The sequence below is a fragment of the Chloracidobacterium sp. genome (assembly GCA_015075585.1).
In the GTDB taxonomy this organism is placed as follows: Bacteria; Acidobacteriota; Blastocatellia; order Pyrinomonadales; family Pyrinomonadaceae; genus OLB17.
This window is the reverse complement of sequence record JABTUB010000001.1, coordinates 1,563,872-1,621,542: the sequence shown is the minus strand read 5'-3', so window position 1 is coordinate 1,621,542 and position 57,671 is coordinate 1,563,872. Positions and strand designations below refer to the sequence as shown.

At 53.9% G+C, this 57,671-nt stretch carries 48 protein-coding genes and 1 tRNA gene (2 of these 49 running past the window's edge); 15 read left to right on the top strand and 34 right to left on the bottom strand.

Translation table 11 applies throughout. The annotated features are described in order from the left end of the window. The 8 genes from rapZ to HS105_07420 all read right to left on the bottom strand — a co-directional run. Nucleotides 1-267, bottom strand: the 5' end (the start) of a protein-coding gene (gene rapZ / locus HS105_07455; protein ID MBE7516427.1) for an RNase adapter RapZ. The gene continues 630 nt to the left of window position 1, outside the view; only the first 267 of its 897 coding nucleotides appear in the window; the start codon lies at nucleotides 265-267; its stop codon lies beyond the left edge, outside the window. Nucleotides 268-414: 147 nt separating this feature from the next. Further along, nucleotides 415-759, bottom strand: coding sequence for a ribosome-associated translation inhibitor RaiA (gene raiA / locus HS105_07450; protein MBE7516426.1), 345 nt, complete (start codon nucleotides 757-759; stop codon nucleotides 415-417). Nucleotides 760-772: 13 nt separating this feature from the next. Beyond that, nucleotides 773-2,341 carry an RNA polymerase factor sigma-54 gene (gene rpoN, locus HS105_07445; GenBank protein MBE7516425.1) on the bottom strand — a complete coding sequence of 523 codons (1,569 nt, stop codon included), beginning with the start codon at nucleotides 2,339-2,341 and terminating at the stop codon, nucleotides 773-775. A gap of 87 nt (nucleotides 2,342-2,428) precedes the next feature. After that, a complete protein-coding gene (gene lptB, locus HS105_07440) occupies nucleotides 2,429-3,205 on the bottom strand; it encodes an LPS export ABC transporter ATP-binding protein (GenBank protein MBE7516424.1) in 777 nt (258 codons plus the stop codon). Further along, entirely contained in the window at nucleotides 3,202-5,814 is a 2,613-nt protein-coding gene (gene lptC / locus HS105_07435) for an LPS export ABC transporter periplasmic protein LptC (GenBank protein MBE7516423.1), read from the bottom strand. Before lptC ends, lptB begins: the two co-directional genes overlap by 4 nt. Then, nucleotides 5,798-7,519: a single-stranded-DNA-specific exonuclease RecJ gene (gene recJ / locus HS105_07430; protein MBE7516422.1), complete on the bottom strand. Its 1,722-nt coding sequence runs from the start codon at nucleotides 7,517-7,519 to the stop codon at nucleotides 5,798-5,800. The genes lptC and recJ overlap by 17 nt, the downstream gene beginning before the upstream one ends. 30 nt (nucleotides 7,520-7,549) lie before the next feature. Continuing rightward, nucleotides 7,550-8,443 (bottom strand): undecaprenyl-diphosphatase UppP, encoded by an 894-nt coding sequence (gene uppP / locus HS105_07425; GenBank protein MBE7516421.1) that lies wholly within the window; start codon nucleotides 8,441-8,443, stop codon nucleotides 7,550-7,552. Nucleotides 8,444-8,514: 71 nt separating this feature from the next. Beyond that, a complete protein-coding gene (locus HS105_07420; GenBank protein ID MBE7516420.1) occupies nucleotides 8,515-9,219 on the bottom strand; it encodes an SDR family NAD(P)-dependent oxidoreductase in 705 nt (234 codons plus the stop codon). Between the two features lie 179 nt (nucleotides 9,220-9,398). Here HS105_07420 and HS105_07415 point away from each other — a divergent pair, with 179 nt between their 5' ends. Both HS105_07415 and HS105_07410 read left to right on the top strand, forming a co-directional pair. After that, nucleotides 9,399-9,671, top strand: a complete 273-nt coding sequence (locus HS105_07415; protein ID MBE7516419.1) for a DUF4160 domain-containing protein — start codon at nucleotides 9,399-9,401, stop codon at nucleotides 9,669-9,671. Then, complete coding sequence (locus HS105_07410) at nucleotides 9,668-9,916, top strand: DUF2442 domain-containing protein (GenBank protein ID MBE7516418.1); 249 nt, start codon at nucleotides 9,668-9,670, stop codon at nucleotides 9,914-9,916. Before HS105_07415 ends, HS105_07410 begins: the two co-directional genes overlap by 4 nt. 102 nt (nucleotides 9,917-10,018) lie before the next feature. On the opposite strand, the gene HS105_07405 is transcribed toward HS105_07410, so the two are convergent. Next, nucleotides 10,019-11,458, bottom strand: coding sequence for an aminotransferase class V-fold PLP-dependent enzyme (locus HS105_07405; protein ID MBE7516417.1), 1,440 nt, complete (start codon nucleotides 11,456-11,458; stop codon nucleotides 10,019-10,021). Nucleotides 11,459-11,480: 22 nt separating this feature from the next. Next, nucleotides 11,481-13,142 (bottom strand): ribonuclease J, encoded by a 1,662-nt coding sequence (locus HS105_07400; GenBank protein MBE7516416.1) that lies wholly within the window; start codon nucleotides 13,140-13,142, stop codon nucleotides 11,481-11,483. 246 nt (nucleotides 13,143-13,388) lie between these two features. On the opposite strand from HS105_07400, the gene HS105_07395 reads away from it, so the two are divergent. Then, on the top strand, nucleotides 13,389-14,372 hold the full coding sequence (locus HS105_07395) for a TerC family protein (protein MBE7516415.1): 984 nt from the start codon (nucleotides 13,389-13,391) through the stop codon (nucleotides 14,370-14,372). 13 nt (nucleotides 14,373-14,385) lie between these two features. Here the strand turns inward: HS105_07395 and rsmA are convergent, their stop codons facing one another. The 9 genes from rsmA to HS105_07350 all read right to left on the bottom strand — a co-directional run bounded on the left by rsmA (nucleotide 14,386) and on the right by HS105_07350 (nucleotide 25,564). Then, nucleotides 14,386-15,192, bottom strand: a complete 807-nt coding sequence (gene rsmA, locus HS105_07390; GenBank protein ID MBE7516414.1) for a ribosomal RNA small subunit methyltransferase A — start codon at nucleotides 15,190-15,192, stop codon at nucleotides 14,386-14,388. After that, on the bottom strand, nucleotides 15,189-16,280 hold the full coding sequence (ribD, locus tag HS105_07385) for a bifunctional diaminohydroxyphosphoribosylaminopyrimidine deaminase/5-amino-6-(5-phosphoribosylamino)uracil reductase RibD (GenBank protein MBE7516413.1): 1,092 nt from the start codon (nucleotides 16,278-16,280) through the stop codon (nucleotides 15,189-15,191). The genes rsmA and ribD overlap by 4 nt, the downstream gene beginning before the upstream one ends. Beyond that, on the bottom strand, nucleotides 16,281-17,315 hold the full coding sequence (gene ftsY / locus HS105_07380) for a signal recognition particle-docking protein FtsY (protein MBE7516412.1): 1,035 nt from the start codon (nucleotides 17,313-17,315) through the stop codon (nucleotides 16,281-16,283). 100 nt (nucleotides 17,316-17,415) lie between these two features. Further along, on the bottom strand, nucleotides 17,416-18,966 hold the full coding sequence (locus tag HS105_07375; GenBank protein MBE7516411.1) for a hypothetical protein: 1,551 nt from the start codon (nucleotides 18,964-18,966) through the stop codon (nucleotides 17,416-17,418). Beyond that, nucleotides 18,966-20,786, bottom strand: coding sequence for an HD domain-containing protein (locus HS105_07370; protein ID MBE7516410.1), 1,821 nt, complete (start codon nucleotides 20,784-20,786; stop codon nucleotides 18,966-18,968). The genes HS105_07375 and HS105_07370 overlap by 1 nt, the downstream gene beginning before the upstream one ends. A gap of 84 nt (nucleotides 20,787-20,870) precedes the next feature. Next, nucleotides 20,871-22,529 (bottom strand): SpoIIE family protein phosphatase, encoded by a 1,659-nt coding sequence (locus HS105_07365; protein ID MBE7516409.1) that lies wholly within the window; start codon nucleotides 22,527-22,529, stop codon nucleotides 20,871-20,873. An 8-nt stretch (nucleotides 22,530-22,537) separates the two neighbouring features. After that, on the bottom strand, nucleotides 22,538-23,041 hold the full coding sequence (locus tag HS105_07360; protein MBE7516408.1) for an RDD family protein: 504 nt from the start codon (nucleotides 23,039-23,041) through the stop codon (nucleotides 22,538-22,540). Between the two features lie 9 nt (nucleotides 23,042-23,050). After that, the gene (locus HS105_07355) at nucleotides 23,051-24,967 is read right to left on the bottom strand and encodes a protein kinase (protein ID MBE7516407.1); all 1,917 of its coding nucleotides are present in this window, start codon (nucleotides 24,965-24,967) and stop codon (nucleotides 23,051-23,053) included. A gap of 12 nt (nucleotides 24,968-24,979) precedes the next feature. Then, nucleotides 24,980-25,564 (bottom strand): FHA domain-containing protein, encoded by a 585-nt coding sequence (locus HS105_07350; protein ID MBE7516406.1) that lies wholly within the window; start codon nucleotides 25,562-25,564, stop codon nucleotides 24,980-24,982. A gap of 239 nt (nucleotides 25,565-25,803) precedes the next feature. Here HS105_07350 and HS105_07345 point away from each other — a divergent pair, with 239 nt between their 5' ends. From HS105_07345 to HS105_07330, 4 genes are all read left to right on the top strand, one after another. Further along, on the top strand, nucleotides 25,804-27,339 hold the full coding sequence (locus tag HS105_07345) for an efflux RND transporter periplasmic adaptor subunit (GenBank protein MBE7516405.1): 1,536 nt from the start codon (nucleotides 25,804-25,806) through the stop codon (nucleotides 27,337-27,339). Nucleotides 27,340-27,352: 13 nt separating this feature from the next. Then, a complete protein-coding gene (locus tag HS105_07340; protein ID MBE7516404.1) occupies nucleotides 27,353-28,096 on the top strand; it encodes an ABC transporter ATP-binding protein in 744 nt (247 codons plus the stop codon). 67 nt (nucleotides 28,097-28,163) lie between these two features. After that, on the top strand, nucleotides 28,164-29,357 hold the full coding sequence (locus HS105_07335) for an ABC transporter permease (GenBank protein MBE7516403.1): 1,194 nt from the start codon (nucleotides 28,164-28,166) through the stop codon (nucleotides 29,355-29,357). 2 nt (nucleotides 29,358-29,359) lie between these two features. Beyond that, nucleotides 29,360-30,628, top strand: coding sequence for an ABC transporter permease (locus tag HS105_07330; protein MBE7516402.1), 1,269 nt, complete (start codon nucleotides 29,360-29,362; stop codon nucleotides 30,626-30,628). 2 nt (nucleotides 30,629-30,630) lie between these two features. On the opposite strand, the gene HS105_07325 is transcribed toward HS105_07330, so the two are convergent. The 3 genes from HS105_07325 to HS105_07315 are packed head-to-tail and all read right to left on the bottom strand — an operon-like array spanning nucleotide 30,631 to nucleotide 33,471. Further along, the gene (locus tag HS105_07325; GenBank protein ID MBE7516401.1) at nucleotides 30,631-31,449 is read right to left on the bottom strand and encodes a YIP1 family protein; all 819 of its coding nucleotides are present in this window, start codon (nucleotides 31,447-31,449) and stop codon (nucleotides 30,631-30,633) included. Nucleotides 31,450-31,479: 30 nt separating this feature from the next. Continuing rightward, complete coding sequence (locus tag HS105_07320) at nucleotides 31,480-32,469, bottom strand: dipeptide ABC transporter ATP-binding protein (protein ID MBE7516400.1); 990 nt, start codon at nucleotides 32,467-32,469, stop codon at nucleotides 31,480-31,482. A gap of 3 nt (nucleotides 32,470-32,472) precedes the next feature. Next, nucleotides 32,473-33,471 carry an ABC transporter ATP-binding protein gene (locus tag HS105_07315; GenBank protein ID MBE7516399.1) on the bottom strand — a complete coding sequence of 333 codons (999 nt, stop codon included), beginning with the start codon at nucleotides 33,469-33,471 and terminating at the stop codon, nucleotides 32,473-32,475. A 178-nt stretch (nucleotides 33,472-33,649) separates the two neighbouring features. On the opposite strand from HS105_07315, the gene HS105_07310 reads away from it, so the two are divergent. Further along, nucleotides 33,650-35,368: a S41 family peptidase gene (locus tag HS105_07310; protein MBE7516398.1), complete on the top strand. Its 1,719-nt coding sequence runs from the start codon at nucleotides 33,650-33,652 to the stop codon at nucleotides 35,366-35,368. A 74-nt stretch (nucleotides 35,369-35,442) separates the two neighbouring features. Here HS105_07310 and HS105_07305 read toward each other — a convergent pair whose 3' ends face one another. Beyond that, nucleotides 35,443-35,610 carry a hypothetical protein gene (locus HS105_07305; GenBank protein ID MBE7516397.1) on the bottom strand — a complete coding sequence of 56 codons (168 nt, stop codon included), beginning with the start codon at nucleotides 35,608-35,610 and terminating at the stop codon, nucleotides 35,443-35,445. A gap of 18 nt (nucleotides 35,611-35,628) precedes the next feature. Beyond that, nucleotides 35,629-37,056 carry a M20/M25/M40 family metallo-hydrolase gene (locus HS105_07300; GenBank protein MBE7516396.1) on the bottom strand — a complete coding sequence of 476 codons (1,428 nt, stop codon included), beginning with the start codon at nucleotides 37,054-37,056 and terminating at the stop codon, nucleotides 35,629-35,631. A gap of 77 nt (nucleotides 37,057-37,133) precedes the next feature. On the opposite strand from HS105_07300, the gene HS105_07295 reads away from it, so the two are divergent. Together HS105_07295 and HS105_07290 are read left to right on the top strand one after the other, a co-directional pair. Further along, nucleotides 37,134-39,182 (top strand): S9 family peptidase, encoded by a 2,049-nt coding sequence (locus HS105_07295; protein MBE7516395.1) that lies wholly within the window; start codon nucleotides 37,134-37,136, stop codon nucleotides 39,180-39,182. 6 nt (nucleotides 39,183-39,188) lie between these two features. Beyond that, a complete protein-coding gene (locus HS105_07290) occupies nucleotides 39,189-40,886 on the top strand; it encodes a hypothetical protein (GenBank protein ID MBE7516394.1) in 1,698 nt (565 codons plus the stop codon). 347 nt (nucleotides 40,887-41,233) lie between these two features. On the opposite strand, the gene HS105_07285 is transcribed toward HS105_07290, so the two are convergent. Genes HS105_07285 through cyoE form a run of 3 tightly spaced genes read right to left on the bottom strand, consistent with a single transcriptional unit; the run spans nucleotide 41,234 to nucleotide 43,309 of the window. Continuing rightward, the gene (locus tag HS105_07285; GenBank protein ID MBE7516393.1) at nucleotides 41,234-41,677 is read right to left on the bottom strand and encodes a DUF420 domain-containing protein; all 444 of its coding nucleotides are present in this window, start codon (nucleotides 41,675-41,677) and stop codon (nucleotides 41,234-41,236) included. Then, on the bottom strand, nucleotides 41,674-42,402 hold the full coding sequence (locus HS105_07280; protein ID MBE7516392.1) for a cytochrome c oxidase subunit 3: 729 nt from the start codon (nucleotides 42,400-42,402) through the stop codon (nucleotides 41,674-41,676). Before HS105_07280 ends, HS105_07285 begins: the two co-directional genes overlap by 4 nt. A 4-nt stretch (nucleotides 42,403-42,406) precedes the next feature. After that, nucleotides 42,407-43,309, bottom strand: a complete 903-nt coding sequence (cyoE, locus tag HS105_07275; GenBank protein MBE7516391.1) for a protoheme IX farnesyltransferase — start codon at nucleotides 43,307-43,309, stop codon at nucleotides 42,407-42,409. A 155-nt stretch (nucleotides 43,310-43,464) separates the two neighbouring features. On the opposite strand from cyoE, the gene HS105_07270 reads away from it, so the two are divergent. Continuing rightward, nucleotides 43,465-45,027 carry a cytochrome c biogenesis protein ResB gene (locus tag HS105_07270; GenBank protein ID MBE7516390.1) on the top strand — a complete coding sequence of 521 codons (1,563 nt, stop codon included), beginning with the start codon at nucleotides 43,465-43,467 and terminating at the stop codon, nucleotides 45,025-45,027. Next, nucleotides 45,024-46,631: a cytochrome c biogenesis protein CcsA gene (gene ccsA / locus HS105_07265; GenBank protein MBE7516389.1), complete on the top strand. Its 1,608-nt coding sequence runs from the start codon at nucleotides 45,024-45,026 to the stop codon at nucleotides 46,629-46,631. The genes HS105_07270 and ccsA overlap by 4 nt, the downstream gene beginning before the upstream one ends. Here ccsA and HS105_07260 read toward each other — a convergent pair. From HS105_07260 to HS105_07250, 3 genes are all read right to left on the bottom strand, one after another. Further along, nucleotides 46,628-47,605, bottom strand: coding sequence for a hypothetical protein (locus HS105_07260; protein MBE7516388.1), 978 nt, complete (start codon nucleotides 47,603-47,605; stop codon nucleotides 46,628-46,630). The genes ccsA and HS105_07260 overlap by 4 nt on opposite strands. Then, the gene (locus HS105_07255) at nucleotides 47,606-48,061 is read right to left on the bottom strand and encodes a GNAT family N-acetyltransferase (protein MBE7516387.1); all 456 of its coding nucleotides are present in this window, start codon (nucleotides 48,059-48,061) and stop codon (nucleotides 47,606-47,608) included. 90 nt (nucleotides 48,062-48,151) lie between these two features. Beyond that, nucleotides 48,152-49,444: a PDZ domain-containing protein gene (locus HS105_07250; GenBank protein MBE7516386.1), complete on the bottom strand. Its 1,293-nt coding sequence runs from the start codon at nucleotides 49,442-49,444 to the stop codon at nucleotides 48,152-48,154. Nucleotides 49,445-49,498: 54 nt separating this feature from the next. Between HS105_07250 and ruvX the strand changes: the two genes are divergently transcribed. After that, entirely contained in the window at nucleotides 49,499-49,987 is a 489-nt protein-coding gene (ruvX, locus tag HS105_07245) for a Holliday junction resolvase RuvX (protein MBE7516385.1), read from the top strand. A 13-nt stretch (nucleotides 49,988-50,000) separates the two neighbouring features. Here ruvX and HS105_07240 read toward each other — a convergent pair whose 3' ends face one another. Further along, nucleotides 50,001-52,304, bottom strand: a complete 2,304-nt coding sequence (locus HS105_07240; GenBank protein MBE7516384.1) for a penicillin acylase family protein — start codon at nucleotides 52,302-52,304, stop codon at nucleotides 50,001-50,003. Nucleotides 52,305-52,378: 74 nt separating this feature from the next. Between HS105_07240 and HS105_07235 the strand changes: the two genes are divergently transcribed. Beyond that, nucleotides 52,379-52,455: transfer RNA gene (locus HS105_07235), tRNA-Arg, on the top strand. Between the two features lie 15 nt (nucleotides 52,456-52,470). Here HS105_07235 and HS105_07230 read toward each other — a convergent pair. From HS105_07230 to HS105_07220, 3 genes are read right to left on the bottom strand one after another with little or no spacing between them, the layout of a single operon-like run. Continuing rightward, nucleotides 52,471-53,388, bottom strand: a complete 918-nt coding sequence (locus HS105_07230) for a hypothetical protein (protein ID MBE7516383.1) — start codon at nucleotides 53,386-53,388, stop codon at nucleotides 52,471-52,473. Nucleotides 53,389-53,392: 4 nt separating this feature from the next. Further along, nucleotides 53,393-54,934: a histidine ammonia-lyase gene (hutH, locus tag HS105_07225; GenBank protein MBE7516382.1), complete on the bottom strand. Its 1,542-nt coding sequence runs from the start codon at nucleotides 54,932-54,934 to the stop codon at nucleotides 53,393-53,395. A gap of 27 nt (nucleotides 54,935-54,961) precedes the next feature. Further along, complete coding sequence (locus HS105_07220) at nucleotides 54,962-56,245, bottom strand: imidazolonepropionase (protein MBE7516381.1); 1,284 nt, start codon at nucleotides 56,243-56,245, stop codon at nucleotides 54,962-54,964. A gap of 159 nt (nucleotides 56,246-56,404) precedes the next feature. On the opposite strand from HS105_07220, the gene hutU reads away from it, so the two are divergent. After that, nucleotides 56,405-57,671, top strand: the 5' portion of a protein-coding gene (hutU, locus tag HS105_07215) for a urocanate hydratase (GenBank protein ID MBE7516380.1). The gene runs 392 nt beyond the window's last position; only the first 1,267 of its 1,659 coding nucleotides appear in the window; its start codon is at nucleotides 56,405-56,407; its stop codon lies off the right edge, out of view.

Here is a 57,671-nt window from a genome sequence, read left to right as displayed (position 1 = left end):
CTTCTTGAGCTCGGTCGAGAAATCGGGCAGGAAGTGGCGTTCGCGGATATTTATCACGAGCACGGCGTGCTCGATCGCAGGTTTCTCTCCTTCCGCCGGGATCATAAGCCGCCCGAATGTTGAAAGCATCGTAAGCGGAAGATTATCGACGCAAAAATAGCCGAGGTCCTCGAACGCATCGGTTGCGGAACTCATTCCGGAGCCGCTCAAACCCGTGATGATTATCAGAGGCAGCAGGCCCGATCCGTGTTTTAGTCGTCCTTCCATTGATCATTTGCCGCCGCTAAAAGGTGCGCGCAGCCTTGATGCAGTATTAGGTTCGCAACCCGGCGATCAAAGTACCTGTACACATATTGGCCGCGCCGCCGTTCTTACCGCGGCAGAACTGCATAGGCCGAGATCGGACATTATCCGCTAGTCAGTTGCGGCGTTCTCGTTGCCGATCAGCGATGCCTTTGTTGCCTTGTGGGACTTATCAATGATCTTATCCTTCAGGCGGCGAGCCTGTTTCTCGATCTTCCCGACAGTTGTGGCTATCGAATGGTACATATCAGGATCATCCGAAAAAGCCGCAAGCACATCATTGCGCCATTTCACAACGGCTTCGGTCCGATGCCGTCCCCTTTCAACCTCAAGAATGAGGTGTACGGAAACGGGTTTGCCCTCGAACAGTTGTTCGAGCCTTTCAAATTGGCCTGTAGCGTGATCGCGTAAGGCCTCCGTTACTTCGATATGTCTTCCGGTAATTTCAATATTCATTCATCTACCTCGATCAAAGCATCGTTTTTCGTTCCCTGGAACCCGGGATCTGCATTTGATCCCGATATTTTGCGACAGTTCGGCGTGACAGTTTAACGCCGTCCTTATTGAGGATGCCGACGATCTGATCGTCCGTGAGCGGCTTCTTCGAGTCCTCATCTTCGATCAGCTTCTTGATCTTTAACTTCAAAAGACGCGTCGAAACCTCTTCACCGTCCTCATTCATCATACCTTCGCTAAAAAAGCGGCGAAGCTCTATTACGCCCTGCGGTGTATGGGCATATTTGCGGTTGACTACCCGCGAAATGGTCGATAGGTGCATCCCGATATCTTCGGCAACATCTTTCAGCATCATCGGTTTCAGGTATTCCACACCGTGATCGAGGAATTCTGACTGCCGTTTCACTATGCACTCGACAACCCGATATATCGTTTGCCGGCGGTGCTCGATATTACGGAGAAGATCCACAGCAGCACGGACCTTGTCCTTTATGAAATCCCTCGTCTCTTTCGACGTATCGGGCTGATCGACGAGCTTATTGTACGTCGGAGAGATCCGGAGCCTGGGGCTGCCGTCGTCAACGAAATAGATGAGATATTCATCATCCACCTTTTCGATATAGACCTCGGGCGCCACATAGTGAGTTTCCCCGGATGAGAAACGGCGGCCCGGGTACGGGTCGAGCTCGCGAATGTGCGATATCTCCTCATCGAGCTTGTGGATTTCGAAACCTGTTGCTTTTGCTAAATGCTGGAGCCTATGCGGCTGAAGGTCTTCGAAATGCTCGCTCACAAGTGTCGCGGCGAGAGAAGTGCCGAGGTCCTTAGCCTCAAGCTGAGCGATCAGGCATTCTCGCACATCCCTTGCTCCGCATCCGACGGGATCGAGGGCGATCACGATACGCTGAGCCGTAAAGGCCGTCTCTATCGGGCATTCGGCAAGTTGAGCGATCTCTTCGAGAGCGATACTGAGCCGGCCGTCCTCATCCAAATTGCCGATGATGAGCTGTGCTGCATCAAAAACGTCGGGCCTGATATCGGTCAGATTGAGCTGCCATTCCAGATGCTCCGTCAGCGACGGCGAATGCGAAAGGAACTGCTCAAAACTCGGGGCGTCGTCCTTGTATTCGATCTCTTGGGTCCTATATCCGGGGTCGAGATAGTCCTGAAACTCCCTGCCGAAGTCGATCTCATCGAAAGAGTCTGATGATTCTGTATGCGGTTCGTCATCACCGGACGCATCTTCATACGAGATGCCTTCCATCGGCGTTCCGCTGATCAGCGACGTATCAAGATCAGCATATTCATCTTCAGATATCGTATTCGGCTCAGTATTGGCCGACGGTTCGAATGCCGCATCAGCTTCGCTGCCATCCGAGTTCTGGTCGAGGATGCCTTCTGAGATCTCCTGCACCTCATCACCCGGCATCACCTCTTCAAGTACAGGGTTGGCCGTAAGCTCCTGCTCGATCAGCTCACTGAGTTCCATGGTCGTCATCTGCAGCATTTCGATCCTTTGCCTCAGTTGGGGCGTCAGGACCATACGCTGCGAAAGGTTTTGTGTAAGCCTTAAAGATGACATAGCTGCCAAACGAAGGGCGGAGCAAGGTTAAGTGCTCTTGTTGCTAAATTATAGCCTTTTACCGCGAAAAGAAAAACGTGCCCTCTTCTATAAGGAAAATCTCTCGCCGAGGTATAATCGGCGTACTTCCGGGTCGGTCACAAGTTCGGTCGGAAGGCCGGATCTGAGCGTGCGGCCGTCGGCAAGAATATAGGCTTTGTCGGTGATGCCAAGCGTTTCCCTTACGTTATGATCGGTGATCAGAATGCCGATGCCTTGGCTCTTCAGATACATAATGATCTGCCGAATGTCGTCGATGGCTATGGGATCGATGCCGGCAAAAGGCTCATCCAAAAGGATAAATCGCGGCTCGGTCGCCAAACAGCGGGCGATCTCGACACGCCGCCGCTCACCGCCCGACAATGCATCGCCGCGGACCTTCCGCACCTCGGTCACGCCAAATTCTTCAAGAAGTTCCTCGAGGCGGGCAAAGCGCTCGTCGCGGCTCATCGGCATCGTTTCAAGCACGGCAAGGATGTTCTGTTCTGCGGTCAGCTTGCGGAATATGGACGGCTCCTGCGGCAAATATCCGACGCCCAGCCGTGCTCTGAGATACATTGGCAGCTCGGTTACATCGTCGCCGAAGATCTCAATTCGTCCGGCTTCGGTCCGTTCCAGCCCGACGATCATATAGAAGGTTGTGGTCTTGCCGGCGCCGTTCGCCCCCAGAAGCCCTACGACCTGCCCGGGAGCGACCTCGATCGTAACGCCGTCAACGACGCGACGGCCGGCAAAGGTCTTCTGCAGGCCGTAACCGCCAAGGACGCCTTTGCCTGCTGCGCCTTCCGTCGGATCGGTTTGCTCGGTCTCTAATGCCATCATCATTGTCCCGGCTTTACCTCATATACAGTTCTCATTCGTCCCCCGGTTCCCTTTCGCGTTTTTCCGGTGCCGGAGACCCTCTTTTCACGCATATAGACCGTAATTTCGGTGCCGCGAGATGATCCTGACTGCGTATCAGCGACCGTGGCCGGCTCGCCCCTCAATATTGCAACCTCATTATCCGCAGTATATTGCATCCAGTCGCCCGTCGCTTTGCGTCCGGGTTGTGTCAGAACTACTGACGTTCCGGCGGTCATCTTGCTTAATCTGCGCTTGTCGTCAAGCGAGATGTCAGCACTTTGCCCGGTGATGCGATCTGTACCCTGCCGGATATCTACATCGCCGCGATAGCGGATGACGCGGGTGTCACGATCGTAGTCCATCGCCTGTGCGGTTGCGAATACGGGCGCATCCGTTTCTTTACCGTTCACCTTTTGTTTGACCTCATAGGCCGTTGACCGAACAGTTCCTTCTGCATGGAACTTTCCGCCATTCTGATCGATCTGGAACCGTTCGGCGTGCACATAACTGTCATCCTGCCAGCCCCGTGCGTTGCCGACGAAAAGGCCGACCTTGGCCGCATGGTCGATATTCGCAGTGTCCGAGGTGATGAAGATCGGCTTGTCCGGCTCTCCGAACGGCGTGGCATCGCCTGCCGCGCGTTTTGTATAAAATGTCGTACTGACGGAACCGCGGAGTACAGAACGCTGATCGCGTGAGAGAATATCGATCTCATGAGCCTTTGCACGGCTGCTGCTGTCCCACACTGTAGGGTCGCCGCCGCGCAGAGCTATCGCCCCGGTGTCGTCAGAATACGTCATCGCTGCCGCTGCCGCATTCCTGTCGAGTTCATTGAATTTGGCCTTTCCTTCAGCCTCAAGACGATCGAGACGGCGGTCATCGTCACGAAATACCGCGCGCATCCGGTCAGACGTAAGCGTTTGCTCACCGCGTCCGGCCTGTTGGAACATCGGCCGGCGAACGGCTTTTGACGGTTTAACTCCGGCACAAAGTTTGATTGAGTTTCCGCTCGCAAAGAAATCGCAATCAAAGCGGGGGCTAGTGATGTCGGTTCGATAGACGTTGGGGCCGCCTTGCAGCGGTTCGATCGAGAGCACCGCGTTGCCTATTGCCTCAGCCCTACGAATACTCTTGCCGTCAGCATAGAAGATCGTGTTCATGCGATCCGCAGTAACGGTTCTCGTGGCTGCTCCGTCGCCATCCATCTTTATGGATGTGCGTCCGTCCGCATCGATACGGTTCAAAGCATCCGCTCCGGCAAATGCGACCTCGATCGCTTTTGCAGCATTAACGGTTACAGCTGCGGCCCCTTTTGCCGTTGGGACGATCCGGGCCGATGCAGAGCCAACGGCCTTTGCACTTTGCATCTGGTGCATCGTATTCCAGACCGCATTGATAACGGGAGCAGAGACGCTGACGGTTCGCTCCGCCGTCGTTCGCGATACAGAAGCATTGCCGCTCATCGTCAGCGTGTTCAACGATCTGTCGGGAAACAACACTGCATCGACCGCGTCCGCGCGTGAAATATCGCCGTTCTGCGTAAGTTCTGCTCTGTTTTCAAGGTGAACGCGGCCGCGGCCTTGTTCGTAATGCACAAGATCCGCCTTTATTACGCTTCCGGCACCGTTGTTTATCACTGCATCGGTCTTAAGCTCAAGCGTATCCGTCGGTTTGTTGTAAGAGGCGTAGCCGGCATTGACGGTCATCGGCACGCTTCCGTTGCGTGTAGAAACGATCGAAACGTTGTCGAACAGCTCAAAATGATCCGGCCTTACCTGCTGCGTATCACCCGCAGGACTATCTCCGAGCGGACTTTTACTGAGGTACACGGATGCCCGCACCGCTTTGGCTTCCGTTGTGCTGCCGGATGAGCGGTCGGTCAGCACGATCCCTCCGTTAAGGTCGATCCTCTTATCGGCGTTTATAAAGGTTGCCGATGCAGCTTCAACGTGCATGACGCGGCCGCTGCCGTCGGCATCTGTCATTGTGAAATTAACGTCACGGAGAAGATCGAGCTGCCGGGTGCCGAGATCCGCAGTGAAACCATTGGCCTTGCCCGTCAGTTCACCACGCGAAAACTCTACCGGATCTTCACTTTCCGCAGTATTCTTCGACCTGTCGTATCGAACATTATCACCCTTGATCGATATGCCGTCGTTTGTGCTGATGGCGACGGCGTCCTTCAGATAGAGTGTGAAGATACTTACGGCTTCCGGTATGTAGAGCGCGGTGCCGGCGGTCATCGTACTGTTCACGGCGCCGCTCTCGTCGTAGGTTTCGAGCGACATATTTGACAGTTCCTGATGCTGATCCGAATATGTTATGGCGTTATCGGCCCGGATCAAATACTTTTTCCGCCCGTCGGCCGACTCCAGACGCTCGTAGCCGTTGACGTTGGAGACCACCTCGGTCGAAAGCTGCGTATGTTCGCTCTTCAGCTTAAAGCCGTTCGTTGCCCTGCCTCGATAGAATCCGACCAAAACGGCGAAACCTGCGATCGCGAGGAGACAAAGCGTCAAAATACGGAACGCCCGCGGCAGCGATGCGCGGAACCGAAATTTTGCCAGCTTATCTTTATTGATCGTCGGCATCGGTAAAATTATCGGCTCTGAGGTCTTCCACAACAAGTTGAAGGCGCCTTTTTCCTTGAAAAGAGTTCGCCTCGAGCGTGTACGCTATTTCGATGCCGACATCAGGACTCAGGGTTTGCCCCTGTGAACGTTCGACGCCATCCCACCAAACGGCTTCAAACCGTAGGCCTTCTCGGCTTTGCAAACGCAGTTTAAGGTGCTTGTCTTTCATAACAAGAGGTTCGGAACAAAGCGTAAGTCCTTTTGTTAAAAAGATAGGCCTAGGATTGCCCGCACCGAAAGGCTCGAAGAAACTCAGTTCATCAAATAGGCCAAGTGACAGCGTCGAAGGCTGTACAAGAGCGTCGATCTTCAATACCGGCTTTAGGTTCGCAACGAGCGGTGCCGCGTATTCGTTAAGCCGTGTACGTATCTCTTCTATGTCTGAAAGCTTCGCTGTCATACCTGCCGCCGCCGCGTGGCCGCCGTATTTCTCGAAAAGATCGGAGCATTCGTTCAAAGCCTCCAGCAGGTGAAAGCCCGGGATACTGCGCGCGCTGCCTTGCGCCGATCCATCCGCGTTTATTGAAAAGACGATCGTCGGGCGGAACAGTTTCTCGGCGATACGTGATGATGCAAGTCCGACGACGCCTTTGTGCCAGCCTTCGCCGGCGACGACGATAAAGTTTTTACCATCATGCGACTCGGTCTCAAAAAGTGCCTGTTCGGTTATATCCGCCTGGCTTCGCTGACGTTCCCTGTTCCGGCTGTCGAGTATTCCCGCGAGCTTCCGTGCTTTGGCAAAGTTCTGTTCCTCGAGCAGTTCGACGATATGTTTCGCTACATCCATACGGCCAGCGGCATTGATGCGCGGGCCGATACGAAAGCCGATCATGTACGAGGTCATCTCCGAACGGCAATCCGCAACTTCCATCAATGCTTTCAGGCCGACGTTGTCCGTCTTGGCGAGATCTTTCAAGCCGAGTGCTACTATTGCGCGGTTCTCGCCCGTCAGGTTCATTACGTCGGAAACGGTGCCGATCGCTGCGATCTTCAGAAATTGCGGAACCTCCTTATCAAATCCTTTCCGTTCCAAAAGAGCCTGCGCTAGTTTGAGTGCGACGCCGACACCTGCGAGGTTCTTTTCGGGGTATGGGCAGCCGAGCTGATTCGGATTAATGATCGCAACCGCAGGCGGCAGGTCCTCGCCGGCCTTTGGCAAATGATGATCGGTTACGATCACGTCGAGGCCGATATCACGCGCGTGCGTGATCTCACTTACATTTGTTGTGCCGCAGTCAACGGTTATAACAAGTGAAACATCATCTGCTTTTGCCGCATCCAGGGCAGCCGTATTGAGGCCGTAACCCTCAGTAAAGCGATCCGGTACGTGATAGACGGAGGTGCCCCCAAGTATGTCGATGGCCTTTCGGAGAAGGACGGTGCCGGTCGTTCCGTCAACGTCATAGTCACCCCAAATTAGTATCTTCTCGCGTCGCAAGATCGCGGTCTCGATACGGCGCACTGCGTCGCGCATGCCTTTCAGCAGATGCGGATCGTGCATATCCTCCAAAGACGGCTCCAGGAATTTGCGGACCCTTGATGGCGTGTCATAGCCTCTTGCGATCAAAAGGGCGGCGATCAGCGGACGTACACCAACCTCGCCGGCAAGTTCGTTAACCTTCGCGGCGTCGTGCTTGCGAACTATCCATTCCTTTGAAACCATTTCCGGAACCGATCAGCCTAAAGATACTCGCTAGTTGACGACGGGAGAGATCACGCCAAGATACAGAAGAATTAATATGATCGCGCCGAGCAAAAGTCGATAAATGATAAAAACCTGTGTAGAGTGCTTCTTCAAATAATTAAGCAGGAACCATATTGCTGCATATCCGACAACCGCTGAAACAAGCGTGCCGACAAGAAGCGGTACAAGCGATGTTTCCGGAAGGATCTTCAATGCTTTGCGAAGCTCCAACAGGCCGCTTGCCGTTATTGCCGGGATCGACAGAAGGAACGAGAAGCGTGCTGCGGTTTCGCGCCTCTCACCGATAAGAAGTCCGCCCATGATGGTCGAACCGGAGCGGCTCGCACCGGGCATCAGCGCCAGGACCTGACAAAAACCCTGCACGATCGCGTCGCCCAGCCCGAGATGGCGAATATCCTTTCTTTGTACAGATACGATCTCAGCGGCCCAAAGCCCAAGAGCAATGACTATGAGCATTATCGCGATCACCCAAAGGTTTTTCGTGCCCGGGCCTTCTATTACATCTTTGAAGATCAGCCCCAGCGTACCGATCGGTATCGAACCAAGAATTATGAGCCAACCGAGCCACGCTTCTTCTGACAGAAAGATCGGCCGTGTACCGTCGGTTCCCGAGAAACGCATTTTCCGCTTATTGAATACGAAATTCCAATGATCACGCACAAATGCCGTCGTGATGCCCCAAATATCGGCAAAAAAGTAGAGCAGCACGGCCGCAAGTGTACCGAGTTGGATAACGGCCATCGTTGCCGTTACCATTTCCGGATCACCCGCGTAAATGCCGGTAAAGCGGCTTGCAAAGACAAGATGCGCCGTCGAACTGATCGGAATGAACTCCGTCAGTCCCTGAACAACGCCCATTATTATCGCCTGTATCAGATCCATAGCGGTGGCCAGTCGCTATTGTGCGATATTGGCCTTAGAAATGCGAATTGAGAGCGTATTCAAACTTATTTCTATTCACGATAGCGTGCGCGGCCGGCGATCTTGTCATAAAGCCAAGCCGGCATCAGCCTTCCCAAGCGGACGATCATCGCAAGCTGCCAAGGAAAGGCCGCAAATGCCTTTTTTCGTTCGATAGCACGGAGAAAGTGCGGCACTGCCGCATCAAGCTCCATAAGGAAGGGCATTTTTGCATCACGGCCGCCGGTAAGCGGCGTTTTAATAAAGCCCGGGCGGATGATCGTTACAGCAATGCCTTTATCTGCCGTGTCCAGCCGGATGCTCTCGAAGTAGTTGGTCATGGCGGCCTTGCTGGCTGAATACGCTGCTGAGCGCGGTAATCCGCGAAAGCCCGCAAGGCTCGATATTGCAACAAGATGGCCGCTGTTAGCTCTTAGCATTTCGGGCAGCACTGCGTGCACCGCATTGACTGCTCCCATCAGATTCGTCTCGATGACCTCGCGCACGGCGTCGGGCTGAAGGCTGCGGCATTTCTCATTATTGCCGCCGATCCCCGCGTTCGCGATCATAATGTCGATCCCGCCGAACTCGTCGCGAAATTCCTGTGCGGCCTTTTGCATCGTCTCCGCATCTGTCACATCAGCCACAAAAACCCGAGCGGTTCCGCCCGCAGCTTCACATCTAGCAGCAAGATCATCAAGCAATTCCCTACGGCGTGCCAGCAGAGCGATAACCGCACCTTTTTTAGCCAAGGCCATTGCAATTCCCTCTCCGATTCCGGTCGAGGCGCCCGTTAGAAATACATGTTTATCTTGCCAGTAGTCCATTTTGTTTTGTCATATCCACTGTACGAAGAATAAGCTGGCGATACAACCTCACCGATCCGCAGGGTTTCATGAGAAATTTTCATGATAATATCATTACCGGAGGAACGCGTATGCCGACGATATCCCTTTTCTACGGAATACTCATCCGAATGTTCTTCTATGATACGGATCGGCACAAAGTGCCGCATATTCACGCCGCGTATCAGGAACACACGGCTGTTTATTCAATACCGGACGGCGAGGTTTTGGCCGGCGAACTTCCGGACAAGAAACATAAGCTGGTCGCAGCTTGGATCGAGATCCATCAAGATGACCTTCTCGCCAACTGGGAATTGGCTGTAAACGGAAGGACCCTATTCAAAATAAGAGGGCTTGACCAATGAAGATAGTAGAGATCATTCCTAAAAATGATTTTAATTTGTATATCAAAATGGACGACGGCAAAAGCGGCCTGTTCGACGTTGAACCTTATCTGAATGGCGAAGCTTTTATGCCGCTGCGTGACAGGCGCGAATTTGAGCGAATCCATAACGGCGGCTACTTTATTGAATGGAACTGCGGAGCAGATCTCTCAGTCGATACGATACTCGCACGATTAAAAACAAATAAAGACCCAAAAGCCGAGTAGGTACGATCTCACCTTTCTTCTCTCTATCAGGGTTTTCGTTGGCGGCCCGTTCGCCGATACCGCTCGATGCACCGGTCAAAAAAATACGTTTGCCTTGCCAGTTCATTTACCTTTGACGAAGTCGCTCAATAGAGAGATCAGTGTATCTACCGTCGCGAGATGGGTGCGGAATGAGAGGCAGGCGAAACGGAGCGTGAACCGGCCGTTAAGCATCGTTGATGAGATGAACACGCGTCCATCGGAAACAACGTGCGCGAGAAGGGCTTGGTTAAACTCATCTGCATCGCCTTCCTTCGGAACCCAACGATACGCAACAACAGAAAGCTCCGGCTCGACCACGGTTTCAAAACCTAGCTTTTTGATCTCTTCGCAAAAATACTTCGCCAACAGTAGCTTCTCATCCAAACAGGCTCGAAACGGAGCAACGCCGTGCAGCTTCAGCGGGAGCCAGAAGCGCAAACCCCGAAAATGCTTTGTAAGTTCCGGTGACGTGTCCGCAGGCGAAAGCTCGTCGATCTCGGCCACGGCGTCCTGCATATAGTTCGCATTGTAGCCGAAGGACCGCTTTAGATCGTCCACGTTACGAACCAGCACAACTCCTAAACCATACGGCATAAAAAGTCCCTTATGCGGATCCATTATCACCGAGTCGGATAACTCGATACCGCGAAGCCTATCCTTCCCCTCGGCCGTCAAGATGAAGAAGCCGCCGTATGCAGCGTCGATGTGATACCAGAGGCCGTGTTCGCGGGCGATCGCGCCGATCTCCGGGAGCGGGTCTATCGCACCTACATCGGTAGTCCCCGCGGAAGCGACGACGCAAAACGGCAGAAGGCCCTGATCTTTGTCCGCCTTGACCTGTTCGGTAAGTACACCGGCCTTTATTCGAAATCTTTCGTCGAGCGGAAGATAGCGAATGACACAATCGCCGAGGCCGGCGACGCGTATCGCCTTGTCGATCGAATGATGCGTCTGTTCCGACAGATAGATGACAGCACGCTCGACATCGCGCGAACGTATATTCTTTGCATCGCGTGCGGTGATGATGGCGATCAAATTCGCGAGGCTTCCGCTGCTGGTGAGATTTCCGTGTGATCCCGAAGGGTAACCCACAAGCGAGCACATCCAGCGCACAAGCATATTCTCCATGCGAACGGCTCCGGGCCCCGCATAAAAAACGCCTGCATACCAATTAAAAACGTCCGCCAGATAATCGCCGAGAGCTGAGAGATAAATGCCGCCGCCGGGAATATAGCCAAGATGGCCGCCTGACGCAGGATTGATACCACCCGACTCTACATTGTCCGCGATCAGTTCGAGAGCATCCGCGATAGGAATACCGCTTTCGGAGATCGGCGAATCGAGCAAGCCCGAACCGGCGTTCGGCGATAAAGTGAATGCTCTCCGGTCGTAGATCGTATCGAGAAATTCTTCGGCGTGTTCTACCACCGCCGAACGCGCGGCCGATCTTTCGACGCTGTCAGGTTCAAGAAGCCGAGCCGTTCGTTCGGCCGCCAATATCCGGTCTCTTAGTTTCAGCATAGTCTGTGACGCCGCCGGTATGTTACACCTCGATCACGCTGGTCATGATAACAGGCTTTGAATTCAGTTGAGCCTGAACCATACGCTTTAGATGGATCCGAAGATGCTCCTTAAAGGCAGCACGGTCAGCGATCTGCTCGGCACGCATTTCGCGCACTGCGTCGGCGATGGCACTACGAACAGCCGCTGTAAAACCGTTATTAAGATCAAGCCCTGCAACGCCCTCGCAAGTGATCTGCGGCTCGCCTGACAGTGTGTGCCCTTCTTTGTCAACGGCAACCACCAGCGAGATCATTCCGCCAAAGGCAAGACGCTTACGGTCTCGGACGATGTCATATTCGATCTCGCGAAGTGTGCTTTCATCAATAAATGTCTTGTGTATCTCGTGTTTATCAATGACGCGTGCACCGTATTCGTCAACTTCGAGCAGATCGCCGTTCTCGATCAGTACGATATTGCTGTCATCATAGCCGGCGACATGATTCTTTATGAACTCCTTTTGCCGGAAAAGCATTCGATATTCGCCATGAATCGGAACAACGAAGCGCGGACGGGAAGTCTCGACCATTATACGAATATCCTCTTGTGACGCATGGCCCGAAACGTGCACCAAACGCCGCCTTTCTTCAATGATATTTGCACCGCGCTTGTATAGATTGCCGATGAGGCGTGAAATGTCCTTTTCGTTCCCGGGAATGATGCGGGCGGAAAGCACAACCGTGTCGCCATGTTCGATCTGGATCCCTTTATAGGTTGAGGTGGCAAGGTTCCACAACGCGGCCCGCATCTCGCCCTGCGACCCGGTAACCAAAAAACACAATTCGTCGTCGTCAAGAGCACGAGCGTCACTAAGCTCAACGAGCGTGTTGCCGGTGATCTTTAGCAGTCCGATACCGGTCGCAATCTCGACATTTCGCTGCATAGACCGGCCCAGAACACAGACACGGCGGCCGTATTCATGCGCAACGTCGAAGACGATCTGCAGGCGATGAAGCGACGAAGAGAATGTAGAAATGAACAAGCGCCCTTCCGTCTGCTCAAATAGCTCGCGGAACGCCGGAATGACCGCCTGCTCAGATGGAGTACGGCCCGGCACTGTCGAGTTCGTTGAGTCACAAAGCAGAGCAAGGACGCCTTCGTCGCCGATTCGTCTCAGCGTTTCGAGGTCGTACGGCCGGCCGATGACGGGCGTATCGTCTATCTTATAGTCGCCTGTATGAATAAGTGTTCCGGCAGGCGTGTGTATAGCAAGCGAGAAGCACTCGACCAAAGAGTGCGATGCGTGTATGAATTCGACCTCGAATACGCCTATCTTCACGCGGTCGCCGGCCTTGACCGTGTGGGTGAGTATGTCGCCGAGCATATCAAATTCTTCGAGCCGCTTTTCTGTGAGAGCAAGCGTGAACCGCGAAGAATATACGGGAACATTGAATTTGCGAAGTATGTACGGCAGAGCGCCTATATGGTCTTCGTGTCCGTGCGTGAGAATGATCGCGGTAAGGTCGTCACGATATTCCTCCAAAAAATCGAAGTTCGGTATTGAAATATCGACGCCGTAGGGCGTTTCTTCGGGAAAGCCCATTCCGGCATCGACCACGATCATTTCGCCGCCATAGCGAATTCCCATACAGTTCATACCGAACTCGCCGATGCCGCCCAGCGGGATTATCTCGATCTTGCTCATAAAAGGCGTAAGTATAGCACAGTCGCGGTGAGTTCGCGGTTCACTTGACAACACACGCCGCGTGAAGGAATATTTTATGGACAATTTACTGGGGAGTAGGAGCCTCGGCACAATGCTGAGGTCCGGAATGTCGTCATTACGACCGCTTACAGCCAAAGCGGCCCGGCATCCGGAGAAATATCGAGACCTTTGCGGCTTATCGCCTGCAGAGGTCTATTTATTTGCAGGCATCGAAACTAAACCTAGATGCTGCTTTTTCCATTCGCCGACTATTGGCCGTTCTACGCCGGTTTTCTCATCTTCGTCCTTATAATGCTCGCTCTCGATCTGGGCGTTTTCAATCGAAAGGAACACGTTGTCTCATTCAAAGAGGCTGCAACGTGGAGTGCAGTGTGGGTTGCCCTCGCAAGTATCTTTGCTGCCCTGCTATTCCTTTATACAAATGCGAAATTCGGTGCATTCGCTGCCAAACAAACGACGCTCGAGTTCCTGACCGGCTATATCCTTGAATATTCGCTCTCGGTCGATAATATCTTCGTCTTTGTCCTCGTTTTCAGTTACTTTGCGATCCCGGCTGTTTATAAGCACCGCGTTCTGTTCTACGGCATACTCGGAGCGTTGGTGTTTCGTGCGATCTTCATCGCTCTCGGCTCGGCTTTGATGCAGATTCATTGGATCGTGTATCTGTTCGGTGCATTCCTGATCGTAACGGGCATTAAGATGGTTTTTTCCGGGTCGGAGGAGATCGAGCCTGAAAAGAACCTTCTGATAAGAATATTTAAGAAGTTCACGCCCGTTACGCACAGCATTTCGGGCAAGGATTTCTTCACGCGGATCGGCGGCAAGCATCACGCAACGCCGCTTTTTATCGCACTTTTATTTCTTGAGGCGACAGATATCATCTTTGCCGTTGACAGCGTACCGGCGATCTTTGCGGTTACTAACGAGCCGTTTATCGTCTTTACGTCAAATATCTTTGCGATCTTGGGCCTGCGGTCGATGTACTTTATGCTGGCAGGCGTTATCGAGAAGTTCTGGCTGCTCAAATACGGTCTTGCCGTCATACTGATCTTTGTCGGCCTCAAAATGGTCTGGCTCGATGCGGCGGTCGGAGGCTTCCCTATCGCGTTATCGTTGGGGATCATTGTTTTTACGATAGGCTGCTCGGTCGTGTTGTCGATGATGATCCGTCGCGGCCCCGACGAGGAAATACACATAACGGAGCAGTAGAACACGCCGCGGGTTATGCGCGGAAATTCGGCTCGGCGCCGACGTGCAGACGTGCAAAGAGCGCACGCCATTGCGACGCAGTGAGGCTTTCGGCACGGGTCATTTGATCGATGCCGAGTTCGGCAAGGACATTTGCGATATCGGGATACCGCGCTTTGAGATTATTCACAAGCGTCTTTCGCTTTTGCAGAAATGCGCCGCTCACGAGGTTTCTAAACTCCTGGTGCGAGGCAAACTCCGAGCGTGTCGGGATCATCTCGACGACCGCGCTCCAAACCTTCGGGATCGGACGAAAAGTCGCCGGTGCAACATCGAACAGCCGCCGCATTGTGAATGCCTGTTCGAGCATCACGGTCAGAAAGCCGCGTTCACTATCGCCGGCGTTCGCCGTCATTCGAGCGGCAACCTCGCGCTGAACCATCACGATCACGCGTTCGAACGGTTGGGCTTCAGAAGCAAGCTTTTGCAGGATCGGCGTTGAAATATTGTATGGCAGATTGCCGAGAAGTTTTGTCGTGCCGGCAGACGAGATGCGGCTAAGATCGACATCCAGCACGCTCGCCTCGATGCATTGAAAACGCGAAATATCCTTGTATCTGCCTTTCAGCTCACCGGCAAGATGGCGGTCGAGTTCGATCACGGTTACGAACGCTCCCGATCCCGCCAGCCGCTCGGTCAAAGCGCCGCGGCCCGGGCCGATCTCGATCACATGATCGTCCGCATCGACATCAAGTGCGTCAACGATCTTTGAGACCACTCGCTGATCGATCAGAAAGTTTTGCCCGAGAGAGCGTTTCGGCCTGTGTTGTTCAGCGTTCATCGAGCTTCGGGATAGCCCGTAAGAATTACATCGTTGCCCAACGGCTTGACCGTAACCTCGGCGAGGCGCATTGCATCGGCGATATCGGTTATTCCGCGGCCCGCAACCGCCATCGGTGCCGAGCCGCCGATAATTAGCGGCGAGATCACGAACGTTACCTTATCGACAAGCCTTGCATCGACGAAGGAACCGGCGACCTCGCTGCCGCCTTCGACAAGGACGCTTTGGACCTCGCGTTCCTTGAGATCGGCAAGCACCGAGCGAAGGTTCCGCGGATCGATGGCTGCGACAGAGACGCCCTGAGATCCTAATTTATCGGCTTCCGGCAGATCGGATGCCGTATAAACGATGGTCGGGGCGGCGTCGGTATGTGCGACTTGAAGCTTGGGCGAGATGCGGCCGCGCCCATCCAAGATCACGCGGAGAAGCGGCCTGCGTCGCGGCTTTTCGCTTCTATCGGTCAGCTTCGGATCGTCGATTACGGCGGTTCCGCTTCCGATAAGTATTGCGTCGTGCGAGTGCCGAAGCTCCTGCACATAACGTCGTGCCGCTTCACCCGAAAGAGCCGTCGAAACGCTCTTTCCGGCAGCAATGCGTCCATCCAGCGATATCGCCAATTTCAGATGCACGAACGGCCTTTGCTTGTCGTGCCAGCAGATGAACTTTTCGTTCTGCTCCTTCGCTTCATTCGCAAGGATGCCTGTAACAACCTCGACCCCTTGCCTGCGCAGCTGCTCAAAACCTCGCCCTGAGACGAGCGGGTTCGGGTCGTCGATCGGACACACGACTCGGCGTATCCCTGCCTTGATAAGAGCTTCCGTACATGGGCCGGTGCGTCCCTGATGGCTGTGAGGCTCGAGCGAAACATACGCGGTGCCGCCTCTCGCACGCTCACCCGCGGCCGCTAGGGCGATGGCCTCTGCGTGTATCAAATTATCGAATGTATAAGTTCCCTCGCCCGCGACCTCGCCGTTCTTATCCACGATCACGCATCCGACCAGCGGATTCGGCGAGACCAAACCGACGCCCTTTGCGGCGAGTTCAAGCGCCCGCTTTGTCAGCTCAATGTCGCGATCCTCGAATTCCATTTAATTGAACAGCCCGTTAACGTAATCTTCGGCGTCAAAAATAATAAGGTCATCCACCTGCTCGCCGATGCCGACATATCTGATCGGAAGGTTCAACTCCTTTGAGATCGCAACGGCGATGCCGCCCTTTGCCGTGCCGTCGAGCTTTGTCAGGACGATGCCCGTCACGTCGGCTGCCTTCATGAACTGTCTCGCTTGTTCCAGGCCATTCTGCCCGGTCACGGCATCGATGACAAGAAGCGTCTCGTGCGGTGCGCCTACCACTTCGCGGCCCGCTATGCGCTTCATCTTCTCAAGCTCCGCCATTAGATTTACCTTATTGTGGAGCCTGCCTGCCGTATCAACGATCAAAACATCGGACTTTCTCGCCTTTGCGGCTGCCAATGCATCAAAAAGAACCGCCGCCGGATCGGTTCCTTGCTTTTGCTGGACAATATCGACACCGGCACGCTCCGCCCAGATCTCAAGCTGATCGCTTGCAGCGGCTCGAAAAGTATCGGCCGCACATATCAGGACATCATTGCCTTCATCCTTGATTCGCTGTGCGAGTTTGCCGATCGTCGTGGTCTTGCCGACACCGTTAACTCCGACGACCATCAGAACATAAGGCTTGATCGCCTCATCAACCGCACGCTCGTCCGCAACGCCGATCGTTTTGGTGTGCTCAAGGATGGAAATAAGCCGTCGTTTGATAGAGGCCTTCAATGCACCAAGGTCGGTTATTTCCGACCTGTCCACGCCTTGGCGAACCGCTTCCAGGATCTCCATCGTCGTCGCAACGCCGATATCGGTCGAGATCAGCATCTCTTCCAATTCATCGAGCAACCCGGAATCGATCTGTTTTCGCCCTTCAAAGATGGTGTCTAGGCGATCATTGATCGAATTGCGCGTCTTTTCGATCGCATTCGAGAACCGCACACCGAGCTCGCGTTCGGCAGCTTCCTCTTGAGCTTTCAGTTCCTCGATCGACCTGTCGAGGCCAAGCACCGAGCTTGAAGAACCGCCGCCTTTCTTTCTTCGCCAAAATAACGCCATACAACAACCGTCCGGGCCGCACCCGTAAATAATCAAGTATAAAAAAACATCGCACGCCGAACAACGTGCGATGCGTACCAATATCAATTGTCGGAAATGCCTATGTCGGCAGTTCGAGTACATCCGCCTTTTTGTACAGTGCACGGCCCAGCAATGCCGAAAAGACGATCAGGAAGAAAAATGCGAAGAGCGATGATACGAACACCGCGGGAATATTTCCGGCCATCGGCAGTTCAAAGGCAGCAAAGGCACCGCGAATGAGCCCGCTGATGATAATGTAAACGGTCGATATCACTGCCGTCATCACCAATAGCAATACATACGAACCGCCGAGCCTTCTGATCGTGTCAAGACCGACGGCCGGATTGATCACTGCTCCGAATGACCGCGTGTAGCCCGCAACGGCACATGCCGCCGGAAAATAGAACAAAGCCCAAAGCAGCGTAACGAGTTGTATGATCAGGATCACGGGGCCGAAGCCCGATATCTTCGAAATAAAGCCTTGATCGGCTTGCTTTTTAGCCGCGTCTTTAATCGCCGCTTCTAATTGCTGTTGTTCGATCGCTTGAAGCTCACGGTCGCGGCGGATCACGTCGTCTTGCTGCTGTGCATCAAATCCCTCCGGAAGAGCCTCGTTACGATCCATCGCTTCAACTCTCCGCTTTTGTGCCTCGGCAGCCTGATCGACGATCTTTTTCAGTTTTTCGCCTTGTTCGGCTCGGTTGATGCTGTAGGCGATCCCAGGATCGACCGATCGGGCGGCATCTGCCTTGGCTTTGTCGATCTCACTCGTCAGCGTGTTCATTATAAGGAAGAATGAGACGACCACCGCCGCAATGAACGGCCCGAACGAAATGATATAGGTGCCGATGCTGAGAAAGAATGGTTGTATGATATCGTCCCAAGTCGAAAAGTCATCAAAGGCCGGCATAAAATTTGCATCCAGCTTGCCTTGAACAAAATTTTCGATCGTGTTTGCAAGAACGCCGAAGACCAGCGCGTTCGCAAGCAATGCTGCGAAGATAACACCCGCAAACATCGCGATCCCGCCGATGCCTATTGCCATTTGCCCAAGCTGAAAGACGGCAAAAAGCGTCGCTCCGAGAATGAGGCTTGCCCGATGCCTAAATGGGTATGCGAATGAATCGACGAGGTCGCCAAAGCCGAACTTTTCGCCTGTCCGCGGATGCACGAGCTGAAGCCTCTGCCCTTTGGGCTGCTGTGCATTATCGATCGGTTTGCACATGGCGCCGCAGAACGGGCATATCTTTACCGTTGTGCCGTACGATGTCGGACAAGCTTTGCAGAACGAGTTCGTGCACGACTCGCAGGAATATGCCGCAACCGTATCCGTATGCACACCGCACATTGGGCCTGCTGAAGTTTCAAGGTTCCCTGTTGTCTTCCGGGAGCTCGTTTCCGTGATGGTCGGGCCCGAGGCATCGTTGATGCCCGCAGCGTTGAAGAACGATAACAGAGCGGGAACCTTGCCGGCCTCTATCCACCTGAGGTTTCCCTTTTTCACGCGGTCGATCGGCAATATTGTACCGGCGGCGATCTTTTCTTTGAGTTCGTCAAGAGTTGCGACGGAGACGACACCGCCGACCTCAACTTCCCAAGATGTTTGCGGATCTTCAATTTCCATGAACATTAGGCAACGATCCGGTCAAGCAATGCCTCCTCGTTATGCGTCATTACGGCAGATTCGGCCGCACGCTTTTCGGCCATCTGCCGTATGATACCCTGGCCCACCTCGCCCTCGATGCAGGCATCCACGAGAGCCTCGACAACCTCGCTTTCATAGCGCGTGCCGACAAAACTCCGAATACGCTCAAGAGCGGCCGTCAGCTCCATTGCTTTCGAATACGGCCGATCTATCGTCATTGCGTCAAAGGTATCGGCAACTGACACGATCTTGGCTTGAAGCGGTATTTGATCTCCTGTGAGGCCCTGCGGATAGCCTTTGCCGTTGACCATTTCGTGATGCATATACATCGCGGGCAAAAATGCCTTCATCGCAGGTATCTGTGACATTATCTTGTAGCCCCGCTGCGGATGGGTCTTCATTATTTCGTATTCTTCGTCTGTCAGCGGTGCGGCTTTCTTAAGGATCGAGTCGTCTATTGCGATCTTGCCTACATCATGGAGCAATGCGCCCATCCTAAGGTCGTCCAGCTCCGAACTGCTCATTCCGAGACGTCTGCCTATCGCAACAGAGATCCTCGCAACACGTTCAGAGTGGCCGCGTGTGTACTTATCCTTGCCGTCTATGGCGGCGGCGAGCGCCTTGACCGTTCCGACGAAGAGCTCCCGGTTCTCCTTGGCGGCACTAGCAAGTTTTACGATCTGCTCCTCGATCTTTTCGGTCATTAGATTGAACGAATCGCCGAGTGTACCGAGTTCGGTAACATTATTCGCCTTTACCCTTACGGAATAGTCGCCCGCGGCGATCATCTTTGAGGCATTGACGAGTCGCATCAAGGGCGAGGTCAAATAACGTGAAGCGACAAGCCCGACTATAACCGCCAGCACCGCAAATGCGAGGCTGATCATCCATGTCTGAGTTCGCATCTCCGCAACCGACGCAAGCGCCGTGCTCTCGTCCTGCATGGTGAAAACACCGAACGTGTTGTCGCCGCCGAAACGCGCCGTGGAGTACGCGCCGATCATTTCGTGCTTTACGCCGTTATGATCCGCCGTGAACGGCACAAGGGCCGATTGCACCTGCGTTCCTGATTCCATCCACTCCTGCACGATCTTAAGGTCGATCATCGGCAGCCGTTGAGCCACAAGGTTCGGGTCCGGATGAAAGACCGTCGATCCGGTCCGGTCAACCACAAAGACGATCGGAAGCCCTGCTTTCCACAGGTCCGCGTCCTTTGCACGGACACTTCCGACAATTCCCTGTGATATTCCCTGCAGCGACGCGATCGCAACGATCTTGACGCCGCTTTCACCGTCGAGGGTTATGGTTCGGGCAAAGGTCATCAGGAACTGCGAAGCGTCGCCCGCATCCTGCGGTTCGCCTACATTAACCTCAGGGCCGGATGCGTGTGCCTCCGACGCGGCCTTTTCAAGCACTCCGCTCGTCGGGCCGCCCGGACGAAATATGGTGATGGGCAATGAGTTTACGGGCCGTATCGACAGGGCCAGCAGATCTGGGTTGTCCTTAAGGATCGCGGCAAGTTTATTTTGAGTCTCGGGCGATGCGATCACGCGCCGGTCGTTACTCATTTCAAGAGCGGTCGCGAGTCCGGAAACGATCGACGTGAACCGTTTGCCGAACATTTCTATCTGCCGGGCTTTATCCTGTACAAGCTGTATCTGATAGCGATTTTCAGAGGCCCGCAGCTCCCGAGCGCTCTTGTCCGAAAGGATCCAGCCCGTCAGAACGAGAGGGATCAGCCCGACCGCAAGCAGCGTGGCTACCACAAAAACAAAAAGGCTGAGTTTTTTTCTTTCGGAAGGCATGATGGGAAGGCGCAAGCTGCCGCCGTACCTTATTATTTTAACGAAAAAGGCCGGATATGGTCAACAAGTTTTAACTGTTTATGATTAGAGCCTTTTGACGATCACGATCGTAATATCGTCGTTAGCCGGAGCCGTTCCGGTGAACTCGGAAAGTGCCGACTCGACCTTATCACGAATGCCTGACGCAGAACGCTGAACATTGTGCCGGATCACCTGCCGCAGACGATCCATTCCGAACTCCTCTTCCTGAACATCATTAGCCTCGGAAACGCCGTCGGAATAGATGAAGAGCACATCGCCGCGGCCGAGTTGAGCGTTGCCGGTCTCGTATTGAGCGGCAGCCATCAGTCCGAGCGGAAGGCCACCTGATTCGAGTTGTTCAATACGTCCGTCAGCACGGCCGATCAAAGGCGGATTGTGCCCTGCGTTTATGAACTCCAACGACCCGCCGTCGGGGTCGAGTTCAGCGATAAATAGTGTAACAAAACGATTTGCGGGAGTATTCTCCGCAAGATATTCGTTGATCGATGCAACGGTTCCGGCGAGTTCGCGGTTCGACGCCACCTGTGCGTGTATTGCAGCGTGGAGGCTCGACATCAGCAGTGCCGCCGCTGTACCCTTGCCGGAAACATCGCCAAGAGCCACGAGTATCTTACCGTCATCGCGCCGTATAAAATCGTAGTAGTCACCGCCTATCTCATAGCACGAGAACGATATCCCTTGGAAATCGTATCCTTCGACCGAGGGCGGAGCGGACGGCTGCAAACGTTGCTGGATCTCGGTCGCGAGTTCCAACTCACGTTCCATGCGTTCACGGTTGATCCGCTCGTCCATCAAACTCGCGTTCTCAACCCGGATCGAAGCAACCGACGCAAGGGTGGTCAATATATCGAGATGCTCTTCGCTGAACGCCCTTTCAGTTGCAGGCGAATCTGCGTAGATAAGCCCGAAAACGTGCCGCTCGTCAACGCAAAGCGGAACCGCAAGTACAGAGCGGATGCCTTGAAGCACTATCGTTTGGCTCGCAAGCTTTGGGTCGTGCTGTGCGTCCGCGGTCAACACGGACTTTCCGTTATGAATGACCTCGGTCATTACATTGCGGCTGATGCGTACTTGGTCAAGCGGCTCCGCTCGGCCTCGTTCACGAGCGACCTTGATCGCAAGGCCGCCTTCCGCCGCATCGTCCCGGAGCATTATGATCACGCGCTTCGCCGGAACAGCGTCAAAAACCAGCGACGCCACTTGGTCGAGCGTATCTTCAAGGCTTGTTGAGGAAAGCAGCGTAACGCCGACCTTGCTTATAAGCCCGAGCAGGTCTGTGCGTGTTGCGGCTTGGGAATTGAAAAATTCAGCCGTCGGGCTTCGCCTGGCAGATAACGCGATGGTTTTCGAAGGGTCAAGAGCATTGGTATTTTCGCCGACAAGTGTCGCCGAGATCGGAGACATCTGCGGGCGATCGCCCTCAAAGCGTATTGCCGTCTCGCCGATCTGAATAATGCCGCCGGAATTCAGCGGTACCATCCCCGAAACTATATTGCCGTTGTAGCGTGTGCCGTTCGCGGAGCCGAGGTCATGCAGGAAATAGGCGTCGCCTTCCTTGCGAACTTCAGCATGGAGGCGGGATGCAAATGCGTCCGGAATACAGACGTCACTGCGAGCCGAACGGCCTATTGTTGTACGAAGCCGGTTGATCGGAACGATCGTTTCAGGCTGTCCGCCGTATTGAATAAAGAGCTGAGCCATTCTGCCGCCTACGCCCGCACCTGTCTCCTAGACGCCCTGACCTCCATTGTTCCCGATATCAGGTCATGAAGCGACCGCCCGCTGGAATTGACCGCTGAGAGAAAAAAACCAAGACAAAGTGTCGCCAATGTCAGTATGTATCCAACGGTTTGGCGAAAAAAGACCTTGCCCGCTTCGACCGGTTTTCCGTCAGCCCGGACGATCTGAATGCCTGTTATCGCCTTGCCGAGTGTCCTGGCGGTGAATAGCGGCAAAATAACGCAATTCGCTCCTGCCAGAAGAGCCGCATAGAGCCACAGCGTTCTGTCAGTTACCAGATCGAGGCCGTTGGGCCCGAATATCTTTTCTGACAGCAGCCCCAAAATGGGAAAGACCAACAGGACGATATAATCGATCAATGCGGCCCCGACCTTTAATAAAAAGGGAGCGGCGAATTGGCTGACGTCTTCAGCGTCACTTTCGCGAACCCGGATCCTGTTATCCTGATCACTCACCAAGGCGGAATTTACCATAGTCGTCGATTATCCAATAATAAAATGCAAAACGGTATCGCCGAGATGAAGTTTGTCGCCGTTCGACAATGGATGCGGCAAATGCGGCTGAAGCTTGGTTACCTCATTCGAAGACGGTATGAGGATCGTGCCGTTCGACGAGCCGAGATCCTCGACGAGGAACCGGCTGCCTTCGTGCCATATACGCGCGTGCCGCCTCGATATCTTGGTCTGAGGGTCGTATTTCGAGAGGTCGACCTCCGGAAAGATATTCGACATCGGGTCGCGCCGGCCCAACAGATTCTCTTGCTTCTCCAGCAGATATGCGGGCGACTCTAGGTCGGTTGTACCCATCACAACCAATCTCGCGGTCCCTGATTGGTGCAAGTATATCTCACGATGGACGCCTTGCTGAGCGATCGGCTGTTTGGAACCGCAGAACGCACAGAACATATCCGTGGCGACTATCCTTTGCCCGCAGAAGCCGCAAAACACGAACTGCTCGGAAAGGCTAACGGGCGGCGGAGTAAGCGAGACGCCATAAGTTGTCGTGCCGCTGTCCAAAGCTTTAATGTGGTCGGCCAAAGCCATTCTCATCTCGGCAGCGGAAGCAAAACGCGACTCCGCATTGTACTCGACCGATCGCATGAGAATGCTTTCGATCTGATCGGAAAGCCTCGGATTGATCTGTCGAGGCTTTGGGTTCTTTTCAAAATCAAAGATCAAGAGCGGATTGCTTTGCGGGTCGGCACCGGTCATCAGGTGGAACATCGTCGAGCCTAGGCTGTAGATGTCCGAGCGAGGTTCAACACTCCCGCTGAAAAGCTCCGGCGGTGCGTAACCCATCGTGCCAACGGCAGTTACGCCCTTTTCGCCCTTGCTGTCGATCGATCGTGCAATGCCGAAATCAACCAACATCACGCGGCCACTGTTGCCGTCGATCATCACATTGGACGGTTTGAGGTCGCGATAAACAATGCGCTCCGGCAGGTTGTGCAGATAATCAAGCACATCGAGGATCTGAATGGCCCATTGAACGACGGTCCGTTCGTCTATGCGGCCTTCAGGCGATGCACGCAGCCGTCCCGCGAGATCACCGCCTGAGATGTACTTCATGACGAGGTAGAAACGCCCGGCCTCAGGATCGAAAAAATAATCGTAGATAGTCGGGATCGAGGGATGGTCGAGCTGCGAGAGGATCATCGATTCACGTTTGAAATCCTCGATCGCCTTCTCCTGCTGAGCTTCTTCTATATGAGACTGCACCATCTCCTTAACGGCGCGCGGTACGCCGCCGAGGTTGCGATCCGTTGCCAGATAAACGGCGCCCATTCCGCCGCCGCCGATCTTTCGCACGATCTGATATCGCGTGTGAAGGAGGGTGCCGTCAGCAAGCGCTTTCAGGCCGACTGCCTTACTGTCCGGTGCAAACTCCGCTAGGCTCTGCCGTGTATGCGAAGCACTGTTATCGGCAGCCTCAACCGAACGATCGCCAAACTCTTCGCCGCTCGCGGCGGGGGCCATCCCGTTGTCGGCTGAAGCGTCGTCATCGACCGTCTCCTCACCCGGCGCCGGACACGAAGGCTCCTCCGCTATAACGGGTCTAACGGGCATGTCGCCTGAGGCCGGTTCTGCCTCAACCGACGCCGCAGAGGTGTGATTTGCCGGTTCGGACGCAGTGTCAGACGGCACGGAAAGCACGACCGATGGTCCGTCATTTGCTGACAGCCGAGGTGCGAGCAGCACTTCGTTGGGATCCTTTTCAGCTTCGCCTTTGTCCGGAGCAACTATCTCAGGAGGCGGCATCACGATGGTGTTGGTAAAACTTTCGTCCGGCCCTTCGGAGCTTACGGGCAAATCCTCAGCGGGCGGCAGTGAAATACCGCAATACGGACAGAACTGGTCGTTTTCAGCAGCCTGATGGCCGCACTCTGCACAAACCCTCATCAAAACCTGCGATCAGCGTGTGATCTGAAATCTAAGAAATGTCTTGCCGATGATGATCTCATCTCCGTCATTGATCGGCTGCGCCATTCCGGGCAAAAGCCGACGTCCGCGATTTACATAAGTGCCGTTCGTTGATCCGAGATCTTCGATCACATACTCGCCATTCTGTTTGCGGATACGCGCGTGACGCCGCGATATCTTTGCTTCAGGATCGAATGTATCGAGATCGATATCCGGAAACACTCCGTTATCAGCATCCCAACGGCCTATGACGCATTCAGTGCCGGAAATACGAAACTCCGCGCCCGGCGACTGGCCTCGCTCGATCACAAGCTTCGCGTCCATCGCCTGCGGTTCACCCGCGGCCGGTGGGTTGATCACGGCAACGGCCTCGACCTGCGACGGCACAGCTTCAGTCTCCGTAAAAATCGGCGGCTCTATTACCGTCGAATTCACGGAAGTTTCAGCGATCGTAGCCGCTTGCGGCGGTACGTATGCGGGCGGCTCAGGTGCCGGCCGGGGCAAACGAGTGCCGCACTCATCACAGAACTGAAACGAATCCGGCGTGTCGGTGCCGCATTTTGGACATTTGATCATTCAGAACGCTACCTGCCTTCGATCTATTGCTGTGATATTTTAGCGTTTTCTTCGATTTTGGTAAATCGGAGATCGGATCCTTCGTATAACTGATCGTGAGCAATGTCGGTTATCGAGGGCATCTTGGGCAAGGAGTTTTATGAAACTTGACCGCCTTCCGAGGCGTACTACTGTACTGCCAAGCACAGGGACAAGCGCGGCAGATCAACTGTTTACCATTCTCGAGAGGTTTAGATAGTATGGCACTTACCCGCAAGAGCAAGACGATCATAGGTGTAGCCGGCATCGCACTGCTTACCATTATAATCGTCGCTGCAGTATTTGCGTCTCGTTCCGACACACCGGAGGTTACGACCGTGAAGGTCGAAAAGCGGGCGGAATTGCGAACGACCGTTACCGCATCCGGTGAGGTCAGGCCTATACAGTTCATGAATCTCACAAGCGAGGTGCAGGGACGTATCGAAGAGATATACGTCAAGGAAGGCGATCAGGTCAAAAAAGGCCAGCCTCTGGTGAGACTTGACCCGACGCAGCTTCAGTCAAGTACTGATGCGCAAGTTGCGGCATTGCAGTCCGCACAGCAGGATGTACAGTCGTCCCAAACGCAGGTAACCGCCGCACAGAATGCCCTTACACAAGCACAGCAAGGCCTGATGGCATCTGACGCCAGTGTCAGCGCTGCGCGGCAGAATGTGGTTACTTCACAAACCGACGTTGATAGAGCTCAGGTCGATTTTAATACCGCTCAACGCGAGGTGAACCGAAATGCGCAGCTTCTGGAGGCCGGCGTTATCTCGAAACAGGAATACGACGGCTATAAGGACAAACTCGAAACCGCACGCGTCGGCCTTAATAACGCAAAAGCACGGTTGGAATCAACGAAGCTTGCGGTTAATGAGACGATCGCACGCCGCAATCAGCAGGCTGTCGCGGTAAAGGACGCGCGCCGGGCCGTTGACACCGCAACGATAAACGTCGGTTCGAGCCGCGCGCGTGCTGAGCAGCAAACGGCGGTTTTGCGCGGCCAGCGCACGCAACGCGATAAAACGCTGCAGGTCGCGCCGATCAACGGCGTTATTGCTGAGATCCCATCCAAGGTCGGTACGTTCGCAGTGGCAGGCCTCTCGACCACCGCTCTTCTGACCATCGCTGATATGTCCGAGATCAACGTTGAGGTAAAGGTGGATGAGACATCCATCGACTCCGTCGCCGTCGGGCAGCCGGCAAAGATAAAAGTAGATGCCCTCGGCGACAAAGAATTGGCCGGCGAAGTGCTCCAAAAAACTCCGCTGGCGGTCGGTAAGTCGCAAACCAGCGGCGGCCTCTCGACAAACATCAACGTGCAGGAAGCGAAAGAATTCCGCGTTGTACTCCGGCTCAAAGACCTCGACGAGGAGACCCGCAATGCCCTGCGGCCCGGAATGAGTGCAACGGCGGAGATCACAACCAAAACCGTAAAGGATGTCATAGCAATACCTCTTCAGGCGGTCATTGAGAAGCGGGCCGACGCTTCGCCGACACCCGTCGCCAATCTGCAGGATCAGACACCATTCGACAAGCCGAAAACGGTAACGGGCGTTTATGTACTCAACGGAAACAAGGCCGTTTTTCGCGAGGTGCAAACCGGAATAACCGGCGAGTCTGACCGCGAGATAACGTCAGGGCTTGAGGTCGGCGATGAGGTCATTACCGGGCCTAGCCGTATCCTCACTACTCTCAAGGACGGGACGGTCGTTAAACGGGCAACTAAAAAGAGCGACGGTGACAGATCGTAGCCGGGGATCGTAAATGCAAGAACAAAACGGCAGCGCCGGTCTCACGAACAGACCGATCTCGGGTCAGCAAGAGCCTCTTATCCTGATGCGCAATATTTGGAGGACGTATCAAATGGGCAATGAGGAGCTGCACGCTCTTCGTGACGTGACTTTTGAGGTGAAACGGAACGAATACGTCGCGATCATCGGGCCTTCGGGTTCGGGCAAATCGACCTTAATGAACCTGATCGGCTGTCTTGATTCCCCTACGAAGGGAGATTATTGGATAAACGGCCATTTGGTCTCCGATATGACCGACGATGAACTTGCGCATATCCGGAACAAAGAGATCGGATTCGTGTTTCAAACGTTCAACCTATTATCCCGTGCGACGGCTCTTCATAATGTTGAACTGCCGCTGATATATGCGGGGATCCGATCTGCCGAGAGGCACGAAATGGCGCACGCGGCACTTACTGAAGTAGAACTGGGCGACCGCGTATCACACCAACCGAATGAACTGTCGGGCGGCCAGCGGCAGCGCGTGGCCATCGCTCGGGCGTTGGTCAATCATCCCTCGATATTGCTTGCGGACGAACCGACGGGCGCCCTAGATACAAAGACAAGTATCGAAATAATGGGGCTTTTTGAAAAGCTCCATGCCGAGGGCAATACGATCATTCTTGTCACTCATGAACCTGACATTGCCGAAAGGGCACACCGTGTGATCACTATCCGCGACGGCGTGATCGAAAGCGATGAAACCCGCCGGCATTGACCGATGAAGTCGGCCAAAAAAGAACGTGCGATTTGCTGAAACATTAAGACTTGCTCTCTCCGCTATCATGGCTCACAAGCTGAGGTCATTCCTGACGCTTTTGGGTATGATCATCGGCGTTGCGTCGTTCATGCTAATTCTGTCAGCACTGCTGGGCTTCAATTCGTACGTTGACGAAAAGATCGCCGGTATCGGCTCGAATGTTCTGACGATACAGCGTTTCGGGTTTGCGGATTTTAAGGACAGCGACACCATTGCCGAGGCTCAGCGCCGCAATCCTGAATTGACGTTGGATGATCTGAAGTTCATACGATCCAGAATGCAGGTCATCGACAAGATCGGTGCGAAAGCCGGCGGTACGCGTAGTTCGCTCCGTGCGGGCTCGCACACGATGGATGATGTGAGTGTTGACGGAGCCGAACCCGTGATCGGCGAGATCGACAAGATCGACGTTAAGGACGGCCGCTATTTCAGCCAGAGCGAGGATGATGCCGGGGCAAGGGTCGCATTCATCGGGACGGATATTGCAGAGACGCTATTCCCTAACCAGGACCCGCTTGGCCAGGAAATTTTGATCAGAGGAATTCCGTACCGCGTGATCGGCGTCCGCACTGCAAAAGGAACGGTCTTCGGCCGACCTATGGACTCATTTGTTCAACTGCCGCTTAAGACGTACGGCATCGACTTTGGAGGTTTCAAGGGCAGCCGATACCTATATTTTGAGGGCATCGCCGTCTCTGACGCACTTTTTCCCGATGCGGTCGAAGAAGCCCGTGTTCTGATGCGGCAGCGGCGGCAATTATCCTCATCGGATAAGGATGTCTTTGCTGTCGTTACGCCCGATGCGATAACCAGCCTTCGTGACAGCGTTCTAGGGCCGGTAATGACAGTAATTCTGATCGTACCGGCGATCGCGCTCGTTGTCGGGGCTATTGTCATTATGAATATAATGCTCGTTGCCGTTACTGAACGTACGCGCGAGATCGGAATTCGAAAGAGCCTCGGAGCAAGGCAGGCCGATATATTGAAGCAGTTTTTGGTCGAAGCGGCTGTTCTCTCCGCAGTGGGCGGCGGTATCGGTATCGTGATCGCTTATCTTTCGGGGATAATTGTCAGCCGATTGTTGATCCCGACGACAATACCATGGTACGCGGCGATCATTGCCGTTGCTGTCTCGGCGGCCGTTGGTATCCTTGCAGGTCTTTTCCCCGCATGGAAGGCCGCGCGTCTTGACCCTATCGAAGCATTGAGAGCCGAGTGAGTATGCCAGTAGCCGCCGGAACAAGCCGATTTTACGAGAACTTCAAGATGGCGATCGACACGCTGCGGGGCAATAAACTGCGCTCTGCTTTAACAATAGTCGGCGTCATCATCGGCGTCGTGGTCGTTATGATCATCTCGTCGTTCATCAGCGGAATCAATGTCGCTGTCGAAAAGCAGATCGAATCATTCGGCACGAACTCACTGTTTCTTTACAAATATAACCTCGGCGTGAGCACAGGCCGCCGCAGTCAAGAAGAAAGAATGCGGAAGCCGCTGGTTCTGGATGACGTCACGGCGATCAAGAAACTTGGTTCGATAGCAACAGCAGTGCCTTTCCTCGACGTGTCGAATAATCCGTTCGGTGCGAAACTCCTAATAAAGGGCAGTAATGGCAAGACCTCAACTTCGGTGCAGCTTCAAGGAACGGAACCCGATATTGAAAAGACCAGTTCCGAGACACTGCTGACTGGACGCTGGTTCACGCAATTCGAGAGTGATTCGAGGACAAATGTATGTATCATCGGGCAAACTGTCGTTGATACGTATTTTCCGAACGGATCGCCATTGGGCGAAGAACTGACGATCGGCGGTGTTCCGTTCAAGATCATCGGTACGCTTGAGAAGAAAGACCAGTTATTCGGCGGCGGCGGCGGCAACAACGACCAAAGCAACATCATTTATATGCCGATAGGTTCGGCGATGATGTTGAAGCCGAATTCCGAAGATCTGTTCATCTTGGCGGTCGCAAAGGACGGAGAGATCGATAAAGCAAAGGATGAGGTGCAGGACCTTTTACGAATACGGCGGCAGGTTCCCTTCGGCGCTCCGAACAATTTCTCGATGGAGACGGCCGCCAGCATTATTGATCAGTTTCATGCCATCACGGCCGGAATCGCCATCGCAATGATCGTCATTTCTTCGATCGGGCTTATGATCGGCGGACTTGGTGTTATGAATATCATGCTGGTGTCCGTAACTGAACGCACCCGCGAGATCGGCATTCGAAAGGCGATCGGAGCGCGGCAGGCGGATATCCTTCTCCAGTTCCTGATCGAAGCGGCAACGCTGACCGGATTGGGCGGCTTGATCGGGCTGTTCATCGGTTGGCTCGGCACACTCCTTGTCAAACTCGTCCTGCCGTCGTACGTACCTTGGTGGGCGCCGCCGCTCGGTTTTGGTGCGAGTGTCGGAATCGGCGTGATCTTTGGCCTTTGGCCGGCATGGAAGGCCGCACGGCTCGACCCGATAGAATCTCTCAGATACGAATAGCTTTAGTTCGGACTGCCGGAAATGAATGCTCCGATAACCCGTGACATAACGCCGATCAACGCGATTATGACCACGACCATCCACGCTGAGCCGCTTGAAAGCTTATCCGTTCGCTTTAATCCGATCGCTGCAAGGATCCAGCCCCAGATGAAGAAAATGTCAAAGCTCGATATGACCGTAGCCAAGACAGGCAGGTTTTTTCCGTCGATCAGGAATGCGAGGTTCGTATAGGCGTTGATCAGCCCTCGTTGACTGGTCTCAAGGTTTATAGAATCAGCATCCTTAAACGCTAACACCACAAAATTCGCCGCCATCGCGACAACCGTCGGGGGAAAGGATGAATAGACCCACACGGAGACGTTATGAACGAAGCCTCCGTCGCCGCCGAATGCCTTCGACGCGCCCCAATACAGCAATCCGCCGAAGAACAGCGATATGAATACGAATAACGGAACCAAATAGCGTACGATACTTGCCACCTTCATCTGTCCGTCAATACTTGTTTGCTTTTGGTCCGCGGGAAGATCAGGAAAACGTTTATCGATCTGTTCTGAAACGTAATTGCGCAAATTAGTTTCGCCGATCTTTGCGGTCAACGCGGCGGAGTAGATCCCCACGAGCAGCGAAATGATGATGCCTGCGATAATGAAACGCGGCTTGTTTCGCAGGGCATCAAACGTTCGGCCGGGTTCAAGAAAGATGTTCCCGAGCGTTGAGATCTCAGACATCTCAGGTTCGTTGTCAGGGCGTGGTGAAAGCTCATTTGGCTCAGCGTGATAAAGGTCGCTCATGAATATCTCCTCTGTAAAACGATGGTTCATTCAACTTACGATGAGATTTGCTGCAATGTTTCAACGCATCGCCTCTTCTGCTCGAATGCACGCAGCAAAATGCCCCTGCGTGATCTCGCGTAGCGGCGGGACTGCTTTGGCACATTCATCAATCGCTATCGGGCAGCGCGTCCTGAAACAGCATCCCGACGGCGGCGAGATCGGTGTCGGCACGTCGCCTTTCAGGATGATGCGTTCCCTCTTCATTTTCGGATCAGGAATCGGTATCGCAGATAACAACGCTTGTGTATATGGATGGATCGGCCGGCGAAAAAGCTCGTTGGTTTGGCAGACCTCCATTATTTTGCCGAGATACATTACGGCCACACGGTCCGAGATGTGTTCGATGACAGCTAACCCGTGTGAAATGAACAGATACGTCAAGCCAAGCTCATCCTGGAGGTCTTCCAAAAGATTGACCACCTGCGCCTGCACCGAAACGTCGAGAGCTGATACAGGTTCGTCGCAGACGATAAGCTTCGGGTCGAGTGCCAGCGCACGGGCAATGCCGATCCTCTGTCTTTGCCCGCCCGAGAATTCGTGCGGATACCGGTCGGCATATCTGGGATCGAGGCCAACTTTCTGAAGGAGCTGTTCGACACGTTCGCGACGTTCCTGCTTGCTACCGATGTTGTGGATCGCGAGCGGTTCGGCGATGATCGTTCTTACAGTATGTCGCGGATCAAGGCTCGAGTACGGGTCCTGAAAGATGATCTGCATCTCGCGCCGCAGTGACCTTAAACCGTTTCGAGAAAGCTCAAGTATGTCGTGCCCCTCAAAAAGAACCGTACCTGCGGTAGGTTCTGTGAGACGAAGAAGGCAGCGGCCGGCGGTTGATTTCCCGCATCCCGACTCGCCGACAAGTCCAAGTGTCTCGCCGCGGCGGATCGAGAATGAAACATCCTCAACGGCTTGGACAACATCCTGGCTGCCTTCGACCGCAAAATGCTTTACAAGGCCGTGAGCCTCGATCAAGACGTCGTCTATTGCTGTCGCCGCAGCATTCTCCATATCCTATTTTGCGGCAGCGGACGCCGCGGTTTTATCGTAAAGCACACACCGCACCTTACTGCCGTCGTCGGTCGTAAAGAACGGTATTTCACCTTTTGTGCAGCGTTCCATACGGAATCTGCATCTTGGTGCAAAGTGACAGCCCGGCGGCAGTTCTGTGGGCGAAGGCACGGTTCCCTCGATCGTTTCGAGGCGCTCTATCGTTCCGGCACCGGAGAACGAGACCTTCGGCACGGAGCGAAGCAAGCCTTGCGTATAAGGATGCTTCGGCTTCGCGAACAGCTCGGTTACTACCGACTCTTCGACGATCTTGCCCGTGTACATCACGCAAACTCGGTCGGCGACCTCAGCAACGACTCCAAGATCGTGCGTTATGAGCAGTATCGACAGCTTTCTCTTTTCGCGCAGTTCATTCAGCAGTTCGAGAATTTGTGCCTGTATGGTTACGTCGAGAGCAGTGGTCGGCTCATCGGCGATCAAAAGATCGGGGTCGCACGCCAACGCCATCGCGATCATTATCCTTTGACGCATTCCGCCGGACAACTGATGCGGATAGTCGCCGGCCCGCTGCTCCGGTGCCGGGATCGCAACCTCGCGCATTGCCTCGACCGCGGCAGCCGCGGCAGCTTTCTTATCAAGATGCCGATGCAGGCGGATCGCTTCGGCGATCTGTTCGCCGACCGTATAAACGGGGTTCAGCGATGTCATCGGATCCTGAAAGATCATTGCGATATCGTCTCCGCGTATCGACCGCATTCGATCTTCCGACGCGGTGGTCAACTCTTCGCCTTTAAATTTGATGGAGCCGCCGGCGATCTTTCCCGGAGGGTATATGAGCCGCAGGACCGACATTGCCGTTATCGATTTGCCGCAGCCGGATTCACCGACCAAGCCCAGCAGTTCGCCTTCTTCGATCGAAAAGCTCACACCGTCAACGGCGCGAACCAGCCCGGCACGCGTCGGAAAGTGCGTTCGAAGTTCATCTATCTCGAGCAGCGGCATATAAGGCTTAGACGATCAGAGGCCGGAGCACGGCGTGACGGCCAAATAAAACCTTACTCAAATAAGTTTTTCCTGGCAATGGGCAGACAACCTTAATCATCGCAGATCACTCAAATCAGTGCTAAAATGTCATGCGAGTTGCGTGAGTCTTATGTTCGCTGATCGAGGTACCTCAAGTTTGAAGAATCGAACGTTTTTCCTATTGTCCACTATCGTGCTGCTTACGGCTTTTTCGGCTGCAAGTGTTCCGGCACAGAACGGCGGCGGGTCGGCCGTACGCCCGACCCGCAGCGAAACAGCAACCGTGCCCGACGCCGGTGTCGTTACGACCGACCAAATCGAAGACGATTTCTCAGAAGCTCTTTCTGTCATTGAGGCAAACTACTTTGGCGGCAAAAAGCTTAACTACAACGACGTCGTAAAGACAGCTATAGACTCGGCACTCCACACCCTTGATCCTCATTCGAATTATTTTGACGCGAAAGAGAACGAACAGTTTCGCGTTGACCAAAGCTCTCGTTATTTCGGTATCGGAGCAACCATCGGCGACCTCAGCGATGAAAAAGGCAACGTCATCGCTACATACATAAAGGCGACTTTCGACGGTGCTCCCGCAAATCGAGCCGGGCTTCGATACGGCGACAAGATCGTTGAGGTCAATGGCGTTTCAATGCTCGGCAAGCCATATCCCGAAGTGCGGAATGCCCTTCGCGGGCCTCGCGGAACCATTGCCAAAATGGTCGTCGAGCATCTCGCGACGGGGCAACGAGAAACCGTTGAGATCACACGCGATGCGGTCGCTCAGCCGTCAATAAGCGAAGCCTATATGATCCGCCCGGGTGTCGGGTACATGGCTATGCGCGGCGGATTTAACCAAACGACCTATGCGGAGTTCGTTACCGGAATGCGGCGTCTGAAATCTGAAGGTATGCAGCAGCTTATACTCGATCTTCGGGATAATGGCGGCGGACTTGTCGGACAGGCTTTTTACGTCGCTAAGACATTTCTGTCAAGCGGACAAACCATCTTCACGCAAAGGGGCAGGCTCGAGGGAGTTACCGAACCGTATCGTTCAGACAACCGTTTCCCCGAGCGCGTCCCGCTCGTCGTTCTTGTGAACAGAAACACTGCGTCGGCTTCCGAAATACTTTCGGGAGCATTGCAGGATCATGATCGTGCCTTGATCGTCGGCGAGAGTACATTCGGCAAGGGCCTTGTACAAAATCCGTTCCAACTAGATTACGGCTCGATGCTTCTGCTCACGATCGCAAAGTATGAAACGCCGTCAGGCCGCCTGATCCAGCGCGATTATTCGAACGGCGAGCTTTACAATTACTACACCGAGGGCGGCTCGCTTCGTGACGAGAACGATCTGAATAAGCACAGCGGACCTGCGAGCAAAACGGACACAGGACGCAGTGTGTTTAGCGGCGGCGGCATCAATCCCGATGTTGACGTCAAGCCGCAAACGATACCGATCGAACGCGCCAGGATCGAAAATCGTATGGCAAGCCCGATATTTGCCTTTGCGATGAACCTCGTTACAGGCCGCGTCAAAGGGTTTGAGAACTATAAGATCGAAAGGCCTATATTATTCGACTATGACATTAAAAAGACCGATTATCCCGTGACCCAAGGCCTTTACAATGCCTACAAGCAGTTTGCCGCGACCAATTACAAGATCAGCGGAGCCGCTACGGACAGCGAACGCGAATTTGTAGAGCGAATGCTGAGGACGGAGCTCATAACTGCAGCTTTCGGTTCACAAACATCGCAGCAGGTATTCAATGAATACGACACTACGCTTCTTAGGGGTATAGAGCTTCTTCCGCAAGCAAAGGCCCTTGCGATAGAAGCGATGAAGGCCCGGAACACTACGCCGGATCCGGTTAACTAAGCAACTCATTCGATAAAAGACGGCGGCAGTTCTTCGCATGGAGGAACTGCCGCCGAATTCTATTGCTCTGCGCCCTATTGCATTATCCAGCTGAACAGCAAATAGATCAGGTAGCCGACCGCTATCAAGAGGACGATCCCGAAAACAGCTAAGCCGCCAACGAATAACTTGAATTTTTTATAGCGCCCCTCATCCGGCGGCGAAAGTTGATTCTGGGGAAAATATGGCGGCGGTCGATTCATAAAACACTCCTTTTCTGATTAACGCGGCAATGGCCTTTCGATATTGGCAAGGCCGTAGGCGAGCACGGACACAAGCGAAGCGTTCTGCGCGAACTCTTCCGGTATCACCTTATCAAGCGTGTCTGCCGCAGTATGATGATAGTTAAAATAAGTCCGCTCGTCGAACCAAGGTGCAAAACTCGGAACGCCCTGCCTTGTCAAAGGGCTAATATCCGCACCCACGCCGTCGCGCCATTGAGACAGGCCGGCTCCCTGAGCGGACAATACCTTCGAGATCGGCTGAAGGTAAGCGAGAGCATTACGATCGCCGGCAAAAGAGAATCCTAAAGGATGCGAGGCTCCAAGGTCGGCCTCGATCGCGGCAAAGTGGTTGGCGTAGTTGCCTTTCTCGGCCTCGGCATACGCAGCACTGCCGCGTCCGCCGTTCTCTTCGTTCATCCATGCGATCACGCGAATGGTTCGTTTCGGACGAAGGCCGAGGGCTCTTAGCGCCGCCGGAACCGACATTGCGGCGGCAACGCCTGCCGCATCGTCGATGGCGCCACGGCCCGTATCCCACGAATCAAGGTGCCCCGAAACGATCACAATCTCGTCCGATCGTTCGGTACCTTTAAGATCAGCTATCACGTTGTAGCTTTCGACATCGGGAAGCGTTTGCGGCCGAAGTGTCAGATGAACTCGGACCTTTCCCTCCTTTGCCAGCCATGCAAGCGTTTCAGCGTCTTCGAAGCTGACGGCCGCGGCCGGGACCTTCGGAACGCCGTCTTCGTAACCCATTGAACCCGTGTGTGCCAGCCTATTCTGATTCGCACCGGCACTGCGAACCAAAGCTGCAACGGCACCAAGCTTCGCCGCTGCGATCGCACCGGCAAAGCGATACTGAACGGCATCGCCATAGGCAGCGAGGCCAAAGCCGCTGTTCGCCATTGCAGTATCGAATTTGTGGTTGAACAATACGATCTTACCGGCGACGCCACCGCGACCGAGCCGTTCCAGCTCCTCAAAATCCTGTACGACCACGATGTCTGCCGTAACACCTTCGGGCGGCGTCGCCACGCTGCCGCCAAGCGTGGTGAGTACGATATTCTGCGTCGTCGCAGGCGTCATACCGGGCCAAGAGACGATCTCGGCGCGTTCCTCACCCCGAACCCAATGCGGCACCATACATTTCTGCAGCCGGACATCGAGGCCGAGCTTTCGCAGTTCCGCCGCCACATATTCCACAGCCTTTGCGGCCTGAGGCGAACCTGAGAGGCGCGCGCCGATGTTGTTGGAAAGGTATGCGACCTGTCGGTAGCCGTAATCACTTGCGAGTACGTGATCACGAATTCTCTCCATCGCACTAAGCGTGCCGGCTGAATACAACTGAGGCGTCGGCGATGGGGCCTGAGCAAGCAGTGATGAGGTGAGTACGAGCGAAAATACGGCGATCAATACGGTTCTCATTGGACAATCATAATCGCTTGCAATTCTTTCTTGCAATTTCTTATGCGATAATATCGGCGAAGATCATTCTACGAGGTATGCCAATGAAACGATTGTTGATCGCTCTGACCGTGCTTTTCGCAGTGACCGGTCTCGCTCTTGCTCAAGCTCCGTTCACCGTAAAAGACCTTATCGCAATGAAGCGTGTCGCTGACCCGCGCGTTTCGCCTGACGGCAGGACGGTGCTGTACACCGTCGGTGTTGTTGACCTTGCGTCGAACAAAACGCTTACGCAGATATACTCCCGTCCGGTTTCCGGCGGCGCAGAAAGGCAATTGACGAACGACTCAAGCTCATCGAGCCAGCCGCGTTGGTCGCCTGACGGTAAGCGGATCGCTTTCGTTCACGGCGGCCAGATTTGGACTATGGACCCGAACGGTTCCGACCGCCGCCAAGTTACGAGTCTGTCAACAGGTGCCGGCGGGCCGGTTTGGTCCCGCGACGGCAAGCAGATCGCCTTCGGTTCAGACGTTTATCCGGAATGCACTTCTGATGCCTGCAATAAAGCCGAAGCGGAAAAGGCTGAGAACAGCAAGGTCAAAGCCCATGTGACCGAACGCCTTTTGTTCCGTCATTGGGTAGAGTGGCGCGATCGACTGCGTACACATGTTTTTGTCGTCTCATCGAGCGGCGGCATTGCGCGTGATGTAACACCGGGCGACTTCGATGCTCCGCCTTACGGCGCGGCGACGGGCGTCGATTATACGTTCACTCCTGACGGTAGCGGTATCGTATTCTTGCGGAATCCCGATAAGGTTGAGGCCCTTTCAACGAACAGCGACATTTATATCGCATCGCTGTCGAAAGGCGAGGCAAAAAATATAACCGCAGCGAACCACGGCTACGACGCATCGCCGATGTACACGCCGGACGGCAGATATTTGCTCTATCGGTCGCAAGCGACCGCCACTTTCGAGGCTGACCGCTGGCGAATAATGCGTTACGACCCAAAGACCGGTGAAAGTGTTGAACTGACTCGCGGGTTTGACCAGCAAGTTGATGAATTTACCATCTCACCCGACAGTAAAACGGTCTATTTCACAGCGGGTCAACGCGGCAAAGCTCCGATCTTTAGTGTACCCGTTGAACCTGACTTCCGGCTCCGCATCGCCACGCACGTTTCACCGGTGGTGAACAAGATATTTGCCTCATCCCTAAATGTTTCGGGCGACGGCAGTACGATCGTTTTTATTGCAAGCTCGAACGCCGCGCCTGCTGATGTGATGAAGGTTGCGGCCACCGGTTCCGGCCTTGAGGCTTTGACAGCCGCAAACAGGGACGCATTGCAAAAATTCGGCTTAAAGGCAGCCGAAGATGTCGAATGGACAGGTGCGGTCAACCGCAAGATCCATGGCTTTATCCTAAAACCGGCAAATTTTGACGTCTCGAAGAAGTATCCGCTTCTGGTTCTGATCCACGGCGGGCCGCAGGGAGCGTGGAATGATAACTGGGGCTATCGTTGGAATCCGCAGATATTTGCAAATGCGGGTTATGTCGTTTTTATGCCAAATCCGCGAGGTTCGACCGGTTACGGGCAGCAGTTCGTAAACGAGATCACCGGTGATTGGGGCGGTAAAGCGTTCGTTGACATCAGCAATGGTGTAGCGATGGCCGTGAAGCTCCCATTTATCGATAAAGGCCGTATTGGCGCCGCGGGAGCCAGTTACGGCGGCTATATGGTTGATTGGCTGCTCGGCCACAATAACGATCCGCGCTTCAAATATAAGGCGTTTGTATCGCACGCGGGCGTTTATAATCTCGAAAGTATGTCCACTGCGACCGAAGAGCTCTGGTTCGTTAATTGGGAATTCAAAGGTTTTCCGTGGGAGAACCGTGTGAACTACGAACGATGGTCGCCAAGCCGATTCGCAAAGAATTTTGATACGCCGACCCTCGTAACGGCCGGCGAGATCGATTACAGAGTTCCGGTCGATCAGAGCTATCAGCTTTTCACAACGCTGCAATTGCGAAATGTGCCGTCAAAGCTCCTGGTCTTTCCGGATGAAGGCCATTGGATACAGAAGCCGCAGAACTCCGAACTTTGGTACAACAATGTCCTTAATTGGTTCAACAAATACCTCAAGTAGGCCTTTATGAGATTTAATAAATTTTTTACGGCGGTACTCTGTACCGCCATTCTGTATATTTTTGCGCTTTCGGTTGGCGGACAAGAACCGGCGAATTTCGACCGGCCGCACGACTTTGATGTTCAGCACTATAAGATAGGCGTGAATTTTGATCGTGCAGCAAAGAAGGTTCTCGGCGATACGACCGTAACGCTGAAACCGACCATCAGCGGCCTTAAGCAGTTCGAGCTTGATGCAGTAGGCTTCGCATTCAGTTCAGTTACGCTTGAGTTGACCGGCAAGCCATTGGCATTTGCCGCGAAGCCGAACTCTGTGGTCGTTACACTCGACCGCGCATATCAGCCTTCCGAAACGATCGCTGTCCGATTCATTTATACAGCAACACCAAAAAAGGGAGTTTATTTTGTAGATGAGGAAAAGGAAGGGCCGCACAAACACTCCGCACAAATATGGACACAGGGTGAGCCTGACGAGGCGCGGCATTGGTTCCCTTCGTTCGATTTTCCCAGTGATAAAGCCACGACCGAAGAGATCATCACGGCAAACTCTGATGAGACGGTTGTCGGGAACGGCGAACTTCTCGGGAAAAGTGATGCGGGCGGCGGCAAGAGTGTATGGCATTTTAAGATGCCCGTTGCCCACTCGACCTATCTTGTCTCATTTGTGATCGGTAAATATGTTCGCATAGACGATAAATTCAAGGACGTGCCGCTCGGGTTTTATGTGTATCCGGAAAAAGAAGCAACCGCACATTTGGCGTTCGATGACACGAAGAAGATGATGGCGGTCTTTGAGAAGGTGACCGGCGTGCCGTTCCCGTACAACAAATACGACCAAACCGTAGTGGCTCAATTCCAATTCGGCGGTATGGAGAATATCACTGCAACCACATTCTCTGACGCTGATATCTTTCTTGCGGATTTTGAATTCGGCCGCTCGCTTACCGTCGATCTTGTATCACACGAACTCGCCCACTCGTGGTTCGGCGACCTTGTAACCTGTAAGAACTGGGCGGAATTGTGGCTTAATGAAGGCTTTGCGACCTATATGGAAGCGGTGTATCGCGAAGAATCGATGGGACGAGACGCTTACCTGACCAAGGTGCGTTCCGATGCAGCGCAGTTCATCGTGAATGACATGGTTACAAAGAGGCGCCACGGCCTTTACAATTTGCGGGCCGGCGAGATGGATAAGTTGTTCGATGTCTCGGCCGTAACATATAACAAAGGCGGCGTTATACTACACATGCTGCGCGAACAGATCGGCACAGAAAACTTTTGGAAGGGCGTCAATGCCTATCTGAACGCCCATAAATTTGGCAGCGTTACCACTCCCGACCTTCGCAAAGCTATGGAGACTGCGTCCGGGCAAGACCTGGGATGGTTCTTCGACCAATGGGTTTACCATTCGGGTGCCCCATATCTGACAGTAACGCCGACCTACACGGCCTCAAAAAAGAAGCTGACATTGAGGGTCGTCCAGACGCAGCAGGCCGATGCGATAGTACCCGCCGTCTTTCGCCTTCCGCTTGATATCGAGATCAAGACAGCCGCGGGAAAGATCGTGATGCCGGTCGAAGTGACAAAACGCATCGATTCATTCACCTTCGATCTTTCCGGTAGGCCGTCTGCCGTCACACTCGACCCGGAAATGAAGGTTCCCGCGACGAACACCAAGGTCCAGAAGATACTTTATCGAAAATAGTTCGCGTCAAAGATAAAAAGGTTCCGCTCTTGCGAACGGAACCTTTGCTCTTTGAGAAGACGGATGTCTGCTTCATACGTTGAAAAAGAAGAGCAGGAAGCACGCTCGAACCACTGCCTTATATCGGCGGATCCGTCTTTGTAACTTCTTTGCCACACCTACGAGGTTAGCTGCCGGGCTAGGAACGAAAGAGTATCCCCGCATCACGCTGATGCCTCGCCCCGTTCCGGAAAATACCGGAAATTGGGTCCCCCGCGTCGGTTCACGATGAACCGGCCTCGGTGATCGACTTTTCAACATGATGATATTAGCACAGAAATATCGCCAACTTCAAGACAAAATATAAATTACGCCGGTTTATACAATTGATACAGCATAAGATACACGATCACGCCCGTGATCGAGACATACATCCATATCGGAAGGACGAACTGCGCGATCTTTTTGTGTCCGGCCAGCCGGCCTTTCAGCGCCCAGTACATAATGAACACTACAAAAGGAGCGACAAGCGCGGCGAGGATCGTATGGGATGTCAATATCGTGAAGTATATCGGCCGTGCAAGCCCTTCGCCCAAGAACTTCGTCGGCCCGAATCCGAAATAATATGTCTTTAGCGTGTGAAGCGTAATGTACGAGACCATGAACAAGGCAGAAACGACCCCGGCTGAGATCATGCATGTCCGATGTGCACCATTGCGGCCTTTTACAATAAAGATAAAGCCGGCGATCAGGAATAATGTGCTGATACAGTTGAGTACAGCGTTTATGTGAGGCAATGTTTCGAGCATCATTTCCAGTATGCAAGAAGGAAAAGCAACACAGCCCAAAGGACGCCCATAAAATGCCAGTACCAGCCGATAACACGAACCATTGCCTGCCGCCTTTCGACCTCGTACGGGCCGTCGACCGGCTTCCATGCCTTGTAAAGAAGGCTTCCCAAAGCCGCCATTCCGCCGGAAACATGGGCAGCATGAACCGCGGTAAGAAGGTAGAAAAAGCCCGAATAAGGATTACCGCTGAGATAGTATCCGCGCTGCATCAGCTCAAACCAAAGCACAAGCTGCGAAGCGATAAAAAGCCCGCCGAGTCCCGCCGTGGCCTTCAGCAGCGTTCTCGCCCGGGCGTGTTCACCTGCGATATAGCGGCGCTCGAACAGAACGTAAGTAATACTGCTTGATAAAATAAGTATTGAGCTGATCCAGACTTGGAACGGCACCGAAAAAGGCTGCCATTCCGCCGCTTTGTTGGTTTCAAGAACGACGTATGCGGCAAAAAGTCCGCCAAAGGTCATTAGGACCACGATAAGAAGAAATCCGGTCAGGATTCGGTAACGCGCGGGGTAGGAGTCACGCATCCACTCATCATTGCCTTCGTCGCCATCAGAGCCGCCTCCGCCGCCTCTTCCTCCGCGGCCGCCGGAACCGCCGTCGCCGGTACCGATCGAAATACCGGATCGTTCCGCAGGATCTTCGGCAAGGGCGATATCGTCAAGTGTATCTACTGTGCCTACATTCATTGCTCTAGTTCTTGTCAGCAACCATCAAAATATAAAGTAGCGGAAGATAAGTTATGGTTACAAAAAAGAGCCTCCGCGCGGCTGCATCCGTTCGCTTCAACGCGGCTCGGATGCTTTCGATAAGGTGCCAAACACCCAGTATCGAGGCACCCATTAAGAAGACCTTGCCCGAAAGCCCTATAAAATACGGCGATAAGCTGATCGGCAAGAGCATTATGGTGAACAGAAGTATCTGCCGGAACGTAAGCCGCCCGCTCGCATCGATCACCGGCAGCATGCGAATGCCGCCCTTGCGGTATTGCTCGCGAAGGTAATAAGCAATTGCGAAAAAATGAGGGAATTGCCAAACTGTCTGCAATGCGAACAATGCCCATGCCGCCATGCTTATTTCATTGGCGGCGGCGGTCCAGCCCATTAGCGGCGGCAAGGCTCCTGAGATCGCCCCGACGGCTGTAGCCGCAGTGGTCCGTGTCTTAAGCGGCGTATAAATGAGTACGTAAACTACAATAACCGCTAATCCAAGTACCGCAGTCAACGTGTTAACAGCAACGAACAGATAAATTTCCGCTGCGGTGCAGTGCAGGATCCCAAAGATCAGGGCTTCAGTGACCGTCAGCCGCCGTGTTGGCAGCGGTCGCCACGCTGTGCGGTCCATAAAACGGTCAATGTCGCGTTCGATGACCTGATTTAGCGATGCAACGCCGAAAAACAGCAGCGTGATCGCGATCATTGCGTTCAGAAACAGAACGATATTGAACGGTGAACTTGAACCCAGATAGAACCCCGCGGCAGTCGTTGCGAGAACGAGCACAGCTACGCGGCCTTTCGTCAGGTCATAAAAAGCACGGAGCTTTGCGCCTAAGCTTGCAGTTCCGATATGACCGGTATTTATATCGACAGATGCCATTCAAAAAAGCGGATCGAACCGTAAGCTATTAGCATACCGTTTAGCCTTTCGTTCTACAAATTTCCGCGGCCGTCGCCGGCGTACGCAAAAGCCGTCTATTTGGTCGTTATGCGGATGACTTTAGCTATCCGGCGTGATAGTCTATCCTCAAGTAAATGGCTGCCGCAGAACAAAAGATCCGGCCCGCCCGGACACCACGAATCACGGTCTCCTTCCTTTTCGAACGTTTTTCCGAATTTATCAGTTCAGTTCGTTTTGGCATCATCCTGCTTTGCCTGCTGGTGCTGTTCTCGATGATCGGGATGCTCATAATGCAGCAGAACGTTGAAGGGTTCGATGCGTTCTATGTTTCCCTTACACCGGCTGAGAAGATCGTATATGGACGGCTCGGCTTTTTTGATATTTACCATAGCTGGTATTTCAATTTCCTCCTGCTGATCCTTTCGCTGAACATCATTCTCGCATCGATCGATCATTTTCCGGCGGCATGGAGCTATATTGTCGATCCTATGCGGACCGCCACACGCAATTGGCTCGATTCGCAGAAGGAACACACGGCGTTCACGGTCAAAGCCGAAAGCATTGATGATATTACCCAACGGGTCAGCAGCGTTTTTTCAAAGACCGGTTTCACGCCGGTGGTATCAGAGACCCAGGACCTGCAATACGGCGTAGATGCTGACGGGAAAAAAGACTTCTCTGTCATTACGGAGCATCGTTCGCACATCGTGTTCGGTCAAAGGGGCAAATGGAATCGGCTTGGGGCATACATTGTGCATACGTTCCTCCTCACGCTGTTTCTCGGCCACTTTGTCGCATTAAGGACCGGATTTGACGCGGACCTGAGGCTCGAGCCTGGGGTCGTTACCGATCAGATCCAAATGATCGAATATAACCTCGATCAGAAATCTCGCTATAACGTACAGCTGCCGTTCAATATCGAGTGTACCGATATCCAGCAAACGCTGATAAATCCGGGCGGAGCGATCGATGTAACAAATACTCTCGACTGGCGTACTCAGATGAAGATCGAAGATCCGCAGTACGGCACCCGCATCGCAAATGTGAGCTTGAATGAGCCTTACACATACAGAGGCTACAGATTCTTTCAGGCTCAAACCATTCCGCTGGGTTCGGCACGCAATGCCACGATAGAATTGACGCCGCAAAAAGGCGGCGAACCGCTGACCATCGACCTCGCACGCGGTGCATCGACGACGCTTGTCGACGGCACAAAGGTGACGTTCAGCGAATTCCAGCCTGACTTTACGTTCGGCTCTGACGGTAAACCCACGACGCGAAGCGGCGATTACAACAATCCTGTTGCGATCCTTACCGTAAAACCTGACGGTCAGCCTGCCCAAAGCGTCTTTGCCTTTGCACAGAAGCTTGGCGACAATGTGCCTGTCGCGGCACCGAAATTGGGTTATAAGTGGCATCTGGCCAATTTTGAAAAAGTTCCCTCAGCACATGTACTCTCTATAAAATACGACCCCTTCGACGGAGCCTTTATCGCATGGTATATCGGCGGTTTCGGGCTTATAGCGGCCTTAGGGTTCGTATTCTTTATCTCGCATCAAAGGCTTTGGGTTCGTATCGAGCCGACCGGCGACGGCCGCTACGAGATCCTTGCTGCGGGTCACACAAATCGAAATCCATTCGGATTTGAGGATAAATTCAAACAATTCGTCGAAGATCTAAGAGGTGAACTAGGATGACCGAATACGCTGAACTTCCCTATGTTCCTGTCAGGGAGTCTGCTACCAAGGTGTTTATGCCCGCACTGATCGTGATCGTGGCGTCGTTTGCGATGCTTGCGCTTCGGATGGAGGTCGGGGCTTCTTTTATTAGTGACGGCGCTCTGATGATGCTTGCTCTTGCTTGCTACATTCTTGCTGCATTGTTCCAATTGACAAATCTTTGGGCACCGTCATCAATGTCGGAGAAGATAGCCTATTGGGGGGCTTGTCTGGGTGTCTTTTTCAATCTTTCAAGCTGGCTCGTCCGCTGGGTAGCATTCTACGAGCACGAGATCGCAATTATGCGCGAGAGCGGAAATCAGGCAACGCCGTGGATCTTCCGCTATATTCCGTTCGCAAATTTGTACGATCTCAGCCTCGCTTTTGCGTTCGGAGCAGGCATTGCAAGCATACTCTTTGCTAAACGCAGGAGTTTTCGGATGATAACGGCGTTCACGCTTCCGCTTGCGGCACTGATCCTCTCGCTTGCACGCTTTATCGGCGGTGAGTTCGTCAATCTGCCGCCGGTACTTGATTCTTATTGGCGGCCGATCCACGTCGGAACGGCATCATTGAGCTATGGCGTCGCCCTCGTATGTTTTGCGGTAGCGGTCATTTATCTGCTTAAGGACGGCGTCAAGGTCGAGGCAATGGCCATTTGGTCGAGCCTTTTTGCCTTTAGCGTAATTGCGACGGTCAGCAAATTCTCAGTTTTCTCGGCATTGGTTTATCGGGCAGGCCTCTTTGTTCAGACCAATGACGGAGCAAAGCCGTTCACGGCGCCGTTCCGGCTTGACCTTCCGTACGCAGGGCCTGCACTGGCTCTTGCAGGGGCCTTGCTCGCGGGTGTTATCGTTGCATATTCGATCTACATTTTCAGGAACAGTATCGCCGCGCAAAAGATCGGCCGCATACTTCTCATAGCGGCGTTTGCGATGCAGATCGTCTCACTTGGCATCGTTATCAGCGGCATCAAGACCACCGACGGCGTTTACAGCAAGCTTCAAACGCAGCTTGCGGCTGACCCGTATCAAATGACCGTCGCGGGAATGGCACTGGCCGAGAACCAGCAAATGACCGCTCAGGAGCTTTCTGCGCTCACGGCAACGCAATACGATCAGATGGCGAAGAACTATTTGCAGCGCGTCGGTGATCGTCTCTATCTGAGCCTGAATACCAATCCCGTGGAGGTCGCTGCCCTCCTCACGGCGATCGTCGGAACATTCTTTGTCATTCTGTTCGGGATCAAGACGGAGAAACTCCGGGCGCACCTTCCGAGTCTTGACGCTCTGGACAGCCTTATGTACAAAACCGGCTGCCTCGCGTTCGCGGGACTTGCGATGTTGCTGATCACAGGGGCAATATGGGCGAACGAATCATGGGGCCGGCCGTGGGGGTTTGACTCGAAAGAGACCGGTGCACTTGTGGCGTGGCTGACCTATGCGGGATTTATTCACGCACGCATTTCGCGCGGCTGGAAAGGCAGGCCGTCGGCGTATTTTGCGATCGCCGGCTTCCTGTTTGTGATCTTTACTTATCTCGGCGTGAGCTACTTATTGAAGGGGCTGCACAGCTATGTCTAGGGCGTGTCGATCGCGAATTTGTCTATCGTAAAAAGCGAATAGGTTGCCGATCGGCCGTCCTTTAACACGACAACAAGGTTCGAGCCTTCGATAGTAACTTTCTCGATCTCGGTCATAGGACGATCGATCTTTCGGCCGTCCTTGAACACTACCAAGAGCCTGATCTGCATAAGCGGGTCAGGCTTTTTCTTGTCAACGGGCGGGTTTTCACGCACAGCAGCCGCGGCCTTTTCGCCCTTTCGCTGTTCTTTGCGTGGCGGGCTATCAACCGGCTTCTTCGGAGCGGCCTTAGACTCTCCCTTCTTCACGGTCTCGGACGTACTATCTTTTTTAACAGACGGCCGCGATCCTGCCGACGAAACGATCTTCGACTTTTGTGCGATCACGAGTGAAGGCGTTGGACGCGCAGCCGCTTCATCCTTTTTCGGCGATAGCTCATTTACTGTTTCAGGCTTTTTCCGTTCGATGATCGTACCAACAGAATTCACCTTTGTATCAGTTTCCTGTGTTGAAGCAACTCTCGGCGCTTCCGCTGCCGCTGCTGATCGTGCTGCGACAAAACCACCGCCAAATTTGATCTGAAACGTTGCCGGATCGTCACCCGGAGGGCGGCCTTGGATGCGCAGTAGCAGATTCTCGGGCTTTCGGAGATAGATCAGCTTTCCGGTTTCATTCACCTGACCGTCCGAATAAATTACGATCTTTGCAAGCGGCTGCATTCCCTCGGCAATAAAAATGTCTATATCACCGTCAAAATGCTTTGTAATGACACTGACGAACATATCGCCGCGGTCGCCGCCGAAGGCGAAGTAATATGTCGTCAGCCGAGCATCGCCGATATCACGCGGCTTGACCGTTCCGGAAACGGCATTGGTTTCAAGCGGAGTAGGAAAATTGACATCGCTCGATTGACCCACAGCAGTGATGCTTGCTGCGAAGGAGAAAATGCAGATGAATATTGATCTTAACGACATTTACGCGAGGTCTTTGCGAAAATGCACAAGGCGCGCCGATTCATGATATCCGAGGCGTATATGTGCGGCGATACTATCCTCATTACCAAGTTCCGTATCAGAAGCCATCTCGATGCAGCCGGAATCATGAGCCCATTGCTCTGCATTCGCAACAAGTATCCGGCCAACGCCGGTTCGCCTAAATTCCGGCTCAACATACCAACCCTCAAGATAGCCGACGTGATCCGTTTCGCAGTCTTCGGCGAAATTACGGATCGATGCCTCTAAAAAGCCGATAAGTCGATCGCCCTCCGCCGCAACCAGTACGAGCTGCGTTTCCGGATGCCCGCTGATCTCAGCCATTTCCGCGCGATGCTCCGCTTCGGGCGTCTGATCCCAAAGCAGCATCCTGAGCCGCAGCCAGTCACTCGCATCTTCAGCCTTAGCAGGCCTTATAACGACCTCAAGTGGTGCCATTAAAAAGAGATGATAGCAGTAAATGCCCGGCCGGTAAATAAGAAATGCCGGCATGAGCACCGGCATTTCCACTGAAACGATCGTTGCGGATCAGCCGGCCTTCGCGGCTTGAGCCTTACCGCTCAAAACCTCGAGCGCCTTCTTAAGCTGAATATCCTCATCCGAAGCAGCGGCCTTTGGTGTTGGGGTCGGCGTTGGCGTCGCATTCGGATCGGTCGGGTTCTCAACCAAGGTTGAAGGGTCGAGCGGCTCCGGAATATCCGTACGTTTGACCTCGATCGACGGCTTAATACCCATTGAATCCTTATTCTCGCCCAAGAACGGCTTACCGTCGCCGGACGCCCATCGTGCAACGGTAAGCAGCAGGCCGTCGCCGCTCTTCAGCGTGAACAATTGCTGTTCGGTCCCCGCGCCGAACGTCCTCTCGCCAATAACCTCTCCGCGTTTCTTTTCATTGAAGGCTGCCGCGACCGCTTCGGCCGCACCCGCGGTGCTCAAATTGACAAGCACGGCCGCTTCGCCGTCGAATATCGTTTTTGCAGGGTCAGCACTGTAGGACTTCAGCACCTTACCTTCCTGTCCTTGGATCGTCGCCAATACACCATCCTTTATAAACAGATTGGCAACGGCGGCGCCTTCGTCGAGCTTTCCGCCGGCAACGCCTCGAAGGTCAAGGATGATCTTTTCGACGCCCTGTTTCTTGAGCGATTCAATATTGCTGCGAATATCTGCCGATTCACCTTCTTCAAGGCTGAAAACCTTAACAACTCCGATCTTACCGGCTTCGATGCGGCTTTCGGCCTTCGGAATAGTATAGGAGCCGCGCGTTACCTTGATCGTCTGCGGCTTCTCAGTAGAACGCAGAACACGGAGCGCGACCTGTGTGTCGGGTTTGCCCAGGACGATCTGTACAGCATCATAAAGTGAAACATCTCGTGATGCCTTGCCGTCAATATACTCGATAACATCGCCCGCCTTTATTCCGGCTTTGTCTGCAGGCCCGCCCTTAACCACCGATACCACATACAAAAAGCCCGAAACCTGTGAAAACTCAGCTCCGATGCCAACTTTCCCTTCGCTCGGCCCGGCTCTGTATTCCTTTACTTGCTCAGGCGTTAGATATGATGAATACGGATCAAGGCCTGCGGGTAGCCCTCGCAATGCTCCAAGCCGTACCTTCGACATATCGGGATCGTCAACGTAATCATTCTGGATATGCTGAAGAACTGCATCGAGAAGCCGGAGTTGCGATTGCTTATCATTGCCTGCCTGCTGTGCATTTGCGTTCAGCAGCGAACCGACGAGCGGCAATCCGCCCACGACGGCGTAAAGAGCAATAGCTCCGGAGATCAAAAGAACGGACAGTTTGCCGCGAAATGACATATAATACCCCAACAGGTCTTACTGCAAAGTAATTATCATTGATACCTTGACTTCGTGCAACAAAAGGAAATAACTAATTCCCCCGAAATTACAAAAGCGGCGGTCGATCTGCCGGGCAGGATAATTGCGCTCGATCCCGGCACAAAACGGATCGGCATTGCTATATGTGACGAATCCCGCATCACGATCCGGCCATTGCCCTATTTCGCCCGGTCGAGTTGGAAAAAACTCCTTTCACACGTCACAAGGCTTATCGGTGACTTTGATGCGAAGATGTTGGTCATCGGTTTGCCGCTTGCTTCGGATGGAGCGGAACAGGATATGTCCGTTGAGGCACGCGATATGGCCCGTAAATTCAGCCTTTCGCTCACAATTCCAGTAATACTTCAGGACGAGCGTGTAACGTCATACGAGGCGAAGCGCCGCTTGTGGGAGCGCGGGCTAAGTCTCAAAGAGGCCAAGGAATTCGTTGACAGTGAAGCCGCCTGCGTGATCCTGGAAGATCTTTTGGCGTCGTCATCGTCCGCAGCCGCAAGGAAATAGGAACACAATATGCTTAACGCGGATGCAGCACGACCGTTGCTTTTGCCGCAGCCGATATAGCCGCGTCGCTGAACGGGAATGCGGCGGACGTCCCAAGCCGCCACAGATCGAACTGATCTTTATAATGGGGTGAAGACGGCAAACCGCTTTCGCCGAGCGGGATCAAATGCCGCGTCACATCCCAGTTACCGGGCGAAGCGATCAGCCGCATTGATACGCTCGAACCGACATTCGGCGATTGTCCGCTTCCTGCGATACCGACCGACGGCGTTGCGAATTGTTTTCCGATCAAGGGCAGGCCGGCCAGCGGATGCGGAAAATTCGAAACGAAGACGCTGCCCCACGTCCGATCTGCACCGATCTTCTTGCTCTGCTCATCGTCGCAGCCCTTGATCAGATCGTTGAATGAGTTCACATTCGGCGGCAGCCAATAATTCAATTCGTTCTGCAATGCGGGAAGAAGCACCCGCTCGCGGATCATTGATGCCGGGGCGGGCTTGAATGCGTCCGCCATCTTGCCCGCAACGCAGTTCCGAATGCTGTCGATCAGTAACGCGGTATGACTCTGCGGCTCCATCTCGCCGTCCCATTTTTTTAGCTCCGCAAGCGTCGATGGCGAAACCGCCCCGCGTTTCTGTACCTCTTCGGAGAATTTCACGAGCGGAATATTATACGCACTCAACTGAACGTCACGAACGTCGTCCATATCAAGAGCTTTCTTTGCGGAGAGCATATCCAATATCCGCCTTGCCCTCCAGGGTGCCGCCGCTCCGCGTGAGATCTGTTGGTATTTGTACGACGTTCCGACGATCCGTTGATTCGCAGTAACTATCAGCCCGCTTGGCGGGTCGAACAAATGCGGTAACTCGCCAAACGGGATATTGCCGATCCAGTCGCCGTCCCTTGTTGAGCCGTCATAGGGCAGCGATCCGTCGCCTTTGCGTCTGATCGGGATGCGTCCGGCCGCATACCAACCGATGTGGCCTTTAACGTCGGCATAAACGAAGTTCTGGGCAGGGCCGCCGTATGTTTTCACCGCGTCTTTGAAGCTTTTCCAGTCCTTCGCCCGATCGAGTTGAAAGAACGCTTCAAACTCGGCATTATTGGGGTCAAACGCGGTCCATTTCAGAGAATACTTTTCGTCGCCTTCATCCGTAATGATCACGCCGTTGTGCGTTTCGACAACATCCAAGACAACCGTTTCAGTAGCGGTGGATGAAAATCCTTTCCGCACAAGGATATTCTCCCTTCGTGCGTTGGGAGCCTTCCAACCGTCCGGTGTCTTTACCTCGCCTTTTTCGTTAAAGGTCTCAAGGTAAACATCCTGCACATCAGGCCCGACATTAGTTGCACCCCAGGCGATCGCGTCGTTGTGTCCGAGAATGATGCCGGGTACGCCCGGGATCGTTACCCCTGCGACGTGTACCGCCGGCGACGCCAATTCGCTCAGGTACCAGATCCCCGGAGCAGAAGCCGCCAGATGAGGATCGTTCGCCAAGATTGGCTTGCCGTCCACGCTGCGTTTGCCCGAGATCACCCAGTTATTGCTGGCTGCGAGTTCATCAGCAAAAAGACCGACCTGAGTGAGGGCAGCCTCCCGGATCTCTGCATCCGCAACTACTGATCGTAAAAGGCCGCCCGACACGCTGACGCCGGATCGAGTTGGCCTTCGGTCGATCTTCACGTCTTTACCATAAAGGACGACATCATAGGGCGTTACATTTACTTTCAGATCAGCGACCTTATTTGCCGGCAGCGTTTTACGAATATTCGCTTCGAGCAGATCATAGCTCCAAGTTGTGCTTAATGCATCAGCAAGGATCTTGCCGACGACTATCGTGTCTGTCGCTTCCCACGGGCGGGGCCTATAGCCGAGTATCTGAAATTCAGGCGGGAGAGTTTTTGCATCGAGGGTCGAAACGTACGCATTGACTCCGGCCGCATACGCGTTGAGGGCCTCGCGAAGCTGCGGGCTGAGCGTTGAGAGGCTTTTTTCCGCGATCAATGCGAAGCCAAAGCGTCGGAAGCGCTTATCCTGAGCAAGCGCCCGCTCTCCAAAGATCTCAGCCGTTTCGCCTCGCGCTACACGCCGCAAAAGGTCCATTTGCCACAGCCTGTCGCCGGCCGTAATGTAGCCCTGTGCAAAATACAGATCCTTCTCGTTAGCTGCCTTTATGTATGGAATTCCGCGGCCATCGCGTTGAACGGTTACAGGCCGGGATAGGCCCGCAACAACGAGCTGCGAGTTCTCCGGCTGTGAATGAACCAATGCCGTTAAGCCGGTCAAAAGGATCGCGGCAAAAAATACTTTTTTCATAAGGCCAAATACTCTGCGAAAGCAGGCTAAGTTTGCAATCCCGCCGCTCCGAAACTAAACTCTCAAATGAGTGTGCACCCTTAGCTCAGTTGAATAGAGCGTCTGACTTCGGATCAGAAGGTCGCAGGTTTGAGTCCTGCAGGGTGTACCATCGCTCCGATCGATACTAAATATCCGGAACCCAAAACACACGTCCCGAATGCTCGACCTTTTTTAGGCCAAGCGACGGCAGATCACTCTCCGGCACACCAAGATACGTGAAATGCGGCAGATCGGACGTAACGGTCTGGAACCAGCCATGCTGTGCCAGGACAGCACGGACCGCTGCATTATCAAACTCCTTCACATCAAGAGCAAGCATCGAGAGATGCTGTGACGTGCCCGGCGGAGCGACCGAGTAGATGATCGACTTGTCGAGCGATTTTGCGAAATAGGTACCGTTCTCTTCAAGCCGCAATATTTCCGGTACTTGCTCGAATGGCGAAAGCTTCCTGATACGCGCGGCATCAGCTGCGGAAATACGGCCTTTGCCAACCCAGTATGTCAGGCCGGGATTCACGCGGCTTGCCCATAGTGTTACCGTCTGCTGGTAGCTCCGCCGAGCAGAATCGGCTCCGCGCGGCGAAATTGAGAGGCCTGACCGCCGTGCTTCTCCGATCGCAGCATTAAGTGCATCAAGCGCCGCCGTTTGCAGATCGACGGTAAAGCCGCCCACTGACGCGGTCGCGTGCTTGACGCTGTTCTGAAATGCGTTCACGTCCGCGGCATCGGCGAATACGACCTTGGTCGGCGGCGTAGCTCCGCCGCGAGCAACAAAGACCGCCCCATACTCGCGCAGGAGTAACTGTCCGGCATCGTCGCCGGGCCGGACCATTCCTGACGGAAGGTTCTTGATGAAATCTCCTGAAGAAGCCATTGTCGGGGTCGGTGAAGGCGCCGCCTTTCCTTTCGGCGGCGTTGCGCTCGCGGCAGCAGGCTTCCCTATCGGTTCAGTATCCAAATGCCTCGCGTTTGTCGATCCCATCGACCAGCATGAACAAGCGACAAGCCCGGTCATGGATAGAATTGCCAACTTAAGTTTCATAAGACTATTTTCCTGGCCCGGCAAGGAATTCGCCGACAATATCCCCTGCGGCCGTTATATGCGGCTTCATGAATACATCCGTTTCGATGAACGGAACACGCGAACGGATCGCTCTGTAGATCTCTTCCGTTCCGCTGCCCAGCCGCTTGGCACTCGGATCCTTCCTCTTTCGAAGATCAACGGCCTGCGCGGCACACAGTAATTCAAGGGCCAAGATCGAACGCACATTCTCGACGATCTGCCGCAGTTTTAACCCGGCGGTCGCGCCCATTGAAACATGATCTTCGACATTCGCCGAACTCGGTATCGTATCGACACTTGCGGGATGTGCAAGAACCTTATTCTCCGTGCAAAGCGCGGCCGCCGTGTACTGAACGATCATAAAGCCCGAATTGAGGCCGCCAGATTCGGTGAGAAATGCAGGAAGCACACCGGCGTTCGATGCTTCATCCGTCAGTCGCATTATCCGGCGTTCCGAGATATTGCCCAACTCGGACAACGCGATCGCCAAATAGTCAAAGGCCAATGCCAGAGGCTCGCCATGAAAGTTCCCGCCGCTCACAACCTCGATATTTCCGGCGTCATCGATAAAGATCAGCGGATTATCGGTTACCGAATTCAGTTCGATCCCAAGCAGCCATTCGGCATACAGCACAGCATCGGTGCACGCACCGTGTACCTGCGGAATGCAGCGGAGTGTGTACGCATCCTGTACATTTGTGGGGTCAAAACCGCGTATGAATTCACTGCCTTCAAGTATTTCCCTGAGCCGCTCGGCGCACTCGACCTGCCTCGGATGCGGCCGCAGTTTGTGGATCCGCTCGTCGAATGCCGAAACGGTACCGTTCAGAGCCTCAAGTGAGAGACAGCCGCTGATGTCGGCAAGTTGCGCGATCTTTCGTGCACGAGCAACTTCCAAAATGCCGATCGCCGTCATCACCGTCGTGCCGTTCGTCAGAGCAAGCCCTTCCTTGGCTTTCAACACGATGGGCTGAAGCCCCGCTTTGCTGAGAGCTTCCGCACCTGACAGGATCTCGCCGTTCAACTCCGCCTCGCCTTCGCCTATCAAAACGCAGGCAAAATGTGCCAATGGGGCAAGATCGCCGCTTGCTCCGAGGCTTCCTTTTTCAGGGATCACAGGATGAATGCCGCGGTTCAAGAGTTCGAGAATAAGTTCAAGTGTCTCAGCCCTGATCCCCGAATGGCCGCGAGCAAGCGTATTGGCCCGTATCAGCATTACCGCACGCACGGTAGCCGTATCCAGGGCTTTTCCTACGCCGACCGCGTGGCTAAGTACGATATTTCGTTGGAGCTGTTCGACCTCTTCACGGCTGATCATCTTGTCTTTGAATGCACCGAATCCTGTTGTGATCCCATACGCGATCTCGCCACGATCAAGGAGAGTCTGCACAGCATCGGCAGCACGTTTGACGCTTTTACGAGCGTCATCCGACAGGACAACATACGGCTTTCGCGGTTTGCCGTAGGCGACCGCGAGCACTTGTTCAAAAGACAACTCCGAACCGTTGAGAACAACTGTTTCCATTGGAGATAATGATAGCAGAACTGCGGCCTAGATATTGCCCCTAACCGCCGACCCATTCTTTATGACCGCCATCGGCCGCATGTTGCCGAATTCATAAACTATCTGCCGCAGGTCAGTCTGATCCCATATAAGAAGATCCGCCGCCTTGCCGACTTCGATCGAACCATGCGTCTCGCCCAAACCTATGGCATGGGCAGCATTGATCGTTGCTGCATTCAGCAGCTCGGCCGGGAGCAGCTTCTGATATCGTGCGGCGATAGCCATCGCCATCGGCATAGATGGGCACGGTGCAGAGCCCGGATTATTATCGGTTGAAACAGCAACCGCACAGCCGGCGTCAATAAGCTTTCTCGCCGGTGCAAAGCTCATTTTTCCGCCGCTGAAATTCTCGGTCGGTATTACGATGCCAATCGTGTCGCTTACCGCCAAGCGCGCGATCTCGTCGTCTGATATCGCATCGAGGTGGTCGATCGAAGCAGCATCAAGATCTATCGCCATTTGCGAGCCGCCAAGATTCGTGAACTGATCGACGTGGGCCTTTATACCAAAGCCGATCGCCTTTGCGGCCTCTAAAATGCTGCGCGACCGATCAAGATCGAACGCACTCTTTTCGGTAAAAACATCGCAGAAAAATGGCCTATCCACCTGTACAAAGTGCGAATTTTCGTACCATTGCCACGCTTTCGGAAGCATTTCCCCGCAGATCAAGTCAACATAGCCGTCCGCATCGTTGCGAAACTCCGGCGGCAGCGTGTGTGCCGGAAGAAAGGTCGGAACAATGTCGATCGGATGAGCTTTGTCCAGCGCTTCGATAACGCGAAGCATTTTCAGCTCATTTACCGTATCCAGGCCGTATCCGGTTTTGATCTCACAGGTCGTCGTCCCGCATTCGAGCATCTTCTCAAGCCGGCTTAAGGCCCCCGCGATAAGCTCATCAACGGACGCGCCGCGCGTATTCTCGACCGTTGAAATGATGCCGCCGCCCGCCTCTAATATCTCAAGATATTCGGCACCGCGTATCTTCAGCTCGAATTCCGCGAGCCGATCGCCCGCGAATACGATATGTGTATGCGGATCGACAAAGCCCGGAGTAACGACGCGGCCGCCGGCATTTACGGCCTTCTCGACGGAGTACTTAGGAGCTATCTCATCAGAGTTTCCTGCCGCCACGATCTTGCCGTCAGCTATCGCAACGGCTCCGTCTTCGATCACCGCCGCATCGGCCATCAACGAGCCGTGCTTGGCAACGCGGCTGCCGCCCGCCGTTACTAGCTGCCCTATGTTAATTATCAGAAGATCCGCCTTTTGCATTCTTTACGCTTCCTTATCCCATTAACTCTTGATTTGGCCGAATGGATCTCAGCGACCGGCTCGGCAAGGACATTATGAGTATTTTCAAATTTCTATATGCCATTAGCAAAGAGGCTTTGCATCATTTTATTAGATCGGTATTTCCGCTTATCATAACTTTTGAAAGTTATGAAACGAATCATCCACGCCCCTACGGGAAGCGAATTGACCTGCAAGAATTGGCTGATCGAGGCCGCATATAGAATGATCCAGAATAATTTGGATCCGGATGTAGCGTTCGATCCGGACAATTTGATCGTTTATGGCGGACGCGGAAAAGCTGCCCGGAATTGGGCTTGTTACGACGCGATATTAAGTTCGTTGAAAGAACTGAATGCGGACGAAACGCTGCTCGTGCAATCGGGTAAGCCGGTCGGCGTATTCAAAAGCCATGAGGACGCGCCGCGAGTGCTGATCGCGAATTCGAACATCGTGCCGCATTGGGCGACGCAGGAGCAGTTCGACAAATACGAACGCGAAGGCCTGATGATGTACGGCCAAATGACCGCAGGTTCGTGGATATACATCGGAACGCAGGGCATCTTACAGGGCACGTATGAGACGTTCGGCTCACTCGCGCGACAGCACGGATGGGGCGACCTTTCGGGAAAACTCGTATTGACCGCCGGCCTCGGCGAAATGGGAGGTGCACAGGCTCAGGCGATCACATTTAACGGCGGTGTCGGCATTCTGGTCGAGGTCGATCCATGGCGTATCGAACGACGATTGCAGCTAAAGCAAGTAGATATCGCGGCCAAGGACATCGACGACGCCATCGCAATAGCCAATGAAGCTGTCGCTGCGAAGAAGCCGCTTTCTATCGCACTGCCGGGCAACGCCGCTGAGATCCATTGGCAGCTGCTCGAACGCGGCATCATGCCCGACGTCGTAACCGATCAGACAAGTGCACACGACGTCCTCATGGGCTATATTCCTGTCGGATATTCCGTCGAGCAAGCGGCGGAGTTTCGCAAAAACGATCAGACGGCATACGAAAAGTCGGCGATGGATTCGATGGCAAAGCATGTCGAGGCGATGCTCGAATTTCAGAAACGCGGCTCGGTCGTTTTTGACTACGGCAACAATTTGCGGCAGCGTGCGTTCGATAACGGCGTGGCAAATGCCTTCGATTATCCGGGCTTCGTTCCCGCGTATATTCGTCCGCTCTTCTGCGAAGGCAAAGGGCCGTTTCGTTGGGTCGCTCTTTCAGGCGAAAAAGAAGATATCTACAAAACCGACGAAGCTATCATGAACCTCTTCCCCGACGACGATCATCTTACAAAATGGCTGACGATGGCTCAGGAGAAGGTCGAGTTTCAGGGCCTGCCCGCTCGCATTTGCTGGCTCGGTTACGGTGCGCGCGCAAAAGCCGGGCTGAAATTCAACG

What these genes read in the sequence shown, in the direction of transcription:
- raiA (MBE7516426.1), bottom strand. Translation starts at nt 759, where the DNA reads ATGAATATTGAAATTACCGGAAGACATATCGAAGTAACGGAGGCCTTA.
- rpoN (MBE7516425.1), bottom strand. Translation starts at nt 2,341, where the DNA reads ATGTCATCTTTAAGGCTTACACAAAACCTTTCGCAGCGTATGGTCCTG.
- lptB (MBE7516424.1), bottom strand. Translation starts at nt 3,205, where the DNA reads ATGATGATGGCATTAGAGACCGAGCAAACCGATCCGACGGAAGGCGCA.
- lptC (MBE7516423.1), bottom strand. Translation starts at nt 5,814, where the DNA reads ATGCCGACGATCAATAAAGATAAGCTGGCAAAATTTCGGTTCCGCGCA.
- recJ (MBE7516422.1), bottom strand. Translation starts at nt 7,519, where the DNA reads ATGGTTTCAAAGGAATGGATAGTTCGCAAGCACGACGCCGCGAAGGTT.
- uppP (MBE7516421.1), bottom strand. Translation starts at nt 8,443, where the DNA reads ATGGATCTGATACAGGCGATAATAATGGGCGTTGTTCAGGGACTGACG.
- HS105_07420 (MBE7516420.1), bottom strand. Translation starts at nt 9,219, where the DNA reads ATGGCCTTGGCTAAAAAAGGTGCGGTTATCGCTCTGCTGGCACGCCGT.
- HS105_07415 (MBE7516419.1), top strand. Translation starts at nt 9,399, where the DNA reads ATGCCGACGATATCCCTTTTCTACGGAATACTCATCCGAATGTTCTTC.
- HS105_07410 (MBE7516418.1), top strand. Translation starts at nt 9,668, where the DNA reads ATGAAGATAGTAGAGATCATTCCTAAAAATGATTTTAATTTGTATATC.
- HS105_07405 (MBE7516417.1), bottom strand. Translation starts at nt 11,458, where the DNA reads ATGCTGAAACTAAGAGACCGGATATTGGCGGCCGAACGAACGGCTCGG.
- HS105_07400 (MBE7516416.1), bottom strand. Translation starts at nt 13,142, where the DNA reads ATGAGCAAGATCGAGATAATCCCGCTGGGCGGCATCGGCGAGTTCGGT.
- HS105_07395 (MBE7516415.1), top strand. Translation starts at nt 13,389, where the DNA reads ATGCTGCTTTTTCCATTCGCCGACTATTGGCCGTTCTACGCCGGTTTT.
- rsmA (MBE7516414.1), bottom strand. Translation starts at nt 15,192, where the DNA reads ATGAACGCTGAACAACACAGGCCGAAACGCTCTCTCGGGCAAAACTTT.
- ribD (MBE7516413.1), bottom strand. Translation starts at nt 16,280, where the DNA reads ATGGAATTCGAGGATCGCGACATTGAGCTGACAAAGCGGGCGCTTGAA.
- ftsY (MBE7516412.1), bottom strand. Translation starts at nt 17,315, where the DNA reads ATGGCGTTATTTTGGCGAAGAAAGAAAGGCGGCGGTTCTTCAAGCTCG.
- HS105_07375 (MBE7516411.1), bottom strand. Translation starts at nt 18,966, where the DNA reads ATGTTCATGGAAATTGAAGATCCGCAAACATCTTGGGAAGTTGAGGTC.
- HS105_07370 (MBE7516410.1), bottom strand. Translation starts at nt 20,786, where the DNA reads ATGCCTTCCGAAAGAAAAAAACTCAGCCTTTTTGTTTTTGTGGTAGCC.
- HS105_07365 (MBE7516409.1), bottom strand. Translation starts at nt 22,529, where the DNA reads ATGGCTCAGCTCTTTATTCAATACGGCGGACAGCCTGAAACGATCGTT.
- HS105_07360 (MBE7516408.1), bottom strand. Translation starts at nt 23,041, where the DNA reads ATGGTAAATTCCGCCTTGGTGAGTGATCAGGATAACAGGATCCGGGTT.
- HS105_07355 (MBE7516407.1), bottom strand. Translation starts at nt 24,967, where the DNA reads ATGAGGGTTTGTGCAGAGTGCGGCCATCAGGCTGCTGAAAACGACCAG.
- HS105_07350 (MBE7516406.1), bottom strand. Translation starts at nt 25,564, where the DNA reads ATGATCAAATGTCCAAAATGCGGCACCGACACGCCGGATTCGTTTCAG.
- HS105_07345 (MBE7516405.1), top strand. Translation starts at nt 25,804, where the DNA reads ATGGCACTTACCCGCAAGAGCAAGACGATCATAGGTGTAGCCGGCATC.
- HS105_07340 (MBE7516404.1), top strand. Translation starts at nt 27,353, where the DNA reads ATGCAAGAACAAAACGGCAGCGCCGGTCTCACGAACAGACCGATCTCG.
- HS105_07335 (MBE7516403.1), top strand. Translation starts at nt 28,164, where the DNA reads ATGGCTCACAAGCTGAGGTCATTCCTGACGCTTTTGGGTATGATCATC.
- HS105_07330 (MBE7516402.1), top strand. Translation starts at nt 29,360, where the DNA reads ATGCCAGTAGCCGCCGGAACAAGCCGATTTTACGAGAACTTCAAGATG.
- HS105_07325 (MBE7516401.1), bottom strand. Translation starts at nt 31,449, where the DNA reads ATGAACCATCGTTTTACAGAGGAGATATTCATGAGCGACCTTTATCAC.
- HS105_07320 (MBE7516400.1), bottom strand. Translation starts at nt 32,469, where the DNA reads ATGGAGAATGCTGCGGCGACAGCAATAGACGACGTCTTGATCGAGGCT.
- HS105_07315 (MBE7516399.1), bottom strand. Translation starts at nt 33,471, where the DNA reads ATGCCGCTGCTCGAGATAGATGAACTTCGAACGCACTTTCCGACGCGT.
- HS105_07305 (MBE7516397.1), bottom strand. Translation starts at nt 35,610, where the DNA reads ATGAATCGACCGCCGCCATATTTTCCCCAGAATCAACTTTCGCCGCCG.
- HS105_07300 (MBE7516396.1), bottom strand. Translation starts at nt 37,056, where the DNA reads ATGAGAACCGTATTGATCGCCGTATTTTCGCTCGTACTCACCTCATCA.
- HS105_07295 (MBE7516395.1), top strand. Translation starts at nt 37,134, where the DNA reads ATGCCAATGAAACGATTGTTGATCGCTCTGACCGTGCTTTTCGCAGTG.
- HS105_07290 (MBE7516394.1), top strand. Translation starts at nt 39,189, where the DNA reads ATGAGATTTAATAAATTTTTTACGGCGGTACTCTGTACCGCCATTCTG.
- HS105_07285 (MBE7516393.1), bottom strand. Translation starts at nt 41,677, where the DNA reads ATGATGCTCGAAACATTGCCTCACATAAACGCTGTACTCAACTGTATC.
- HS105_07280 (MBE7516392.1), bottom strand. Translation starts at nt 42,402, where the DNA reads ATGAATGTAGGCACAGTAGATACACTTGACGATATCGCCCTTGCCGAA.
- cyoE (MBE7516391.1), bottom strand. Translation starts at nt 43,309, where the DNA reads ATGGCATCTGTCGATATAAATACCGGTCATATCGGAACTGCAAGCTTA.
- HS105_07270 (MBE7516390.1), top strand. Translation starts at nt 43,465, where the DNA reads ATGGCTGCCGCAGAACAAAAGATCCGGCCCGCCCGGACACCACGAATC.
- ccsA (MBE7516389.1), top strand. Translation starts at nt 45,024, where the DNA reads ATGACCGAATACGCTGAACTTCCCTATGTTCCTGTCAGGGAGTCTGCT.
- HS105_07260 (MBE7516388.1), bottom strand. Translation starts at nt 47,605, where the DNA reads ATGTCGTTAAGATCAATATTCATCTGCATTTTCTCCTTCGCAGCAAGC.
- HS105_07255 (MBE7516387.1), bottom strand. Translation starts at nt 48,061, where the DNA reads ATGGCACCACTTGAGGTCGTTATAAGGCCTGCTAAGGCTGAAGATGCG.
- HS105_07250 (MBE7516386.1), bottom strand. Translation starts at nt 49,444, where the DNA reads ATGTCATTTCGCGGCAAACTGTCCGTTCTTTTGATCTCCGGAGCTATT.
- HS105_07240 (MBE7516384.1), bottom strand. Translation starts at nt 52,304, where the DNA reads ATGAAAAAAGTATTTTTTGCCGCGATCCTTTTGACCGGCTTAACGGCA.
- HS105_07230 (MBE7516383.1), bottom strand. Translation starts at nt 53,388, where the DNA reads ATGAAACTTAAGTTGGCAATTCTATCCATGACCGGGCTTGTCGCTTGT.
- hutH (MBE7516382.1), bottom strand. Translation starts at nt 54,934, where the DNA reads ATGGAAACAGTTGTTCTCAACGGTTCGGAGTTGTCTTTTGAACAAGTG.
- HS105_07220 (MBE7516381.1), bottom strand. Translation starts at nt 56,245, where the DNA reads ATGCAAAAGGCGGATCTTCTGATAATTAACATAGGGCAGCTAGTAACG.